Source organism: Helicobacter pylori, from assembly GCF_021062735.1.
In the GTDB taxonomy this organism is placed as follows: domain Bacteria; phylum Campylobacterota; class Campylobacteria; order Campylobacterales; family Helicobacteraceae; genus Helicobacter; species Helicobacter pylori_DN.
The window spans coordinates 1-42,415 of sequence record NZ_JAHXLB010000015.1; the positions used below are offsets into that span (position 1 = coordinate 1).

Genomic DNA, 42,415 nt, shown 5'->3' on the forward strand with positions numbered 1-42,415 from the left:
GATAACTAACATTACCGAAGCAAAAGTTAGCGCTACAAATCAAATTAACACCAATAAGCAAGAAGTTTTAAACAATATCACGCAAGAAAAAAACCAAGCCACAAGCGAGATCACCGAAGCGAAAAAACGATCATTATCAAAACATTGATTTTTTTGAGATTGAATAAGGCGTGTTAAAAACCTACTATAATACCCCTAAAAAATGCGAGTTTTAAAGATGCCTTTATTTGATTTAAAAAGCCCTTATCCACCAGCAGGCGATCAGCCCCAAGCCATAGAAGCTTTAACAAAAAGCTTGAAAAATAACAACCATTATCAAACTCTAGTGGGGGTTACAGGAAGCGGTAAGACTTATACGATGGCCAATATCATCGCTCAAACCAATAAACCCGCTTTGATCATGAGCCATAATAAGACCTTATGTGCACAGCTTTATAGCGAATTTAAGGCGTTTTTCCCGCATAATAGGGTGGAGTATTTTATCTCCCACTTTGATTACTACCAGCCTGAAAGCTATATCCCTAGAAGGGATTTATTCATTGAAAAAGACAGCTCTATTAACGATGATTTGGAGCGTTTGAGATTGAGCGCGACCACCTCACTTTTAGGTTATGATGATGTTATCGTGATAGCGAGCGTTTCGGCTAATTATGGCTTGGGTAACCCTGAAGAATATCTAAAAGTCATGGAAAAAATCAAAGTGGGCGAGAAGCGCGCTTACAAGAGCTTTTTATTAAAGCTAGTGGAAATGGGTTATAGCCGTAATGAAGTGGTGTTTGATAGGGGGAGTTTCAGGGCGACCGGAGAATGCGTGGATATTTTCCCCGCTTATAATGACGCTGAATTTATTAGGATTGAATTTTTTGGCGATGAGATAGAAAGGATTGCTGTCTTTGACGCTTTAGAAAAAAATGAAATCAAGCGCTTGGATTCTGTCATGCTTTATGCAGCCAGTCAGTTTGCCGTAGGGAGTGAGAGATTAAATATAGCCATTAAAAGCATTGAAGATGAGCTCGCTTTAAGATTGAAATTTTTTAAAGAGCAGGATAAAATGCTTGAATACAACCGCCTCAAACAACGCACCGAGCATGATTTAGAAATGATTAGCGCGACCGGTGTGTGTAAGGGCATTGAAAATTACGCGCGCCATTTCACCGGTAAAGCCCCTAACGAAACGCCTTTTTGCTTGTTTGATTATTTAGGGATATTTGAGCGGGAGTTTTTAGTCATTGTGGATGAAAGCCATGTGAGTTTGCCGCAATTTGGGGGGATGTATGCAGGGGATATGAGTAGGAAAAGCGTTTTAGTGGAATATGGTTTTAGATTGCCTAGCGCTTTAGACAACCGCCCTTTAAAATTTGATGAATTTATCCATAAAAATTGCCAATTCCTTTTTGTGTCCGCTACGCCCAATAAGCTCGAATTAGAGCTTTCCAAAAAGAATGTCGCTGAGCAAATCATTCGCCCTACAGGGCTTTTAGACCCTAAATTTGAAGTGCGAGACAGCGATAAGCAAGTCCAGGATTTATTTGATGAAATCAAGTTAGTGGTGGCCAGAGATGAAAGGGTACTCATCACCACGCTCACTAAAAAAATGGCAGAAGAATTGTGCAAATATTATGCTGAATGGGGTTTGAAGGTGCGTTACATGCATAGTGAAATTGATGCGATTGAAAGAAATCACATCATCCGCTCTTTAAGGCTTAAAGAATTTGACATTTTAATAGGGATCAATCTTTTAAGAGAAGGGCTGGATTTGCCTGAAGTCTCTTTAGTAGCGATCATGGATGCGGATAAAGAAGGGTTTTTAAGGAGCGAAACAAGCCTCATTCAAACCATGGGGCGAGCCGCTAGAAACGCTAATGGCAAGGTTTTATTATACGCTAAAAAGATCACTCAAAGCATGCAAAAAGCCTTTGAGATCACTAGTTACAGGCGCGCTAAGCAAGAAGAGTTCAATAAAATCCATAATATCACCCCTAAAACCGTTACTCGTGCTTTAGAAGAGGAATTGAAATTAAGAGACGATGAGATTAGAATCGCTAAAGCCTTAAAAAAGGACAAAATGCCTAAAAGTGAAAGGGAAAAAATCATTAAAGAATTGGATAAAAAAATGCGAGAATGCGCGAAAAATTTGGATTTTGAAGAAGCGATGCGCTTGAGAGACGAAATCGCTCAATTAAGAACGCTTTAAAAACTATAAGTGTAGTTGAAATAAACCGAGTAATTGCGCCTGAAATCAACTTGGTATAACAAGCTGTTGATCCCGTATTCTAAAAATCGTAAAACCTTGAGGACATCTCCACTATTATTGCTAATGTTATTCATGGAATAATAATGGTTAAAATAATAAGTGGGGATTTTAATCCCAAAGCCAAATTGGTTGCGCTTATTCCCTAAACGAACCCCTAAATTTACCAAAAATTGGAAACCATTTGGATCCACTTTCCCGCCAAAAGTGTCTAAAAGAAGCGCTTGATACAATAACGCATCGCTCAATCTGCCATACACTCCAGCAAAAGCAATCCCTAGATTGAACCCGGCAAAAAACTTATCCCCATTATAAGCGTTAAACAATAAATCCATATAAGTGCCGTAAGTGGAAATGATGACAGACTGCGATTCTTGAGCGCCATAAAGAGAGGCGCTCAAATCATAAAATAGCCCCCACCTGAAGCCAAACCACTTCGTTTCTTCATGCTTACCCACCCATTTATAGCCTACCTGAACGCCAAAACCATTAGACACATACGAATTTTTAAAAACAGGGCTTAAGCCATCGCTAAAAATAATCTGGCTTTTATTGAATTGTTGGGATAAATTCAAGTTGCTGTAGTTGTGCTGAATGCTCCCCAACTGATACCCAAGCCCCAAATAAAACGCCGATCTATCCGCATAGCGTTTGATGGGCGAAACCACCTTTTTATTAAAAAAAGTGTAATCCCCTTTAGTCAAAACATCTTTAAAACCCTCTGCATTAAGTGTGCAAGAAAGCCCTAAAATTAAACATAACGCTCGTTTCAAAAAACCCCTTATTAAAACTTCAATTTTTTACCGCTTATTTTATAGTTTTGTTTTTGTAAAAACGCGCCTTATTCAAACACCCTTTTAAAAATCGCCCCCACATTTTTAGTGTAATACCCGTAATCAAAACATGCTTTGATTTCATCATCGCTCAAATATTTTTTCAAGCGTTCATCGTTGAGTAGGGCGTTTAAAAACAAATTTTCATCAGCGTTTTTAAAAGCGCCTTGTTGCAAAACCTCCCATATTTTCATCGCATTTTCTTGCACGATAGAATAGCTTTCTTCTCTGCTCAAACCTTTTTTAGGCAATTCCAATAACACCCGTTGCGAAAAGACTAGCCCCCCACTCAAAGCTAAATTTTTAAGCATGTTTTTAGGATAAACCACCAAATTTTCAATCACGCTGTTCAGGCGGCTGAGCATAAAATCGCTCGTGATAAACAGATCGGGTAATGCAAAACGCTCCACAGAGCTATGGCTCATGTCCCTTTCATGCCATAAGGCGACATTTTCTAGCATGGGGGTAGTAAAAGAGCGAATCACCCTGCAAAGCCCGGTGATATTCTCGCTCAATATGGGGTTTCTTTTGTGAGGCATCGCAGAGCTCCCTTTTTGCCCTGTTGAAAAAGCTTCTTCCACTTCATAGACTTCACTGCGTTGCAAATGGCGGATATTGATAGCGATTTTTTCACAACTGCTCGCTAAAAGAGCCAGATCGCATGCAAGCCTAGCGTAGCGGTCTCTTTGAATGACTTGATTGCTGATATTGGCGGTTTTTAAGCCTAAAAACTCGCACGCTAATTCTTCTAATTCTAAAGGGGCGTGCGCGAAATTCCCCATAGCCCCACTGATCGCTCCCACGCTGATAAATTCCATTGTTAAATCTAAGGCTTTTAAATGCCGTTTGATTTCATCAGCAAAAAGGGCTAACACTAAGCCAAAAGTAATGGGTTCGCCAAACACCCCATGGCTTCTGCCTACCATTAGCGTGTCTTTATGCTCTAAAGCCCTGTTTTTAAGGGTTTCATAGAGGTTTTTAACGCCTTTTTGAATGAGTTTTAAGCTTTTTGTCATCAATAACGCCATAGCCGTATCAATGCAATCGCTAGAAGTGATCCCATAATGAAAGAAGCGGGATTCTTCGCCCAAGCTTTCAGCCACGCAAGTGGTGAAAGCGATTAAATCATGTTTGGTGGTTTTTTCAATTTCTTTGATGCGCTCAAGGTTGAATGCCGCTTTAGCACAGATTTTTTCACAATCGCTATCTTGGATTCGCCCAAGCTTGTTCCACGCCTTAACGACAGCTTTTTCCACTTCTAAATAGGTTTCAAACTTGGTTTGCTCATTCCATAGGGCTTTCATTTCTTCATTCGCATAGCGTTCTAACACCGACAATCCTTAAAATCAAAATGGGATTTATGTTACTTTAAAGGGGTTTAAAAAGTCAAGGGGGAAAATCATACAAGACGCCAAAAAGCGCCTTGATTTAATGGAAGGGTTATACTTTAGCTTCTTCTCTGCGTTGCAAGTATTCCCAACGCTCATTCACATCTTTTTGCAATTCTTCAATAATGTGTTCGTTTTCCTTTTTGAAAAGGTGTTTGAAGCGTTTTTGAGCCCCTAAATAATCCCTTACAGGAATGATATTTCTTGGGCGGTAAGTGATTTTCAATTCCCTGCCATTAAAGATTTCAAATAAAGGGAACATCAAGCTATCCACAGCCATATCCGCTAATTCAATGGTTTTATTGGATTCAAATTTCCATTCAGTCGTGCATGGGCTAAGAGCGTTGATGAAGCAAGGCCCTTCAGTGTCTAGCGCGGTTTTAATCTTTTTGTTCATGTCTTTCCATTTGTTAGGCGAGAGCTGCGCCACATAAGGGACTCCATGGCTTGCCATGATATTGACGATGTCTTTTTTCTTTTCTTTTTTACCAAAGCTCACCGATCCTGCTGGCGTGGTAGAAGTGCTAGCCCCTAATGGCGTAGAGCCGCTTCTTTGACCGCCGGTATTGGCGTAGTTTTCATTATCTAGGCAAATGTAAGTCATGTCATGCCCTCTTTCCATGCAACCGCTGATGAATTGAAGACCAATATCATAACTAGCCCCATCGCCCCCAAACGCCACAAATTTTGGTTTTTGACCTTGATAGCGGCCCTTATTCACTAGCGCTTTATACATCGCCTCCACCCCTGAAATCGCCGTAGAGCCGTTTTCAAAACCAATATGGATCCAAGGCACATCCCATGAAGTGTGAGGATACACAGCCGAGCATACCTCTAAACAACCGGTAGAATTGCCTAAAACAATAGGCCCATCTACAGCGTTTAAAACTTCGCGCACAATAATGCCATGCCCGCAGCCCGGACAAAGCAAGTGCGAGCCTTGAAATTTTTCAGCGCTTTGGCTAAAACCTTTGAGTGTTTTGACTTCTTTTACCATGATATTTCCTTTTTAAAAAAAGCTCATTTTAGGGCCGTGCAAGCCTACGAATTGTTGGGTAGGGTGCGTGAGCGTGCCTTTAAGAGCGTCTTCATTGATTTCTTCAAAAATTTCGCATAAATGCGCGATTGTCATATCCCTTTCACCTAAACCATAAATGTAGTTAGACACCACGGGGTGTTTAGTCCCTTGCGTTTGATACACCGCGCTCGTTACCTCATTAAACATCGCCCCCATAGCACCCGCTGGAGAGCTTTTGTCTAAAATCGCTAAAGCTTTAAGATTTTTCAAATCCTGCCCTAATCTTTCATAAGGGAAGGGGCGTAAGGAGTGGATGGTAGCCACGCCGGCCTTAATGCCTTTTTTACGCATTTCTTTAGCCGCTACGATCGCTGATTCATAAGTAGTGCCTAACGCAAAGATAGCGATTTCAGCGTCTTCTAGCTGGAAAGTTTTAGTCAAATGGTATTGTCTGCCTGTGAGTTTAGCGAAATCATTAAACACTTCTTCAATCACAGAAGACGCGCTCATGATCGCGTGGTGGAGTTGGGCTTTATGCTCATAATGCCATTCTTCTTCAGCTTGTGCACCATAGCTTACCGGTTTATCAAAATCCAAAAGGGAATGTTTGGTTTGGTATTCACCTACGAATTGGTAAGCCACTGCATCGCTCAAAGGGCGGACATTTTGCACGGTGTGCGAGCATAAAAAACCATCTTGATTGACAATAGTAGGCACACGCACCTTTTGATGCTCTGCGATTTTAAACGCCATTAAAGTGAAATCATAAGCTTCTTGAGGGTTGCATGTGCATAAACTGATCCAGCCAGAATCCCTACTCAAATACATATCAGAATGATCGCCATGGATATTTAAAGGGGCTGCTAGAGCGCGATTGACTAAATTCAAAACGATAGGCAAACGCATGCCAGAAGCCTGGTATAAAACCTCTACCATTAACGCCAAACCTTGAGAGCTAGTCGCAGTGCTGACCCTTCCACCTGCAGCTGCAGCTCCCACGCATGCGCTCATGGCGGCATGCTCAGATTCCACTAAAACAAACTCGCCATCAACATAGCCATTATCCTTAAACGAGCCATAATTTTGCACAATGGGCGTTGATGGGGTGATAGGATAGGCTGCAATGACATCAATTTGAACCTGTCTTAAAGCATTAGAGCTAGCGGTATTGCCATCCCACACTTCTATCTCTTGTAATTCAATACTTCTTGCCATATTTTTTCCTTATGATTTTTTCTTTTCTTGTTTTTGCGGCCATTGAGTGAGGGCGGTAGCGGGCTCAATTTGCTCTTCAAACATCCATAGGGATTTAGGGTTAGTGGGGCAGACATCCACGCACACGCCACAGCCTTTACAATGAGAATAATCCACGCCTTTTAACTTGCCCTCTCTTGAAAGAATGGCAGCGTCTGGGCAATAAACCCAACAATTAAAGCAATTGATGCAAATATTATTGTTATGCACAGGCTTAGCCACGCGCCAATGAGCCACTGAAGTGGTGAAGTAGCTTTGCTCGGTGTAATGGCGCTCATCGTTGTGTTTTTCCATTTCGCTTTGCGCGTTTTTTTCAAAAGGGAAGAGCACCGCTCCCATTTCAAATTCATTCCAATCTTTCATCTTTAATCCTTAATGTTATTGAACTTCTTCATAAGCTCTTTGGATAGCGAGCATGTTAGCGTCAATGACTTCTTGCGTGAGTTTTTTGCCTAAAACTTTCTTAAAAGCTTCTTTAAAAGCCCCAATTTCAAGCATGCCAGACACTTTCATTAACGCCCCTAGCATGGGCGTGTTAGGGATGGGGCGTTTTAAGGTTTCCATAGAGATTTTTAAACAATCCACTAAAAACACCTTACGGGTTTTTAATTCAGGTTTTTTTTCAAACAATTCTTCTTTGTTAAGATAGCTGGTGATGATATAGGTCGTGTCTTCTTTTTCATTAGCGAAGATGTTTTCAATGAAAACCAAACCAGGGTCAATCACCAGCACATAATCAGGCTGCATGAAGCGCTCATGGTTTAAAATAGGCTCATCATCAACGCGGTTATAAGCCATCATAGCAGCCCCCCTTTTAGCTGAACCATAGGAAGCGAACGCTTGCACTTCTTTGCCTGTTTTTGAAATCACATCAGCCAATCCTTTAGCACCGGTGATAGCGCCTTGACCAGCTCGCGCATGCCATCTAATTTGAAACATGGTAATATGTCTCCTTAATATCGTATAAAATAAATTGAATTTAGCCCAAATATTATACAAGAAAAACTATTAATGTGTCTTATAACAATATCTTTTTAGGAATTTTTATAGGAAAATGGGGGCATACTTACAAGAATTATGGCTATTTTATGGCTATTTATTCTAAAAAGATAGGCGTTCTTAATAAAAACCACTAATATTTATTTTAAACTTTGTTATTATTAGGGCGTGATTTGATCTTAATCTATTAGGGCAAGTGTGGGGCAGGATAACAAAAGGAATTGGGTTATGAATAAAACAACGGTTAAAATATTGATGGGCATGGCGTTATTATCATCGCTTCAAGCCGCAGAGGCAGAGCTTGATGAAAAATCAAAAAAACCTAAATTTGCGGACAGGAATACATTTTATTTAGGGGTTGGGTATCAGCTTAGCGCGATCAACACATCTTTTAGCACCGAGTCTGTAGATAAATCGTATTTCATGACCGGCAATGGCTTTGGTGTGGTGTTAGGGGGGAAATTTGTGGCTAAAACGCAAGCTGTAGAGCATGTGGGTTTCCGTTACGGGTTGTTTTATGATCAGACTTTTTCTTCTCACAAATCCTATATTTCTACCTATGGTTTGGAATTTAGCGGTTTGTGGGACGCTTTCAATTCGCCAAAGATGTTTTTAGGGTTAGAGTTTGGCTTAGGCATCGCTGGGGCGACTTACATGCCAGGAGGGGCTATGCATGGGATTATCGCTCAAAATTTAGGCAAAGAAAATTCGCTTTTCCAATTGCTTGTGAAAGTGGGTTTTCGTTTTGGCTTTTTACACAATGAAATCACTTTCGGGTTGAAATTCCCTTTCATTCCTAACAAAAGAACTGAAATTATTGATGGCTTGAGTGCGACTACTTTATGGCATCGCTTACCGGTCGCTTATTTCAATTATATCTATAATTTTTAGATATAGTTATTTAGAGGTTTTAGATTTGACAAAATCAATTAACTCTCGTGTGTCTATGGTTAGGGTTAAGAATTGCTGATAAGTGGTGATCCACTTGCCCCCTTTCCCATACAAATGATACCCATCGCCCCCACCTAAAAAGTTAAAAAACGCATCCGCTCGCACGCTCACCCATTTATTTTTATAAACATAATAAAGCCCTATCATGTCAAAATTAGGGGCTCTATACCATGGCAATCCGGTATAAAGGGATTGGCCATAAGTGGCGTAAAAGTGCATTTGGGGTTTGTTGGAAAAATAGTATCTGTTAAAAATCCCAAAGCCTTTGTATTGCGCTTGGGCGTAAAATTCCCCCCCAAAGCTGTTATAAAATTGAGCGTTTCTACACTCGCTAGCGTAACGCACGCAATAATGGGTTTGAGACGACTGCGTGCCAAAAGTCATAAAAATATTATCCATATAAGGCATGAGATTTTTAAAATCCGCTTTTAAATAAGCATGGTAATAAACCCTGTCTAAAATGGTAGGGTTAGAGTATTTCCCTATTTCTCCGCCTTGTGGGTTATTTTTTTGACTGAAATAGGGGTAGCCATTAGGCCATTGTGGGGTTACATCGCCTGGTTTTAAGTAGGAATTACCGCCGTAAGGGTAATTATCTCCCATGCTATGATGGCTGGCGTTATGAAAAATGACAAGCTGTCCCCCCAAACCTAAATACCCTTTAAGAAACTGAAATTCTGAAGAAATAAAATACAAGAATTGATCAAAATCGTAATTTTTCTTTTTGGGCTGGTTGTTCCAATTACGCCCCCCATACCAATCAACAACGCCCTCAAACCACCCGTTCCACCAGCGATTAGGATCATAAGCTGGTTTGAATTGAAACGCTCCTCCCCTAAAAGTAGGGTCTATAAACCAAAAAAGTTTTTTAAAAGCGCTTAAAGGGTAATGCCCTATTTGATAGCTTCGTGGCACAATGCCTAAAAAAAACCTCAAATTTTTCCCTATGTATTGGTAATACATCGTAACCCCCCATGAATAAGGGAAATAACTATAATGCGTGTGTAAATTTTGAATGAACCACGCTCCAAACATCAAGGCCTGTCTTTTGTCTAATTGAACGCCAATTTGAGGCATGAGACGACCTTGCATTTTGGTTAGGCTATTCCAATAGGGGTTGTTGGCTGGGGCCACTAAATTGAAATTAAAGCTCATAAACTTCAAGTCATAGACAAAACTAGCTGCTTTTATTAGGGGTGGTGTTAAAAAACCTGAAAATAACAACGCGCAAAGAGATTTTTTTAAGAAAATCAAATTAGAATACAGCCCCTTTCATCATCTTTTAAAATTGTAGCATTTAAAATAGTAGCACTTTAAAGACAAGACACGATTTTAAATTAATTTTCATTAAAAACAGCATAAAAACCAAAAACAAAACCCTTTCAAGTTCGGTTTTTTTTGGATAAAATAGCTTTTAAAAAGGGCGTTTAATTTTTATGACTTCAGCTTCAAGCCATTCTCTTAAAGAACAAGATTTTCATATCCCTATCGCTTTTGCTTTTGATAAGAATTATCTCATTCCTGCGGGCGCGTGTATTTATTCCTTGCTAGAAAGCATCGCTAAAGCCAATAAAAAAATTCGTTACACCCTATACGCTTTAGTGGTAGGTTTGGATGAAGAAGATAAAGCAAAGCTCCACCAAATTACAGAGCCTTTTAAAGAATTTGCTGCTTTAGAAGTGAAAGACATTGAACCTTTTTTAGACACCATCCCTAACCCTTTTGATGAGGATTTCACCAAGCGTTTTTCTAAAATGGTGTTAGTGAAGTATTTTCTAGCGGATTTGTTCCCCAAATATTCCAAAATGGTGTGGAGCGATGTGGATGTCATCTTTTGCAATGAATTTAGCGCTGATTTCTTAAACATTAAAGAAGATGATGAGAATTATTTTTATGGGGTTTTAGAAGTTGAAAAGCACCACATGATGGAAGGGTTTTTGTTTTGTCATTTAGATTACCAGCGCAAGAAAAATTTCACCTTAAGAATGCATGATCTTTTAAAGGGGAATGAGGCTAAAGGGGAGTTGGATTTTACGAAATGGTGTTGGCCTAACATGAAAGCTTTAGGGATTGAATATTGCGTTTTCCCTTATTATTACACCATTAAAGATTTTTCTAATGCGTATTTAAACGAGAATTACAAGAAAACCATTTTAGAGGCGCGAGAAAACCCTACCATTATCCACTATGACGCTTGGTGGGGGGCGGTGAAGCCTTGGGACTATCCTTTTGGTTTAAAAGCGGATTTGTGGCTGAACGCTTTGGCTAAAACCCCATTTATGAGCGATTACACTAAGAAAATGCACACCAATGAGAGCTTTTATACCACAAAAATGGCTGAGCAGCATTATTTTTCTTCAGTAAAGTCTTCAAAAGAAATTGTTTTTAAAGCTCCGTATTTGTTTTTCAAATCGTATTTGTTTGTTGTGTTTAAAGAAAGGAAAATCCATTCAAGAGTTTTTGAATTAACTTGTAATTTAGTGAAAAAATTTTTCAATAAGCTTATTTATTTTGTGTTTTTGATGCCTAAAGCGTTAGCTAAAAGGGTGGTTAGTAAGATCCTTAGAGTTTTAGGGCTTCATGGGATTGTTAAAAAAATCCTAATCAAACTCAAGCTTTTAAGAAAGGGCTAGAGTAAAGGGGTTAAAACCTTTCTTTAAATTAATTTTCATTAAAAACAGCATAAAAACCAAAAACAGAACCCTTTCAAGTTCGGTTTTTTTTGGATAAAATAGCTTTTAAAAAGGGCGTTTAATTTTTATGACTTCAGCTTCAAGCCATTCTCTTAAAGAACAAGATTTTCATATCCCTATCGCTTTTGCTTTTGATAAGAATTATCTCATTCCTGCGGGCGCGTGTATTTATTCCTTGCTAGAAAGCATCGCTAAAGCCAATAAAAAAATTCGTTACACCCTATACGCTTTAGTGGTAGGTTTGGATGAAGAAGATAAAGCAAAGCTCCACCAAATTACAGAGCCTTTTAAAGAATTTGCTGCTTTAGAAGTGAAAGACATTGAACCTTTTTTAGACGCTATCCCTAACCCTTTTGATGAGGATTTCACCAAGCGTTTTTCTAAAATGGTGTTAGTGAAGTATTTTTTGGCGGATTTATTCCCCAAATATTCTAAAATGGTGTGGAGCGATGTGGATGTTATCTTTTGCAATGAATTTAGCGCTGATTTCTTAAGCATTAAAGAAAATGATGAGAATTATTTTTATGGGGTTTATGACAAAATATACCCGTATGAAGGCTTTTTTTATTGCAACTTAACTTACCAGCGAAAAAATCAATTTTGTAAAAAAATATTGGAAATCATACGCGCGCAAAAAATAGATAAAGAACCGCAATTGACAGAATTTTGTCGTTCAAAGATCGCACCATTAAAAATAGAGTATTGCATTTTCCCACACTATTATAGTCTTTCTGAAGAACATTTAAAGGGCGTGGCCAATGCAATTTATCATAACACCATTAAACAAGCCCTAAGAGAACCTATCGTTATACAATATGACTCTCATCCTTATTTTCAAATCAAGCCTTGGACATATCCTTTTGGTTTAAAAGCGGATTTATGGCTGAACGCTTTGGCTAAAACCCCATTTATGAGCGATTGGTCTTATTTGATTACAGGGGGTGGGGAGATAGGTGGAGAAAAATGGCACCACTACCATAGCATTGCCGCTTATCATTACTACTTTCCTTTATGGAAAGCAGAAGAACAGATTGCCCATGACGCTTTTAAGACATTTTTAAAACATTATTTTTTACACATTCATGAGATTCCCCAAAACGCAAGGCGAAGACTATTCAAATATTGCATTTCAATACCGCTCAAGAGTTTTATTAGTAAAACCCTTAAAATTTTAAAACTCCATGCACTGGTGAAAAAAATCCTAATCCAACTCAAGCTCTTAAAAAAGAGCTAGAGCCAAAACTTTTAATCAAACGATTTTTTCATGTCAATCACATAGCGGAATTTCGCTTTCCCATGGGTTAGGTTATGATAAGCGGTGTCAATATCCTTGCCTAAAATCAAATCCACTTCAGGGTAAATATTGTGTTTGATAGAAAAATCCATCATCTCTTGGGTTTCTTTAATGCCCCCAATCAATGAGCCATAAACCTTGCGATTGCCCAAATGGATAAATTCAAAAACATTGAGTGCTGGAGCAACTTCTACAGGAGGGAGCCCTACAAGGGCTAATTCGCCACTATAAGTTAAGAGCTTGAGATAGTCTTTTAAATCGTAATGGGTAGGAATGGTTGAAATGATAAAATCCAATTCTTCTTTGCATTGTTTGGGGTCTGTGTAGAAATGTTTGACCCCCATGCTTAAAGCGTCCTGCTTTTTGTGTTCGTTTCTTGCAAAAACGCTCACTTCAGCCCCCATAGCCACAGCGTATTTGACCGCCATGCTTCCTAGCCCACCAAACCCAGCGACGCCCACTTTTGTGCCTTTAGTAACCTTAGAAAATTTTAAGGGCGAATAAGTGGTGATGCCTGCGCAAAGCAAGGGGGCTACTTTTTCTAAAGGAGCGTTTTTATCTACGCTAATCACATAGTTTTCATCCACGACAATATTATTAGAGTATCCGCCCATGTGGGGTTCGTTGCCATGGAAAGAATCCAAACAATCATAAGTAAATACCACTTTGGCACAAAATTGCTCTTGGTGTTCTTTACAGGGCTTACACGCCTTGCATGAATTGACAAAACAGCCCACGCCCACCACATCGCCAACCTTAAATTTCTTAACTTCCTTACCCGCTTCTTTGATGACCCCAGCAATTTCATGCCCAGGAACCATAGGGTAAATGCCTTCTTTCCATTCGCTATAAGCGCTATGAATATCGCTATGGCAAATCCCTGCATAAAGAATGTCAATCAACACGTCTTTAGGGCCTACAGCATGGCGGCTAAAATCATGGGGTTTGAAATGCCCGTCTTTAGAAAAAATAGCAAAACCTTTAGATGGAACTCTCATTAAAACTCCTTGTTTTATTAAAATACCGCTATTGTATCGTTTTTATGGTTTGCTTATGTTTTTATAGGTTTAACTAATTTTATAGCTGTTGGTTATATGGTATCGTTGTTTGGCGCACTCAAACACACCCCTTGTATAAGCCCGCTTCTATCTTAACGCTGCTATATCTTATCATGCAGTAAATAATTCTCTAACGCAATGCCCGCCCCATCAAGTCCCGGAGTTTTTTTCAGCACGACATGCACAGGGATAGAAGCGAGAAACGCTCCCATGCGCCCTTTCGTTTCAAAACGCGCTCTAAAGGGCGAAGTTTTAAAATAATCAATGAATCGTGGGATAATCCCCCCACACAAATACACGCCCCCTCTAGCCCCCAAAGTGAGAGCCACATCAGCAGCGAGCGTGCCTAGCATGGAGCAAAAAGTGTCCAAAGTCAATCGGCATATAGGGTAATCCCCATTCAAAGCGCGTTCGCTAATGATTTGTGGGGTTAATTCAGCCTTGCTTAACTTCGCCACTTTTTCTAAGCCTTTGCGTTTAGACAGGGCTTCATAAATCAACACCAAACCGCTTCCGCTCAAAAACCTTTCCGCACTCACATGATTGAATTTAGAGCGGGCGTATTGCCACACTAAAATTTCTAAATCATCAAAAGGGGCAAAGCTCACATGCCCCCCTTCACCGGGCAAGACTTTTAAAGAGCCATCGCCATTTTGGATAAGAGTGCTTACCCCAAGCCCAGTTCCTGGCCCTAAAATCGCTTTAGGAGCGTTGATCTCACATTTAATCCCGCCTATTTGAGCCAGATCGTTTTCTTGCATCGCGCTAATGGCATAGGCTTGCGCGACAAAATCATTGATGACAAGCAATTTTTTTAAATTCAAACATTGCCGTGTCGTTTCAATAGAAAAAGTCCAGTGGTTGTTAGTCATTTGGACAAAATCCCCCATAATGGGCGTAGCCACCGCAAAAGAGCCATAAGTAGGGTGCAGTTTAAGGCTTTCTTTGCATTTAGAAAGATAAAATCGCACCGCATCGCTCAAGCTTTCAAAATCTTTGCATGGCAAGACTTCAATGCATTCAATCTGTCGTGGGGCGACTTCCAAGCCAAAGCGTGCGTTCGTGCCGCCAATATCGGCTAATAGTCTTGGGTAAGTTTCAGTTTTTGGCATAAAACACCTCCGTGGTAACTTTTTGAGAATGTAAAATCCGAGCGATCGGCAGAGAATAGGGAGCGTTTTCTTTTAAAGCTTTTTCTAAAACCCCCCTTTTTTCTACCCCACTAATGCTTAAGAAAAGTTTTTCGCAATTTTCTAAGGCGTTAACAGACATGCTCAGGCGTTCATAAGGAGCGTTAATTGGCTTAGTCAAGACGATATTTTCTTTTTCTTCGTTTAAAAAAGCGCTCGTTTCGGGAAAGAGGCTAGCCGTATGCCCATCAGTCCCCATGCCCAAAATGGCTAAATGGGGCTGTTTGAAATGCTGGTTAGCAAAATGAAAAAGCGCGTTTGTATCGCTAGAAATCTTTTCAGGCAAAAGCGGGATGAAAGAAGCTTTTAAGGCGTTATTTTGCAACAAGTAGTCGTGCAATAATTTAGTGTTGCTATCATCATGGCTTGTGTCTATAATGCGTTCATCTACCAAACTGATTAAACACTCATGCCATTTGAGATCTAAAACGCTCAATTTTTGCAACAAACTAATGGGCGAACGGCCCCCAGAAAAAGCGATAGAAACTTGATGGTGCTTTTTTAAGGCGGTGTTAAAAAATTCTTTAAAACGCTCTATTAAAGCCTTGTGGCAATCTTTCAAATTTTCAAATTCAAACAATTGATAACCCATGAAATCCCTTTTATTGATAGAGTGGTTTTAAAAATTCTAATTCGTTTAAATTGTGGCTTTCATAGGAATATAAGGGCGTGGCATTATTCATAAAACCCTCTATGAGCGTGTCAATAAAAACCCATGACGCTTCTAATTCCAACTGGTGGGCGAAATTATTGTGGTTATTTTGTATCGCATCATAGAGCAATTTAGCGTAGGGCTGTAAAAATTCTTGTTTGTTATGGGTTTCTAAAATAAGGGGGTTTTGATGATCTTGTAGGGTGAGGGTGATTTTATCTTGAGAGAGAAAAAATTCTAGCGTATTGATTGCGTTAAAATGGATTTTCACGCTCGCTTGGTTGCGGGGCATTTTTTTAGCGTGCTTAAGGTAGAAAGGCACGCCTTTAAATTTAGGCGTATCCAAAAAGGCTTTAATAGCGATAAAAGTCTCTGTTTGGCTCTCTTTATGGACCTTATTTTCATCTCTATAGCCTTGATACTGGGCCCGAATAACCTGTTTTTTAAAATCTTTAGGGGGTTGTAAGGTTTTTAAAACTTTGATTTTTTCTTTCCTCAAATCCTTTAAGTCGTTGGGTAAGTCTGTAGCGATAAGGGATAAAACTTGCAAGAGATGGTTTTGAACCATATCCCTTAAAGCCCCGATTTTATCGTAAAATTCGCCCCTTTCTTCCACCCCTAAAGTCTCATATACGCAGATTTCAACCGCACTGATTTGATCCCATAAAATGTTTAAGATAGGGTTATTTAAGCGCAATTCAAGGATATTTTGAACGCCCTTTTTCCCTAAATAATGATCGATTCTAAAGATTTGTTCTTCTTTAAAAAAAGCGCTAATGCTTTGGAAAATCTCTTTACAAGTCTTTAAATCATGCCCTAAAGGCTTTTCTAAAATCAAGCGAGTGTTAGTGTGATTGAGCGCGTTTTGGGCTAAATGTTGGGCGGTCGTTGCAAAAAAACTAGGCGAGATAGAAAAGTAGAAAATCAAGGGTTTATTTTTTGTAGCGATTTTACTCAATTCTTCAAAGTCTTTAGGGTTATCCAAACGGATGTGCAAATAACTGATATGGGCTAAAAATTCCTCACCCTTTTGTCTTGAATGCAACTGCGTTTTTTCACAAAGGAGCGCTAAAAATTCTTCATTGGATAGTTCCTTGCGCCCCGATGCGATAATTTTAGAATCTTTTTTAAAACCATAATGAGTATAAATTTCATAGAGCGAAACAAAGAGCTTTCGCATGGCTAAATCCCCAGTCGCACCAAAAAGAACCAAATCAAAATCCAACATCAATAACCCTTTTAGAGTGTTTTTAAGTTATTATTATATATTAAATCTTAATTGAAGGGGTGTTCATGCCTAAGCATTCTTTAGAACAAATCAAAGAAAAAATTACAGAGCGTAGCAAAAAAACCAGAGAGCTTTATTTAGAAAATATCTTTAACCCTAAAAACCAGCCCAAGATTGAGAGCTTGGGTTGCGCGAATATTGCACATGTTACAGCGAGCATGCCAGAGCATTTAAAGATGCCTTTAGGTTCGCATAAAAGAAAGCATTTTGCGATTATCACCGCTTATAACGACATGCTTTCAGCCCACCAACCTTTTAAAAATTACCCTGACTGGATTAAAAAAGAGTTGCAAGAGCATAACGCTTATGCGAGCGTCGCTAGTGGGGTGCCAGCGATGTGTGATGGTATCACGCAGGGTTATGATGGAATGGAATTGAGCTTGTTCAGTAGAGATGTGATCGCCTTAAGCACCGCCGTAGGGTTAAGCCATAATGTTTTTGACGGGGCGTTTTTTTTGGGCGTGTGCGATAAAATCGTGCCAGGCTTGCTCATAGGAGCGTTAAGCTTTGGGAATTTAGCGAGCGTGTTTGTGCCAAGCGGGCCTATGGTGAGCGGGATAGAAAATTATAAAAAAGCCAAAGCACGCCAAGATTTTGCAATGGGAAAGATCAACAGAGAAGAGCTTTTAAAAGTGGAAATGCAAAGCTATCATGATGTGGGCACTTGCACTTTTTATGGCACGGCTAATTCTAACCAAATGATGATGGAGTTTATGGGGTTGCATGTGGCTAATTCTAGCTTTATCAACCCTAATAACCCCTTACGGAAGGTTTTAGTAGAAGAGAGCGCGAAAAGATTAGCGAGCGGGAAAGTTCTGCCTTTAGCCAAACTCATTGATGAAAAAAGCGTTCTTAACGCTCTCATAGGCTTAATGGCAACCGGAGGTTCTACTAACCACACTTTGCATTTGATCGCTATCGCTAGATCGTGTGGGGTGATTCTCAATTGGGACGATTTTGACGCTGTTTCTAACCTCATACCCCTTTTAGCTAAAGTCTATCCTAACGGATCAGCGGATGTGAACGCTTTTGAAGCGTGTGGGGGCTTAGCGTTTGTGATTAAAGAATTGCTAAAAGAGGGGCTTTTATTTGAAGACGCTCATACCATTATGGATACAGAAACGCAAAAAGGCATGCAAAATTACACCAAAACCCCCTTTTTAGAAAACGACCACTTGGTGTATAAAGACGCTGTTAATCATAGCTTGAATACGGACATTTTACGCCCTGTTAGCGAGCCTTTTGCCGCTAATGGGGGGCTTAAAATCTTAAAGGGTAATTTGGGGCGGGCCGTGATTAAAATCTCAGCCATTAAAGATGAGCATAGGAAAGTTAAGGCTAGAGCGATTGTTTTTAAAACCCAAAGCGAATTTTTAGAACGCTTTAAAAATAAAGAATTAGAAAGGGACTTTGTGGCGGTCTTGCCTTTCCAAGGACCTAAGTCTAACGGCATGCCAGAATTGCACAAACTCACCACGAATTTAGGGGCTTTACAGGATATGGGTTACAAGGTCGCACTGGTTACGGATGGGCGCATGAGCGGGGCGAGCGGGAAAGTGCCTAGCGCGATCCATTTAAGCCCTGAGGGAGCGTTAAACGGGGCGATCATTAAGATTAAAGATGGCGATTGGATAGAATTAGACGCTCCTAATAACGCTTTGAATGTGCTTGAAAAGGATTTTGAAAATAGAGGTATCAACCCCTTGTTTTTAGAAACCTTAAAAAATTTAGAAAAGCCTACTTTTGGGCTGGGCAGGGAATTATTTACAAGCTTGAGATTGAATGTTAATACCGCTGAAGAGGGTGGCATGAGTTTTGGTATAAAGGTATAAAAATATAAAGGAGATAAAATGCAAGATAAAATAATAGAGGTTTTACAAATCAGCCCCATTGTCCCTGTGGTGGTAATTGAGGATATAAAAGACGCTGTGCCTTTAGCGCAAAGCCTGATAGAGGGGGGTATTCCAATCATAGAAGTTACTTTGCGCTCCAGTTGCGCTTTAGAGGCCATAGAGCTTATCGCTAAGAATGTGCCAAAAATGCGTGTGGGTGCTGGCACGATCTTAAATCTTACTCAATTAGAGCAAGCGCAAAATAGAGGGGCAGAGTTTTTGATTAGCCCGGGCCTTACGATAAAGCTTTTAGAACACGCAAAGAAAAAAGACATGCCCCTAATACCTGGGGTTTCTAGCAGTAGTGAAGTCATGCAAGCCTTAGAATTGGGCTATAACGCTTTGAAATTTTTCCCGGCAGAGTATTGCGGGGGCGTTAAGCTTTTAAACGCTTTTAACGGCCCTTTTAAAGGGGTGAAATTTTGCCCCACTGGGGGGATTAGTGCAGATAACATGCGTTCTTATTTAAATTTAGAAAATGTTTTGTGCGTGGGGGGGAGCTGGCTTACCCCTAAAAATTTGATTCAAAACAAAGAGTGGGATAAAATCACAGAAATTTGTAAGCGAGCGTTAGCTTAAGATAACAAAGAGATCATGGCATTTTGTATTTGCTTAATAACACTATAATAAAATTTTTAATAAGGAGATACATCATGTTAGAAAATGTCAAAAAATCCCTTTTTAGGGTTTTGTGCTTGGGTGCGTTGTGTTTAGGGGGGCTAATGGCAGAGCAAGACCCTAAAGAGCTTGTGGGTTTGGGTGCAAAGAGCTACAAAGAGCAAGATTTCACTCAAGCGAAGAAATATTTTGAAAAAGCGTGCGATTTGAAAGAAAATAGCGGGTGTTTCAATTTAGGGGTGCTTTATTATCAAGGGCAAGGGGTAGAAAAGAATTTGAAAAAAGCCGCCTCCTTTTACGCTAAAGCGTGCGATTTGAATTACAGCAATGGGTGTCATTTGCTAGGGAATTTATATTACAGCGGGCAAGGCGTGTCCCAAAAAACCAATAAAGCCCTACAATATTATTCTAAAGCGTGCGATTTGAAATACGCTGAAGGGTGTGCGAGCTTAGGGGGGATCTATCATGATGGTAAAGTGGTAACTAGGGATTTTAAAAAAGCGGTGGAGTATTTCGCTAAAGCATGCGATTTAAACGATGGCGATGGTTGCACGATATTAGGGAGCTTGTATGATGCAGGCAGAGGCACGCCTAAAGACTTGAAAAAAGCGCTTGCTTCGTATGACAAAGCTTGCGACTTAAAAGACAGCCCGGGGTGTTTTAACGCAGGGAATATGTATCATCATGGCGATGGCGTGGTAAAGAATTTTAAAGAGGCTCTCGCTCGTTATTCTAAAGCATGCGAGATGCAAAACGGCGGAGGGTGTTTCAATTTGGGGGCTATGCAATACAATGGCGAAGGCGTAACAAGGAATGAAAAGCAAGCCATAGAAAACTTTAAAAAAGGCTGTAAATTGGGTGCTAAAGGGGCGTGCGATATCCTCAAGCAGCTCAAAATCAAAGTTTAGTTTGAATAGGGCTTGATCAAACGGCTTTAAAAGGCGGTCTTTTAGGGGTTAGGCGGATTTTAGGTGAGGATTATTTCAAAATACTTCCTATCCCATTAAAATAGTGAGTTTAAAATAAAATAACCAAAATCCCTTTTTTTTGGAGATAAATTAAAGGGTTGTTGAAGTTAAATTTATTTAAAACCCCTTAAGGGTTTTATGGGTGGGTAGGGGAGCGAAAGTTTGGCTTGTGGGCATGATTTCTATGCGGTTGATATTGACATGCAAGGGTTGTTCATAAATCCATAGCACGATGTTAGCAATATCTTGTGGCTTGAGGTAAAGGGTGTTTTCATAGACGGATTGGGCTTTGATTTTATCGCCCTTAAAACGCACCATGCTGAATTCGGTTTCGCCGCACAAACCGGGTTCAACATTACTCACTCTAATGTTAGTGCCAGCCAAATCCGCTCGCAAATTTAAAGAAAATTGCTTCACAAACGCCTTGCTCGCTCCATAGACATTCCCACCAGGATAGGGGTAAGTGCCAGCAATAGATCCAAGATTGATGATAGTCCCATGGTTATGCTCTATCATAGAGGGCAAGATCAAACGAGTGAGATGCAACAACCCCTTGATATTCGTATCTATCATGATTTCCCAATCGTCTAACTCGCATTCATAAGCCTTGTTCAAGCCTAGCGCTAAGCCGGCGTTATTGATTAAAGCGTCAATGCGATCCGTCATGGAAAAAATAGTCTCTAGCGCTCGCTTAGTTTCAAGCTTGTTTTGAAGATCAAAACACAGGGGAATGAAATGCTTGGGGTAAGCGAGTTGCAATTTTTGTAAATTCTCTTTTCGCCTCCCTGTGCCAAAAACCACATGGTTTTTTTGTAAAAACGCCTTAGCGATTTCTAACCCAAACCCTGAAGTCGCCCCGCTAACTAAAATGTGCGCCATTTCTATCCTTTAAAATTTTAAAAAAGCCCCTTAAGCCCTTTTTCAAGCTTTTCTTTGAGCTTATCATCTTTAAGCAAATGATTTAAACCTTTTTTAAGGGTGTCGTTTTTAAGGATTTCTTTCAAGCCTTGTTGCAGGTTTTGTTGGATGGCTTTTTCGTTTAAAATGAGGGAAAATTTTGGCTGGTGCATGTTACCTTGAAGTTTCATTTTAAAAACGAATTTTAAAATTTCTGCATCCATGAGCATGTCCATTTGCTTGGTGTTTAAATCCAATAAGCCGTTATGGATTTTCAATTGGGTTTTGGGGCTTTTCATGTTGAGATTGGAGAGCAGGCGTTGCTGGTTGATTTGGCTTACTAGATTGGCATCGTTATAAATTTCTTTAGTAATATCAAATTTAGAAATGGAGTAGAGGAAATCGCTGAATGCATTTTTGAGGAATCTTGCGTTTTTTAGGCGGGCTTTCAATACGCCTTGCTTAGCGCTAAGGTCATAATCCAAGTTAGCGTCTGCAATGGATTGGAAAAACTTGGGGTAATGGAATAAATCTAAGGCTTTTAAAGTGGAAATATTGGAAAAACGGGCTTTCAAATCTTTATTTAAAAGCGTGAAATCCAGTGCGCCGTCTAGCAAATTTGAATGGCCGCTGATTTTTAAGAGTTTGGGGCTTTGCTCTATATCGCCTTTTAAAGTCAAGCTCCCTTTTAAGGGGTGGTTGGTAATATTTTGGAGTTTGGCTAGATTGGGTATTTCTAAAGTGTAGGGGGCGTTGAGTTTTAAAGCAGAGAAAAGGTATTCGCTTTTTAGGGCTGTGAAATTAACTAAAGGGCTAGTTAGGGTGGTATCGCTGATGGCTTTGTTCTCTTTAAAGTCGCTTGAGTGCGAGAGATTGAAAACAAGCGTGTCTTTAAGGTTTAAATGAAACATTTGATTGATTAGGGCGTTATTGATTAAAGCGTTATTAGCTGTTAGGATCAAATGCCCCTCTAAAGGCTTTAGAGAGTTAAAATCCGCTTGTAAGGACACTTTTGCGTTCGCATAAGCGGGGCGATTGATTAAATAAAGCAAATCTTCTAAATTGGCGTCTTTTGCATTCAAGCTTAAGTGAGAAAGCTTGAAATCATCTAAAAGGGCGTTGTAGGCAGTGTGGGATTGAGCGACATTAGAGACGCCTTGAACCACAAGGGCTTTTCTATGCCCTTTAATGTTCCCAGAAGTAACAATAGCCCCTCTTAAGGGGTAGAGTATCCATTCTTTGAAAGAGTATAAATTTTTAATGTCTATGTGGTAATTCAAATTTACGCTTTGCTTTAAAAGCGAGAAATCCCCCTTAAGAATGAGCGTGGAGTCATCGTTGGCTTGAGCTTCAAAGTCTAAAGAGTTGAATCTCAATTTAAAGGTTTTAACGCTCAAGTAGCGTTCGTTTGGGTTGATTTTTTTCTCTATATACGAAGCGATGATCTTATTCCCCCATTCTGTGAAAAGGATGAGATAGGTTGTTAAAAGGCCGATTAAAAGAAGCACAAGTAGGGTATAAAGAAATTTTTTCATGTTTGTTTGTCCTTGGAGCAAATTGAATAGAATATATTAGCTTGTTTTGTAAGGGTTTCTAACATTTTTTATAAAGCCTTAACGAGCGGTAATAAGAATTTTTATAACCAAAAATCTCAATTTAATTCAATCTTTTATCAAGGAGTTTTAAGTTAAAAAACTTGTGGCGTTAAACAAGGACGATCCAATCGTTTAGGATTTCTCAACCAAATAACTGACAAAAAGAAAAAAATTAAGAAAAAATTTAAGGAGAAAACAATGGTGGAGAATAGCGGGATCGAACCGCTGACCTCCTGCGTGCAAAGCAGGCGCTCTCCCAGCTGAGCTAATTCCCCAAAGATGGTAAAAAAATGGTGGGCTTAGGAGGAGTTGAACCTCCGACCTCACCCTTATCAGGGGTGTGCTCTAACCACCTGAGCTATAAGCCCTTAAAGTCAATAAAGATGAAATTATAGGTTAAACTTTCTTAAAAAATCCTTAAATAATAAATGGGATTAAGATGTTATAATACTCGTTATTTTTTCATTTCAAAAGGGGTTTTTATGGCATTATTACTCACAGGAGCGTGCGGTTATATAGGCTCGCATACCGCAAGGGCGTTTTTAGAAAAAACCAAAGAAAATATCATTATTGTAGATGACTTAAGCACCGGTTTTTTAGAGCATATCAAAGCGTTAGAGCATTACTACCCTAATAGGGTTACTTTTATTCAAGCGAATTTGAATGAAACGCAAAAATTGGACGCATTTTTGAATAAGCAACAGCTAAAAGACCCCATTGAAGCTATTTTGCACTTTGGGGCTAAAATCTCCGTAGAAGAATCCACGCGCTTGCCTTTAGAATACTACACCAACAACACGCTCAACACTTTAGAGCTTGTCAAACTTTGCTTAAAACATGCGATCAAGCGTTTTATTTTTTCTTCCACGGCCGTGGTTTATGGCGAATCTGATTTTAGCTTGAATGAAGAAAGCCCCTTAAACCCCATTAATCCTTATGGAGCGTCTAAAATGATGAGCGAAAGGATTTTGTTGGACACTTCTAAAATAACGGATTTTAAATGCGTTATTTTGCGCTATTTCAATGTGGCTGGGGCATGCATGCGCAATGATTATGCCACCCCTTACACGCTAGGCCAGCGCACGCTCAACGCTACGCATTTGATTAAAATCGCATGCGAATGCGCGGTGGGGAAAAGGAAAAAAATGGGGATTTTTGGCACTAACTACCCCACAAGAGATGGCACTTGCATTAGGGATTATATCCATGTAGATGATTTGGCTAACGCGCATTTAGCGAGCTATCAAACCCTTTTAGAAAAAAATAAGAGCGAGATTTATAATGTCGGCTACAATCAAGGTCATAGCGTGAAAGAAGTGATAGAAAAGGTTAAAGAAATCTCAAACAACGATTTTTTAGTGGAAATTTTAGACAAACGACAGGGCGATCCAGCAAGCCTTATTGCCAATAACGCTAAAATCTTACAAAACACCCCTTTCAAACCCCTTTATAACAACCTAGACACCATTATTAAAAGCGCTCTAGATTGGGAAGAACACCTTTTGAGATTTCAATAATACACCCTGTGCAAATACAAGCCATTAGCCATTATGGGCGTTCTTATAGTGGCTTTGATGTTGTGGATTTGCGCTTGAATTTCAGCGAACGTGATTTTTTCTAAGGAGTATTGAACGCACGCTTGAATGATCAAACGCACGCTAGAGCGCAAAAACGCATCGCCAATGATTTTAAACACCACGCACTCATGCCCTATGATAAAGGTTTTATAAGCAAAAGCGTTAAAAATGGTGCGTTTAGGGTTGGTTGTCGCCCCGCCTTCTTTTTTAAACATGGAAAAATCATGCTTGCCTGTGAATTGCTTTAAAGCGGTGTTTAATGCATCTAGTGAGCCATAATCCCCACAAGCGATATAAGGCGCTAAAAAAGGCGTTTTTAAATTCTTCGTCAAAAGGTAACGATACGCTCTTTTTTGAGCGTCAAAACGCGCATGGAAGTTTTTTTCTTCTAGCTTTTTTAAGACAATATGCGGGGCGAGTTTAGGGGCTAGATAATAAAATAATTTAGCGGCATTCCAGTGTTTTTGAGCGTAAAAAGACAGCACTTGATTGTTCGCATGCACGCCCTTATCCGTGCGCCCAGCTGCAACCACAACGCTTTTAATCCCTAGCGCATTTAAAGCGCTCTCTATCTTATCTTGAACGCCGAGTTTGTTAGGCTGTTTGGCATAGCCTAAAAAATACGCCCCATCATAAGCGATAGTAGCCTTAAAACAACGCATTCAATAACGCTTTAGAATGAATTTTCTAAACAACAAATAAGAGATAAACGCCCAAATAAAGGGGAAGAAAAAGGTCATCAAAAACAAATCCGTAGAAATCACATGCACCATTAAAAAATAAACCCCAACCGCTCCAAGGACATAAAAATAACTCCAATTCGTTTTGAATCGCGGGTTGGCGATGCCAAATAAGGGGATTAAAAACACGCTCGCTAAAGGGAACAATGAAACTAAAATCGCTTGAGAAAAACGGCGTTTTTGATTTTTATTAGCGTTTTTACCAAAGGCTTTTTTCCAATAACCTAAATAATCCGTGCCTTGCAAATAAGCCGCATCATTAGAATTGAAAGACTTGAGCTTGTTGCGCAAATGCAATTCTTCAAAATCAACTTTACGCATTTTATCGCCTTGAGTGAAATACGCATGCCCGCTGTATAAATTCAATTCAAACACGCCGTTTTGGTTGTTGATATTGCCTTTTTGAGCCAGAATAAAGCTTTCTTGAGAGAGGCTTTTATTGGAAAAAAGCACTAAATTATCATAGGAATTGTTTTCAGCTTTATCCACATACACGAGCCAATCGCCTAATTTTTGCCCGAATTCACCCGCTCTGATATTAATATCAATCTTGTCTTTTTTTTGACGCAAAAACCCGTAATAAGCGCTCTTAGAAGTGGGGATTAGAATAAGCGAAAACACCAATAAAATCGCGCTCACTAACAAACTTAAAGGCACAAACGCTTTAGTCATTTTTTTAGGCGAAACCCCTAAAGAGAAAAACACTAACAATTCATGGTCATAGCTAAGCCTTGAAAGCCCTAAAGCGCAAGCTGCAAAAAAAGTGATCGGCAAAATAAAAAAAATGGTTCCAGGCAAGGAATACAAAAAGAGTTGCACCAGATCCAAAAAGCTCACTTTAATCACGAGCGTTACGCTTGCAATACTGATTAATAGCACGATAGAAGAGATAAAAAACAGCACTAAAAAGAAAGAGAAAAAGACTTGCGAAACCGCCATGAAAAGATAGTGTTTAATCATGCCTTAATCTTTATTGCACCCCATCTACAACAGGCACAAACAAGCATTTTTCTAACACTTTTTGGACGCGCAAGGCGTTATTTTGCTTCACAAAGCGTTTGATCACTTGCTCGTTATTTTCTTGAATGGGCGCGACTAATATCCCGCCTTCTTCAAGCTGATCAATGAGCGCTTGAGGGATATTTTTAGCGCAAGCAGAGAACAAAATCCTATCATAGGGGGCGTATTGATCCCAGCCCTTATTCCCGTCAGCGAATTTAACATGAACATTGTTTAAGCCGAGAGTTTTAAGGCGCAAACGCGCTTCTATATACAGGCTTTCAATCCTTTCAATGCTAAAAACGCGCCTGAAAATTTGAGACAAAACCGCCGCTTGATAGCCGCTCCCGCAGCCAATTTCTAGCACGCTATCCACATGATCAATTTCTAAATATTGCGTCATTTTGGCCACGGTTAGGGGCGAAGAAATGTATTGTTGCGCTTGCATAGAAAGCGCGTTTAAAGTGTAGGCAAAATGTTTAAAGGGGGCTGGCACAAAGATTTCCCTTTCAATGCTCTCCATAGCCTCTCTCACTTTGGGGTGCAAATTGAAACGCTTATTGATTTCTTCACACATCAAATGGTTTTTAATACTATTCAAGAAAGCCCCTTAAAAATCATCAAAACTCACGCTCCCTTTAGCGTAATTACTCACCCTAGCTTCAAAGAAATTAGAGCGCTGCTCGTTGAAACTTGAAAAGCTCTCTACCCATTTAATGGGGTGTTGGACGCCATAAACCTTAGTGATACCCACCTTACTCAAACGGCTATCCGCTAAAAACTGGATGTATTGCTCAATCAAGCTTGAAGTGAGCCCTAAAATCTTGCCTTGCGTGATATAATCCCCCCATGAAGCTTCAATTTCTACCGCTTTTTTAAACATTCCTATGACTTCATTAATCAATTGCGGCGTGAAGAGATCCGCTCTTTCATTCCTTAAAGCGTTGATCATGTTTTGGAATAAAATCAAATGCGTTACCTCATCTCTTTGGATAAAACGAATCATTTGCGCTGATCCTAGCATTTTACCGCTCCTAGCCAAAGTGTAAAAATAGCTAAACCCGCTATAAAAATAAATCCCCTCTAAAATCTGGTTAGCAAAAAGCGCTTTGAGAATGTTTTCTTCTGTAGGGTTTTTGGCTAATTCCATATACACTTGCGCGATATAGTCATTCTTGCTTTTTAATTGCATATCGTTACGCCACATGTCATAAATTTCTTCAGTATTCGCGCTTATGCTTTCTACCATCACCGCATACGCATGGCTGTGTAAGGCTTCTTCATAAGCCTGACGCACCAAACACAAATTGATTTCGGGGCTGGTGATAAAGGGATTGACATTATCAATTAAATTATTGGTTTGCAAGCTATCCATAAAAATGAGTTGCGCTAAAGCTCTGTCATAGCCGATCTTTTCTTCTGCACTTAATTTCAAATAATCTCTTTTGTCATCATTCATGCTCACTTCTTCAGCAAACCAGGTGTTAGCGAGCATTGTTTTCCACAAATGATCCGCCCATTGATACTTGATCTTATTCAAATCAAACATGCTTGTAGGATTGCCCCCAAAAATCTTTCTTTCATTCACACTTTCTGTAGAATTGGGGTTGTAAATTTTCTTGCGTGAAACTTCCATTTTGTTCCTTAATTTCCTTAAAACTATCTAAATATAGCCTTGTTAGAATACCTTAAAAGAATTTAAAACTCCCTAAAGCCAGAAAAAACTTCAAATCTTAAAAAAACTTCAATTTTTCAGTATTTTTAAAGGATTAAAAAGCTACAATACTGCTTCTTTATTTTCTACTTCTTATTGCATGCGATTGCGTGCGGTGTGCGGAAGTGGCGAAATTGGTAGACGCACTAGACTTAGGATCTAGCGCCGCAAGGCATGAAGGTTCGATTCCTTTCTTCCGCACCATTCTTAATAATTGAAATTTGAAGCCCTAAATGAAACTCATTCTATCTTAAGATCCTCAAAAGTTTTTAAAACGCCATGAGCGATGGTTTGAGCGCTCTCTAAATTCAAATTCGCATGACAAGGTAAGGAAATTTCAGCGCGATAAAAATCCTCTGCACTTTTTAAGGGGGCTGTGTTAAAGAGCTGTTGATACAATTGGTATTGGTAAATGGGCTTGTAATGCACTTGGGCTAAAATGCCAAGCTTGTGTAAATTTTCTAAAATGAGTTTTTTGCATGTAAAAAATTTTTGGTGCATTAAAATAGGATAAAGGTGGTTAGAGCTTTTATCTTTTAACAAGGGGTGTAAAGGGGTAAAATAAGGGTTATCTTTAAAAATCCTGTCATAGGTTAGAGCGGCTTCTTCTCTTTTTTGCATTAAAAGGGGGGCTTTTTTAAGCTGGCTCAAACCCAAAGCGCTTTGGATTTCATTCAAGCGGAAATTATGCCCTAGGCTTTTGACTTCGCCTTCAAAAAAATCTTTTTTGAGCATGCCATGAGAGCGAAACAATTTCATTTTTTCATACAATTCGCCATCGTTAGTAACGATCGCTCCCCCTTCAGCCGTAGTGATAGGCTTAATGGCATGGAAACTAAACACGCTCGCTAACGCAAAGCTTCCTACTTTTTTGTTTTGATACTCGCTCCCTAGAGCATGCGAGCTGTCAGAAAGAAAACTCAAAGAATGCTTTTTGCAAAGCTCTTGAATGCTTTTTGCTTCCACGCTTTTACCGGCATAATCCACGCTCACTATGGCTTTGGTTTTTTTATTAATGAGCTTTTCTAGGGCCAATTCATCTATATTGCCATCGTTTTTAATTCCAGCAAATACGGGTTTGTAACCGCTTTCTAAAAGCATGTTAGCCGTCGCTACAAAGCTTATAGGGGTGGTGATTATTTCATTACAATCAGCGTTAAAATCGCTAAAATTCCTATAGAGCGTTAAAAGGGCTGAAGTCGCACTGTTAAACACTAACGCATGCTTAACGCCCAAAAACTCGCACAAAGCTTCTTCAAACAAAAGAGAGCGTTTGCCTTGCGTGAGCTGTTTGGAATTTAAAACCTCTAAAACGGCCTTTTTATCTTCTTCATCTAAACAAGGCTCGCTATAAGCAAACTCTTTCAAGCGAGCAAGTCTTGCAAGCGAGATGGGGTGATCTTGCTTGTGTCATGGACATCTTGGAATTTTTGAGCGTTCAGTCTTGTTTTATCTAAGGTGTTGTATTCCTTGTTCAAATGATTCGTTTCAGCAAGCTGTTTTTTCCACTGGTGCAAAGAATTTTGAATGTTTTCTTTCTCACTTTCTAATGATTTTGAAAATTTTTCCAAAGCCTTCGTGTCGTCAATGTCAATATTATTAGGGAGTTTCAAACTATCATTGCCTGATTTTTGATTGAAAGAATCAATCGCTTTATCCAAACGGCTTTTGAAATGCTCAAAATCGCTTCGATCTTTTTCATTATTATGAGCGTAAGCTTTAGAAATCCCCACCAATTCTTTAGCGTCTTTATCCATGCCTTTTAAGCTTTTAAGACGGCTTTCTAAATTCCCTATGGCTAGGTTATCCTGCTTAGCTTGTTTGGCTAATTTGATTTTTTCATCATTCTCTGAAAGATTTTGAATTTCCTTATTTTCTTCTTTTCTTGCACGCGAACTAACCCTTTGGGTGTGGTAATCCCTCACCATCAAAGACGGATTATAATTATTTGAAATCTTAGACATCCTATCCTCCACTTCATTGGTTTTTCTTAAAGACAAGATAAGCAAACTCTATTCCTAAAAACATTTTGATCCACTCAATTCTATCTAAAAATATTAATCTAACCCTAAAACCCTTTCTAACTCTTTGATGAGATTTGTAATTTCTTTCAATTCTTTAATATTGAGAGTGAGTTTATAATTGACTTGATTATCAGGATTCATTGGCACCAATTGCTTTTTAAACTCATTTTGTTTCATAAAGTATTTTCTTTCTTTATGAATGTAATGGATTTCATCCTTTTTAAAAATTCTATAAAGCAACTTGTCTTCGCACACTCCTAAGCAAATCAAAAAATCATAGTTGTATCGTGGGTTTATACCATTGAATTGAAAAGTGTTGTTAGTTCTGCCTTTTCGCGCTGTTTTAACTTCAAAGGATACACCGCTTTTTGTCATAATATCGTATTCATCATGAATAATGCCATCATTGATCACTCCATCTATAGCGTTAAGCACATTTTTTAAAAACTCTTCACCAATCTGCCCTATAGCGTTGGCTTCAAAATCTCTAATTTTTGAAAAAATAGCGTTGTAATCTTGTCCTAAATTCAATTCTTCATGTTTTTTTTCAATAATTTTTAAAAAAATTTGTTCTAAGTCCATCAATTATCCTTTAAACTATCCAAATGATCATATAAGGCTTGAAAAATATGACTTTTTCCTAAATGATAGCAAGAATTAGTCGCTAAACTTGCGTATTTTGTCCAATCAATTTCTTTGAATAGTTTTTTTAATTTAGCGTTTAAAACCTTGTCAGCACTAGTGAATACCACAGCAATACCAGATTGATACTTAACTTCCTCAAAGTTCTCTACAATTTGTGTGCTTTTATAAAAAGTTGATGAAATGTAAAAAGACGCTTTCTGATTAAAAATCCACTCTTTACCGCATTCTCTGTTTTTAGCTAATGAAACCGTGAAAACCTTGATATACTCGCCAAAGGGTTCTTTATGGCGATTCTTATACCAAGAAAATTCACTTTTTTTGTTTTGATACTTTTTGCTCCAAATTTGAAACACGCAATGCACATCCACTTCTTTATTTTTAAAATCTATAAACGCATTTTTTTCTAAGCGTTCGCTATAAAGCAGATTCAAACCTTTCACACGATACTTAATAGAGCCTTTTCCTTGACTTTCAAAGAACATGGGTAGGATAAAACACACAAAATCACAACTTCTAGCATGGTTGATAAATTCTAACGCCATAACCCCACGATGCCCAAAAGGAGGGTTGCCAAAACAAATCACTTTTTGGTGTGTAGGCAGTTTATAATTTAAAAAATCGCATTGAATAAATCCATCTCTTTTGGGTTCAATGTCTATACCAATGCGTCTATTTTTAGGGAACAAGTCATAAAACACCCCATCGCCTGCACTTGGCTCTAAAAAAATAAAGTCATCCAGATTTTCGTATTTTTTAATCACTTCACAAGCTTTTTGAAAGCACTTTAAAGCCACACTAGGCTTAGTGAAATACTGATCTAGGACATTGCTAGAATTTTCTTTCATCTCATTGCCATTGGCATAGCGTTTAGGGGTAACTTCTTTGAACAAGGTTTGCATGAAAAAATTTTACTATAAAATCATAAAATTTAATGCTGATTTTTTCTGATCGTTTAAAATCCTTAAATCATGCTTAAGAAAATCCTTAAAACTTAAAAATTTTCTTCTAAATACTTCGTGTGGATTTTTGCTTGCCTGAAATCCGCATTTTCAAGCATTTCAAGATGGAAAGGAATGGTTGTTTTAATGCCTTCTACTTTAAATTCCTTTAAAGCCCTTTTCATCTTAGCGATCGCTCTTTCTCTGTTTTCGCCCCACACAATGAGCTTGCCAATCATCGAATCATAGTGCGTAGGCACAACATAATGGGCATGTGCATGCGAATCAAGGCGCACATTCACTCCACCAGGGGCGATCCATTCGGTGATTTTACCCGGGCTTGGGTAGAATTTTTTAGGATCTTCTGCAGTGATCCTGCATTCTATCGCATGCCCTTTGAGAGAAAAGCTTTCTTGCTTGGGCAATTCTTCTCCTTGAGCGATTTTAATCATCCATTCAATGAGGTTTAACCCGCTCACCATTTCGCTAATGGTGTGTTCCACTTGCAAACGAGTGTTCATCTCCATGAAGTAAAAATCTTTCATGTTAGAATCGAGCAAAAATTCAAAAGTCCCAGCCCCCACATAGCCGATGTATTTAGCGGCCTTGATCGCTGTTTCTAGCAAACGCTTACGAACGCCCTCTTCTAAAACCACCGCCGGGGTTTCTTCAATGAGCTTTTGCTGGCGTCTTTGCACCGAGCAATCCCTTTCGCCCACATGAATGACATTGCCGTGCTTATCGGCTAGAATCTGGACTTCAATGTGCTTAGGCTTGTTGATGAATTTTTCTAAATACACGCTCCCATCGCCAAACGCGCTCAAAGCTTCCGTTTCTGCGGCTAGATAAAGGTTTTTAAGCTTGGATTTATCTTCTACGACACGCATGCCTCTCCCGCCCCCACCAGCGGCCGCTTTAATGATGACAGGGTAGCCGATTTTATCAGCGATTTCTTCAGCTTCTTGATAGCTTTTAAGCAACCCATCACTGCCCTCAATCACAGGCATGCCGGCTTCTTTCATCACGCTTTTGGCTTTGGATTTGTCGCTCATTAAAGCCATGACTTTTGCGCTTGGGCCAATAAATTCTAAAGAATGGTGCGAGCAAATTTCTACAAAATTCTGATTCTCGCTCAAAAACCCATACCCGGGGAAAATCGCATCCGCTTCAAACAATTCCGCCGCGCTAATGATTGCAGGGATATTCAAGTAACTCTCGCTGGATTTTTCCCCCCCTATACACACTTTTGCGTTAGCCGTATTGAGGTAGTGGGCGTCCTTGTCAGCGATAGAATAAATGGCTATGGATTCTTTATCCATTTCTTGAATGGTTTGGATCGCTCTTAAAGCGATCTCGCCTCTATTAGCGATCAAAATGCGCGAAAGCTCTTTTTTTTCTACCTTTTTATTTTCTTTATTCATGGGTTTTAAAGCTTTTCAACTTTGATGAGTTTCGTGCCGTATTCTACCGGTTGAGCGTCCCCCACTTCAACAGAAATCACCTTGCAAGGGTATTCCACTTCAATTTCATTCATGATTTTCATCGCTTCTACAATGCCCACGATTTGCCCTTTTTTAAGCGTATCGCCCGCTTTGACATAAGGCTCAGCCCCAGGTGAAGGCGCATGATAAAAAGTGCCTACCATAGGCGAAAGCACAAATTCTTCTTTTTTATCCACAATAGGGGTGCATACCATAGGCACAGGGGTTTGAACGCTTGGCATGCTCGCTTCTACCATAATGGGAGCTGGAGAATGGGCGGAACTTAACGCATTTTTTTTCGCATAAGCGGATTCTTTATCCAAAACCAACTCAAAATGCTCATGCTTTAATTTCAAATGCCCTAAATCAGAAGCTTTAAATTCTTTGATCAACTCTTCAATTTCAGAAAGGTTCATAACGATTTATTCCTTATATTGTTTTAAAATATGCCAAAAAACATAATCTTACTAAGCGTTTTTAGCAAAAAATTATTGTTATAATAACATAATTATTAACAAACTTTAAAGGCTTTGTGCGTATGGGATTGAAAGCGGATTCTTGGATTAAAAAAATGAGTTTAGAGCATGGCATGATTAGTCCTTTTTGCGAAAAGCAAATCGGTAAGAATGTGATCAGCTATGGTTTGAGCAGTTATGGGTATGATATTAGAGTGGGGAGCGAGTTCATGCTATTTGATAACAAAAACGCTTTAATTGACCCTAAAAACTTTGACCCTAACAACGCGACTAAAATTGATGCGAGCAAGGAGGGCTTTTTTATCTTACCCGCTAACGCGTTCGCTCTAGCCCATACGATAGAGTATTTTAAAATGCCTAAAGACACCTTAGCGATTTGTTTAGGCAAAAGCACTTACGCTAGATGCGGGATTATTGTGAATGTTACGCCTTTTGAGCCGGAATTTGAAGGCTATATTACCATTGAAATTTCTAACACCACTAACTTACCGGCTAAAGTCTATGCCAATGAGGGGATCGCGCAAGTGGTGTTTTTACAAGGCGATGAAGCGTGTGATCAAAGTTATAAAGACAGAGGCGGTAAGTATCAAGGGCAAGTGGGCATCACTTTGCCTAAAATTTTAAAGTGATTTGAAGAAAGATAAAAGCGCTTATCCTTTGAGCGTTGTTTATTTTTTAATACAAACAATACCGCAATTTCTTAAAAATGTATTATAATAAGAAACTTCAGTTTGATTGAGTTGCAAACTCTTTGAGAACAAAATGCTAAACCATTTAGGAAATTACCATGCTAAGATTCGTTAGTAAAACGATTTGTTTGTCTTTAATCGGCTTGTTCAACCCTTTAGAAGCCTTTCAAAAACACCAAAAAGACGGCTTTTTTATAGAAGCTGGGTTTGAAACCGGATTATTAGAAGGCGCGCAAACTAAAGAAGAAGCGACAGCTCAAAACACCCAAAAAATCCAAAAAAATCCCCTAACAAACCCGCAAACTAACGAACAACCTAAAGAACAAGACAAAAGCGATACAGCCACCCCCCAAAGCGTTTATGGGAGATACTACATCCTCCAAAGCACCATTTTAGAAAAAGCGACTGAGCTATTTACAGCGGCTAATATCAACGGCAACGGCTTAACTTTTTATTCTCAAAATCCTGTGTATGTGATGGCATACAATAAGGATAATGCCGAGTTTGAAGGCTATGGCAATAACAGCGTGGTTGTGATACAAAACTTTCTGCCCTACAATTTAAACAATATTGAGCTGAGTTATACAGACGCTCAAGGCAAGGTAGTCAATTTAGGCGTGATAGAAACCATCCCTAAAGATTCTCAAATCATTCTGCCGGCAAGCCTGTTTAATAATTTTTCAAACGATTCGCCATTCAACTCTGATGGCCTCCAACAACTTCAAACCACTACCACCCCCTTTTCTGACGCTAACACGCAGAATTTGTTTGAAAAGCTCAGTCAAATCACGACCAACCTTCAAATGACTTATGAGAATACAGACCCATTTTCTAGCGGCAACAATGATCCTAGTGGCCCTCTTGCTTCTCCTAAACCTCATTATGAATGCCCTGGTTATAAAAAGAGTTGTCAAGTCGCTTCGGTGTCTTTCACCCCACAAACCGCAGAAGAATTGACCAATTTAATGTTAGATATGATTGCGGTGTTTGACTCCAAATCTTGGGAAGAAGCCGTTTTAAACGCCCCTTTCCAATTTTCTAACAGCCCATCAGAGTGCGGTATTGATTACCCTAAATGCGTGAATCCTTTTAATAACGGGCTTGTTGATCCTAAAGATGAAAAATATGTGCTAACCCCAGAAGAAGTTATCAATAGTTATAGAGTCGCTAATGAGCTTACGGTGAATCTCTTGAATGCGGCCAAGGGGTTTTTAGGGCTAGGATCCCAACTAGGCAGCGCAAACGCTCCCGATGATAACGGCTTCAATCAAGGTGTTTTAGGGATAGCGCCTTTTGCCTTAAACCCTGAAAAATTGTTTGGCAAAAATTTGAATAAAGTTGCTATTTTGGCATTAAGAGATATTATCCATGAATACGGCCATACTTTAGGTTATACCCATAATGGGAACATGACTTATCAAAGGGTGCGTTTGTGCCAAGAAGGAAACGGGCCAGAAGTGCGGTGTGAAGGCGGGCATGAAGTGGAGAAAAACGGGAAAGAAGAGCTAGAATTTAATAACGGGCATGAAGTGCGAGACCATGATGGTTACGACTATAATGTTTGCTCTCGTTTTGGCGGCAAAAATCAGCCCGCTTTCCCTAGCAATTACCCTAATTCCATCTATACGAATTGCGCTCAAGTCCCCGCTGGGCTTATAGGGGTTACCACCGCTGTCTGGCAACAGCTCATCAATCAAAACGCCCTGCCCATTAATTTCGCTAATTTGAATAGCCAAGCCAACTATTTAGACGCCAGTTTGAACGCAAGAGCTTTTGTTGGCTCTGTGTTTAATGCGTTCAATCAAAGCTTTTTAACTTCTAGCGCCCAACAATCTTTTAGAAGCCCTATTTTAGGGGTTAATGTTAAAATAGGCTACCAACATTATTTCAACGACTATATAGGGTTAGCTTATTATGGCATTATTAAATACAACTACGCTCAAGCTAACGATGAAAAAATCCAGCAATTAAGCTATGGTGGGGGAATGGATGTGTTGTTTGATTTCATCACCACTTATACCAATAAAAAGCAAGATAATCCTACTAAAAAAGTTTTTGCTTCCTCTTTTGGGGTGTTTGGGGGGTTAAGGGGCTTATACAATAGCTACTATGTTTTCAACCAAGTCAAAGGAAGCGGTAATTTAGATATAGTTACCGGGTTTAATTACCGCTACAAGCATTCTAAATATTCTGTAGGCATTAGCGTTCCTTTAATCCAAAGCGATATTAAAATCGCTTCTAATAATGGCATCTATGCGGACTCTGTTGTTTTGAATGAAGGGGGCAGTCATTTTAAAGTGTTTTTTAATTACGGGTGGATTTTCTAGGATTTAAAACCCCCAATAACCCCCTAAACTTGCGCGACACTCGCCACAAACACGCATGCACTCTCAGACTTTAGCACCATATCTAATGGGATGCGATAAATTTTTTGCTCTTTAAAATATTCTCTTTCTTGTCCGCTAAAACCCCCTTCAGGCCCTATGATAACGCCCTTTTCAAAACCCACGCTTGCGGGTAAGGTTTCGCCCTTAAAATCCAAAACGCTCGCTTTTGGGTAGGCGTTTAGCACCTCTTTAGTGTTTAAAAACACTTCCAATTCCATTAAAGCACTACGGCCGCATTGCTCGCAAGAATGGATCAAAATCTTTTGGAAGCGCTCTAATTTGGCGCTGTCTATTTTTTCATTGCGTTGGCTAAAATCCGCATAGAATAAACTCAACTTGCTCACGCCTAACTGATTTAAAAAGGGTAGAATTTTTTCAATGCTTTTGATTTCAATCACGCTTAAAATCAAATGCGTTTTTTTACTAGCCATAACTTCTAATGCTTGCGCACCCACCAGCCTTAAAAGGGCGTGTTTTTTAGTGATTTCTGCATGCTCATAGGTGTATAAAAGGGCGTCTTTTAAATTTCTTAAATCCAAACGACTCGCGCTTTTGACGCGTCTTGATCGGTATAAATGCGTATAACTCTCGCCTTCTATTTTTAAAACAGGCTCTTTGGCTAAAGGGTGATAGACAAAACGCATTCAAAGGCCCATTAACACAACAATAAGAATCGTTTCTAAAAAATACAGGATTTTAGCCTTTTTAATATACGCTTCCATCCTTTCTTTTTTAGTGATAGCGAATTTCACGCTTTTATGGCGTTTGATTTCTGCTATAAGCATCAATAACAGCCCTAAAAGCATGACAACAGCGCTAAAAGAAAATTCAAATTGTTGCATCGCCCAAATAAAAATCCCGCTCAAAAGAGCGATGCTTAAAAGAATGTAAATCGCTGGCATGACAAGATAGATCTTTCGGTTTAATTGGATAAAATTCTTTTCTTTAAAAAGGGTGTAAAGATTGATCATAAAGGCTAGGGCGAGCAAGGCGGCAAAAAAGGCATGGATAAGCAAGGACTGAGCCATCACAGAAGAATCTTGTGTATTTAATGCTTGCAAACTCATCTCTAACATTAACTTCTTTCTAACGATTTGTTTTTTATTAATCGTTTTATTTTAGCATGCCCTAATGAATTTAATCAATGAAAAGCTTGATAATTTAGAAAATAACGCCACAAAATCCCCCAAAGAAGCGGTCATTCTTTTGAATATGGGAGGGCCTAACAGCCTTTATGAAGTGGGGGTGTTTTTAAAAAACATGTTTGATGACCCCTTTATCCTTACCATTAAAAATAATTTTATGCGTAAAATGGTGGGTAAAATGATTGTCAATAGCCGCATAGAAAAATCCAAAAAAATCTATGAAAAATTGGGAGGCAAATCCCCTTTAACGCCTATCACATTCGCCCTTACAGAGCGTTTGAATAAATTAGATCCTTCTCGCTTTTACACTTATGCGATGCGCTATACCCCCCCTTATGCGTCTATGGTCTTGCAAGATTTAGCCTTAAAAGAGGTAGAAAGCTTGGTGTTTTTTTCCATGTATCCGCAATATTCTAGCACCACCACCCTTTCTAGTTTCAATGACGCTTTTAACGCTCTCAAAGCTTTAGAAACTTTCCGCCCTAGGGTGCAAGTAATTGAGCGTTTTTATGCCAGCAAAAAGCTTAATGAAATCATTTTAAACACGATTTTAAGCACCCTAAACAACCGCAAAAGCCAGGATTTTGTCTTAATCTTTTCCGTCCATGGCTTACCTAAAAGCGTTATTGATGCCGGCGATACTTATCAGCAAGAATGCGAACACCATGTGAATTTGTTAAAAGAGTTGATGCAACAAAAAAATATCCCTTTTAAAGAAGTTTTACTCTCTTATCAATCCAAACTAGGGCCTATGAAATGGCTAGAGCCAAGCACTGAAGAATTGATAGAAAAGCACCGCAAATCTCATATCATCATCTATCCTTTGGCTTTCACGATTGATAATTCTGAAACGATCTATGAATTAGACATGCAATACCGCTTGATGGCAGAGCGCTTGGCGGTTAAAGAGTATTTGGTTTGCCCATGCTTAAACGATTCCATAGAGTTTGCAAAATTTATCATTGAATTAGTGAACAACCTTAAAAGTGAGTGAAATTTGCATAAAAAAGCGATTATTATAGTAAAATACCGAGTTTTTAAATCTATTAAAAAATAAAGGTTATTACATGTTTTCACTTTCTTATGTTTCCAAGAAATTTTTAAGCGTTTTGCTATTGATTTCGTTATTTTTAAGCGCTTGCAAATCCAACAATAAGGACAAATTAGATGAAAATCTTTTAAGCTCCGGTTCTCAAAGCTCCAAAGAATTAAATGATGAGCGAGACAACATAGACAAAAAGAGCTATGCCGGTTTAGAAGATATTTTTTCAGACAATAAGTCCATTAGCCCTAACGATAAATACATGCTTTTAGTGTTTGGTCGTAATGGTTGCTCCTATTGTGAAAGGCTTAAAAAAGATCTCAAAAATGTCAAAGAATTGTGCAACTATGTTAAAGAGCATTTTAGCGCTTACTATGTCAATATCAGCTACTCCAAAGAGCATGATTTTAAAGTCGGCGATAAGGATAAAAATGATGAAAAAGAAATCAAAATGTCCACAGAAGAATTAGCGCAAATTTATGCCGTCCAATCCACCCCTACGATTGTTTTATCCGATAAAACCGGCAAAACCATCTATGAATTGCCCGGCTATATGCCCTCTACACAATTTTTAGCGGTGTTAGAATTTATCGGCGATGGGAAGTATCAAGACACCAAAAACGATGAGGATCTCACCAAAAAATTAAAGGCTTACATCAAGTATAAAACCAACCTTTCTAAAAACAAATCCAACTAGGAAAACGCATGAAAAGCCTTAAGAGCTTGCTTTCTTTTTTGCTGGCTTCTTTTTGGGTCGCTATCCCTTTAATAGCGCTCTATGCCTTAGCGTGTGCGATAGCCACTTTTATAGAAAACGATTATGGCACGAGCGCGAGCAAGGCGATTGTGTATAACACCCCTTGGTTTAATTTCTTGCATGCGTATTTATTGGTGGTTTTAATAGGCACATTCATCAATTCTAAAGCCTTAGGGCGCAAAAGATACGCAAGCCTTTTTTTCCACAGCTCCTTGATTTTAATCATTTTAGGGGCAGCCATCACACGATTTTTTGGCACAGAAGGGCTTATGCATGTGCGAGAAAATAGCGTGCAAAGCTCTTTTGAAAGCGCGGACACTTATCTTAATATCACTCTTAATGACACCACTAAACTTTCTTTAAAAACGCCTTTTACCTTTTATCATTCCAAACGATTAAAACCCATTCATGCGACTTTAGATCGCAAGCCTTTAATTTTAGAACCCTTAGAGATTTACAAGCAAAACGCCATTAAAAAAGATGACGCTACTATTTTAGTGTTAAAAGCGACTTATAACGGCGTGAGCCACAAATTCAACCTCATCAAAACCAACAGGAATGAAGGCATAGAAGAAAGCGAGATGTTTAAAGACGACAAGCTCTCTTTAAGTTTTGGATCCGCTTATATTGGATTGCCCTTTCAAATCAAACTGAAGCGTTTTGAATTAGAACGCTACGCCGGCTCTATGAGCCCTTCATCTTACGCTTCAGAAGTGGAAGTTTTGAAATTGGATAACACTTTAATCAAACCTTATAGGATTTTTATGAACCATGTTTTAGATTATGAAGGTTATCGCTTTTTCCAATCTTCCTATGATACGGATGAAAAAGGCACGATTCTTTCTGTCAATAAAGATCCGGGTAAAATCCCCACTTATTTAGGGTATGCGATGCTTATTTTGGGGGCTTTGTGGTTGCTTTTGGATAAAAATGGGCGTTTTTTAAAGCTTTCACGCTTTTTAAAATCCCAACAAGCCGCTAGTTTCTTGCTCGCTTTAATTTTAATCAGCCCTTTTACTCCCTCGTTCGCTAGTGAGACTCCAATTGACATGCATGGGGGCAAAAGCGCTCAAATAGAACGACAAAGCGTAGAAAATTCCGCTAATAAAGAGGATTCTAAAAGCGCGATTTTAGAGCGTTTGAAGCATTTAAGAGAGTATTCCAAAGACCACTTAAAAGCCTTTCAAAGGCTTCAAGTCCAGGATTTTGACGGGCGTATCAAACCCCTTGACACCATTAGCATTGAATATATCCATAAGATTTTAAAAAAAGATGATTTTCAAGGGCTAAACGCCATGCAAGTGCTTTTAGGGATCATGTTTTTCCCCAATGATTGGCGCAGTGTTAAGATGATTTACACTTCTAATAAAGCCTTAAGAAAGCTTATCGGCACGCCTTTAGATGAGAGCCGTATCGCTTTTAGAGATGTGTTTGATAGCCGTGGGTATAAATTGAAAAATCTTGTTGAAGAAGTCAATCAAAAATCCCCCAATGCGCGCAACGAGTTGGATAAAGATGTTTTAAAAGTAGATGAACGAATCAACTTAGTCTATACGCTTTTTAGCGCTCAATTTTTACGCATTTTCCCTAGCGATAAAACCACCGCTTGGCTCTCGCCCGTTGAAGCAATCAACAGCCCCAATAAAGAAATTTCAAGCGTGGCAACGGAGTTTTTAAAAAATATTTTTAGCGGGTTTGATGACGCTTTAAAAACCAATCAATGGGATAAAGTAGAAAAAACCCTACAAGATTTAAGCATTTACCAACAAGAGCATGCCAAAAACCTCTATTTACCCTCTTCTAAAGTGGATTCTGAAATTTTTTTAAACCACACCAATTTTTTTAACAGCCTGACTTTGCCTTATATCCTTCTTGGGTTATTGCTTTTTATCGTTGTGATTGGCTCTCTTGTTAAAAACACGATTCCAAATATTTGGCTCACTAAAATCCTTTATATCGCTATTTTGCTTTGCGCGATCGCTCATTCTATGGGGCTTGTTTTGCGCTGGTATGTGAGCGGGCATTCGCCTTGGAGCAACGCTTATGAGTCCATGCTTTATATCGCATGGGCTTCTGTTATCGCAGGGTTTGTTTTACGCTCCAAACTCGCGCTATCGGCCTCTAGCTTTTTAGCCGGTATCGCGCTTTTTGTGGCCCATTTAGGCTTTATGGACCCTCAAATTGGCCATTTAGTGCCGGTGTTAAAATCCTATTGGCTCAATATCCATGTTTCTGTCATCACCGCCAGTTATGGCTTTTTGGGCTTGTGTTTTGTGCTAGGGATTTTGAGTTTGGTTTTGTTTATTTTGCGCAAACAAGGGCGTTTCAATTTAGACAAAACCATTCTCTCCATTAGCGCTATCAATGAAATGAGCATGATTTTAGGCCTATTCATGCTCACAGCCGGGAATTTCTTAGGCGGGGTGTGGGCGAATGAATCTTGGGGGCGCTATTGGGGGTGGGACCCTAAAGAAACTTGGGCGTTGATTTCTATTTGCGTCTATGCTTTAATCTTGCATTTGCGTTTTTTAGGCTCTCAAAATTGGCCCTTTATTTTAGCGAGCAGCAGCGTTCTAGGGTTTTATTCGGTTTTAATGACTTATTTTGGCGTGAATTACTACCTTTCTGGCTTGCACAGCTATGCCGCAGGCGATCCCTTGCCGATCCCTACTTTTTTATACTTTTTGGTAGCGATACCTTTTGCTCTCGTGATCTTGGCTTATTTCAAACGCCATTTGAGTTTGCCTAAATTGGTTTAAAGGATAACCATGTTCCAACCCCTATTAGACGCTTATGTAGAAAGCGCTTCCATTGAAAAAATGGCCTCTAAATCTCCCCCCCCCCCTAAAAATCGCTGTGGCGAATTGGTGGGGAGATAAAGAAATTAAAGAATTTAAAAAGAGCGTTCTTTATTTTATCTTAAGCCAACGCTACGCAATCACCCTCCACCAAAACCCCAACA

General features: G+C 39.2%; 38 protein-coding genes and 3 tRNA genes. 14 read left to right on the forward strand and 27 right to left on the reverse strand.

Translation table 11 applies throughout. From position 1 onward, the window contains the following. Positions 1-217 precede the first annotated feature (217 nt). A complete protein-coding gene (gene uvrB, locus KX581_RS06720; RefSeq protein WP_231175922.1) occupies positions 218-2,194 on the forward strand; it encodes an excinuclease ABC subunit UvrB in 1,977 nt (658 codons plus the stop codon). Here the strand turns inward: uvrB and KX581_RS06725 are convergent. The 6 genes from KX581_RS06725 to KX581_RS06750 form a co-directional block, all read right to left on the reverse strand. Continuing rightward, on the reverse strand, positions 2,191-3,024 hold the full coding sequence (locus KX581_RS06725; protein ID WP_231175923.1) for an outer membrane protein: 834 nt from the start codon (positions 3,022-3,024) through the stop codon (positions 2,191-2,193). The two genes, uvrB and KX581_RS06725, sit on opposite strands and share 4 nt — an antisense overlap. Positions 3,025-3,092: 68 nt before the next feature. Further along, entirely contained in the window at positions 3,093-4,415 is a 1,323-nt protein-coding gene (purB, locus tag KX581_RS06730; protein WP_120872915.1) for an adenylosuccinate lyase, read from the reverse strand. Positions 4,416-4,524: 109 nt separating this feature from the next. Next, positions 4,525-5,469, reverse strand: coding sequence for a thiamine pyrophosphate-dependent enzyme (locus KX581_RS06735; RefSeq protein ID WP_000238160.1), 945 nt, complete (start codon positions 5,467-5,469; stop codon positions 4,525-4,527). Between the two features lie 12 nt (positions 5,470-5,481). Beyond that, positions 5,482-6,705: a 2-oxoacid:ferredoxin oxidoreductase subunit alpha gene (locus KX581_RS06740; RefSeq protein ID WP_033757014.1), complete on the reverse strand. Its 1,224-nt coding sequence runs from the start codon at positions 6,703-6,705 to the stop codon at positions 5,482-5,484. Positions 6,706-6,714: 9 nt separating this feature from the next. Continuing rightward, positions 6,715-7,107 (reverse strand): 4Fe-4S dicluster-binding protein, encoded by a 393-nt coding sequence (locus tag KX581_RS06745; RefSeq protein ID WP_000656174.1) that lies wholly within the window; start codon positions 7,105-7,107, stop codon positions 6,715-6,717. A 15-nt stretch (positions 7,108-7,122) separates the two neighbouring features. Then, positions 7,123-7,683 carry a pyruvate flavodoxin oxidoreductase subunit gamma gene (locus KX581_RS06750; protein ID WP_000486467.1) on the reverse strand — a complete coding sequence of 187 codons (561 nt, stop codon included), beginning with the start codon at positions 7,681-7,683 and terminating at the stop codon, positions 7,123-7,125. 288 nt (positions 7,684-7,971) lie between these two features. Between KX581_RS06750 and KX581_RS06755 the strand changes: the two genes are divergently transcribed. Beyond that, a complete protein-coding gene (locus KX581_RS06755; RefSeq protein ID WP_021174749.1) occupies positions 7,972-8,634 on the forward strand; it encodes an outer membrane protein in 663 nt (220 codons plus the stop codon). Positions 8,635-8,640: 6 nt separating this feature from the next. Here the strand turns inward: KX581_RS06755 and KX581_RS06760 are convergent, their stop codons facing one another. Next, positions 8,641-9,948, reverse strand: a complete 1,308-nt coding sequence (locus tag KX581_RS06760) for a hypothetical protein (protein WP_231175924.1) — start codon at positions 9,946-9,948, stop codon at positions 8,641-8,643. A gap of 182 nt (positions 9,949-10,130) precedes the next feature. Here KX581_RS06760 and KX581_RS06765 point away from each other — a divergent pair, with 182 nt between their 5' ends. Both KX581_RS06765 and KX581_RS06770 read left to right on the forward strand, forming a co-directional pair. Further along, positions 10,131-11,327, forward strand: coding sequence for a glycosyltransferase family 8 protein (locus KX581_RS06765; protein ID WP_231175925.1), 1,197 nt, complete (start codon positions 10,131-10,133; stop codon positions 11,325-11,327). 127 nt (positions 11,328-11,454) lie between these two features. Then, the gene (locus KX581_RS06770; RefSeq protein WP_231175926.1) at positions 11,455-12,621 is read left to right on the forward strand and encodes a glycosyltransferase family 8 protein; all 1,167 of its coding nucleotides are present in this window, start codon (positions 11,455-11,457) and stop codon (positions 12,619-12,621) included. Positions 12,622-12,632: 11 nt separating this feature from the next. Here the strand turns inward: KX581_RS06770 and KX581_RS06775 are convergent, their stop codons facing one another. The 4 genes from KX581_RS06775 to KX581_RS06790 form a co-directional block, all read right to left on the reverse strand. After that, entirely contained in the window at positions 12,633-13,679 is a 1,047-nt protein-coding gene (locus tag KX581_RS06775; RefSeq protein WP_231175927.1) for an NAD(P)-dependent alcohol dehydrogenase, read from the reverse strand. 161 nt (positions 13,680-13,840) lie between these two features. Continuing rightward, positions 13,841-14,851 carry a glucokinase gene (locus KX581_RS06780; RefSeq protein WP_231175928.1) on the reverse strand — a complete coding sequence of 337 codons (1,011 nt, stop codon included), beginning with the start codon at positions 14,849-14,851 and terminating at the stop codon, positions 13,841-13,843. Continuing rightward, positions 14,838-15,521 (reverse strand): 6-phosphogluconolactonase, encoded by a 684-nt coding sequence (gene pgl / locus KX581_RS06785; RefSeq protein ID WP_231175929.1) that lies wholly within the window; start codon positions 15,519-15,521, stop codon positions 14,838-14,840. Before pgl ends, KX581_RS06780 begins: the two co-directional genes overlap by 14 nt. A gap of 10 nt (positions 15,522-15,531) precedes the next feature. Further along, positions 15,532-16,809 (reverse strand): glucose-6-phosphate dehydrogenase, encoded by a 1,278-nt coding sequence (locus KX581_RS06790; RefSeq protein WP_231175930.1) that lies wholly within the window; start codon positions 16,807-16,809, stop codon positions 15,532-15,534. A 65-nt stretch (positions 16,810-16,874) separates the two neighbouring features. Here KX581_RS06790 and edd point away from each other — a divergent pair, with 65 nt between their 5' ends. From edd to hcpC, 3 genes are all read left to right on the forward strand, one after another. After that, positions 16,875-18,701, forward strand: coding sequence for a phosphogluconate dehydratase (edd, locus tag KX581_RS06795; RefSeq protein ID WP_231175931.1), 1,827 nt, complete (start codon positions 16,875-16,877; stop codon positions 18,699-18,701). 18 nt (positions 18,702-18,719) lie between these two features. Then, the gene (locus tag KX581_RS06800; RefSeq protein ID WP_231175932.1) at positions 18,720-19,340 is read left to right on the forward strand and encodes a bifunctional 4-hydroxy-2-oxoglutarate aldolase/2-dehydro-3-deoxy-phosphogluconate aldolase; all 621 of its coding nucleotides are present in this window, start codon (positions 18,720-18,722) and stop codon (positions 19,338-19,340) included. Positions 19,341-19,414: 74 nt separating this feature from the next. Then, positions 19,415-20,287: an SEL1-like repeat protein gene (gene hcpC, locus KX581_RS06805; protein ID WP_231175933.1), complete on the forward strand. Its 873-nt coding sequence runs from the start codon at positions 19,415-19,417 to the stop codon at positions 20,285-20,287. Between the two features lie 177 nt (positions 20,288-20,464). On the opposite strand, the gene KX581_RS06810 is transcribed toward hcpC, so the two are convergent. The 4 genes from KX581_RS06810 to KX581_RS06825 all read right to left on the reverse strand — a co-directional run bounded on the left by KX581_RS06810 (position 20,465) and on the right by KX581_RS06825 (position 23,207). After that, positions 20,465-21,226 carry an SDR family oxidoreductase gene (locus KX581_RS06810; protein WP_231175934.1) on the reverse strand — a complete coding sequence of 254 codons (762 nt, stop codon included), beginning with the start codon at positions 21,224-21,226 and terminating at the stop codon, positions 20,465-20,467. A 17-nt stretch (positions 21,227-21,243) separates the two neighbouring features. After that, complete coding sequence (locus KX581_RS06815; protein ID WP_231175935.1) at positions 21,244-22,779, reverse strand: hypothetical protein; 1,536 nt, start codon at positions 22,777-22,779, stop codon at positions 21,244-21,246. Positions 22,780-23,038: 259 nt separating this feature from the next. Continuing rightward, positions 23,039-23,114: transfer RNA gene (locus KX581_RS06820), tRNA-Ala, on the reverse strand. A 16-nt stretch (positions 23,115-23,130) separates the two neighbouring features. Then, positions 23,131-23,207, reverse strand: a tRNA-Ile gene (locus KX581_RS06825). Between the two features lie 114 nt (positions 23,208-23,321). On the opposite strand from KX581_RS06825, the gene galE reads away from it, so the two are divergent. Continuing rightward, positions 23,322-24,356 carry a UDP-glucose 4-epimerase GalE gene (gene galE / locus KX581_RS06830; protein WP_120872886.1) on the forward strand — a complete coding sequence of 345 codons (1,035 nt, stop codon included), beginning with the start codon at positions 23,322-23,324 and terminating at the stop codon, positions 24,354-24,356. Here galE and truA read toward each other — a convergent pair. Genes truA through KX581_RS06850 form a run of 4 tightly spaced genes read right to left on the reverse strand, consistent with a single transcriptional unit; the run spans position 24,350 to position 27,791 of the window. Beyond that, positions 24,350-25,078: a tRNA pseudouridine(38-40) synthase TruA gene (truA, locus tag KX581_RS06835; RefSeq protein ID WP_231175936.1), complete on the reverse strand. Its 729-nt coding sequence runs from the start codon at positions 25,076-25,078 to the stop codon at positions 24,350-24,352. The genes galE and truA overlap by 7 nt on opposite strands. Then, complete coding sequence (locus KX581_RS06840) at positions 25,079-26,116, reverse strand: LptF/LptG family permease (RefSeq protein WP_000589913.1); 1,038 nt, start codon at positions 26,114-26,116, stop codon at positions 25,079-25,081. It lies immediately after the preceding gene. Between the two features lie 10 nt (positions 26,117-26,126). After that, positions 26,127-26,756, reverse strand: coding sequence for a protein-L-isoaspartate O-methyltransferase (gene pcm / locus KX581_RS06845; RefSeq protein WP_001084588.1), 630 nt, complete (start codon positions 26,754-26,756; stop codon positions 26,127-26,129). Between the two features lie 9 nt (positions 26,757-26,765). Continuing rightward, entirely contained in the window at positions 26,766-27,791 is a 1,026-nt protein-coding gene (locus tag KX581_RS06850) for a ribonucleotide-diphosphate reductase subunit beta (RefSeq protein ID WP_140603745.1), read from the reverse strand. A gap of 197 nt (positions 27,792-27,988) precedes the next feature. On the opposite strand from KX581_RS06850, the gene KX581_RS06855 reads away from it, so the two are divergent. After that, a tRNA-Leu gene (locus KX581_RS06855) sits at positions 27,989-28,073 on the forward strand. Positions 28,074-28,109: 36 nt separating this feature from the next. Here the strand turns inward: KX581_RS06855 and pseC are convergent. The 6 genes from pseC to accB form a co-directional block, all read right to left on the reverse strand. Next, on the reverse strand, positions 28,110-29,237 hold the full coding sequence (pseC, locus tag KX581_RS06860; RefSeq protein WP_231175937.1) for a UDP-4-amino-4,6-dideoxy-N-acetyl-beta-L-altrosamine transaminase: 1,128 nt from the start codon (positions 29,235-29,237) through the stop codon (positions 28,110-28,112). Further along, complete coding sequence (locus KX581_RS06865) at positions 29,234-29,833, reverse strand: Laminin subunit alpha-2 precursor (protein WP_231175946.1); 600 nt, start codon at positions 29,831-29,833, stop codon at positions 29,234-29,236. The genes pseC and KX581_RS06865 overlap by 4 nt, the downstream gene beginning before the upstream one ends. Positions 29,834-29,926: 93 nt before the next feature. Then, a complete protein-coding gene (locus KX581_RS06870; protein WP_231175938.1) occupies positions 29,927-30,475 on the reverse strand; it encodes a restriction endonuclease in 549 nt (182 codons plus the stop codon). Beyond that, positions 30,475-31,437 carry an SAM-dependent methyltransferase gene (locus KX581_RS06875; protein ID WP_231175939.1) on the reverse strand — a complete coding sequence of 321 codons (963 nt, stop codon included), beginning with the start codon at positions 31,435-31,437 and terminating at the stop codon, positions 30,475-30,477. Before KX581_RS06875 ends, KX581_RS06870 begins: the two co-directional genes overlap by 1 nt. Positions 31,438-31,529: 92 nt before the next feature. Then, positions 31,530-32,897, reverse strand: a complete 1,368-nt coding sequence (locus tag KX581_RS06880; RefSeq protein WP_231175940.1) for an acetyl-CoA carboxylase biotin carboxylase subunit — start codon at positions 32,895-32,897, stop codon at positions 31,530-31,532. Between the two features lie 5 nt (positions 32,898-32,902). After that, positions 32,903-33,373: an acetyl-CoA carboxylase biotin carboxyl carrier protein gene (gene accB / locus KX581_RS06885; protein ID WP_001053807.1), complete on the reverse strand. Its 471-nt coding sequence runs from the start codon at positions 33,371-33,373 to the stop codon at positions 32,903-32,905. Positions 33,374-33,495: 122 nt separating this feature from the next. Here accB and dcd point away from each other — a divergent pair, with 122 nt between their 5' ends. Together dcd and KX581_RS06895 are read left to right on the forward strand one after the other, a co-directional pair. Then, positions 33,496-34,062: a dCTP deaminase gene (gene dcd, locus KX581_RS06890; RefSeq protein WP_025288374.1), complete on the forward strand. Its 567-nt coding sequence runs from the start codon at positions 33,496-33,498 to the stop codon at positions 34,060-34,062. Positions 34,063-34,220: 158 nt separating this feature from the next. Then, positions 34,221-36,449, forward strand: coding sequence for an outer membrane protein (locus KX581_RS06895; RefSeq protein WP_231175942.1), 2,229 nt, complete (start codon positions 34,221-34,223; stop codon positions 36,447-36,449). A 23-nt stretch (positions 36,450-36,472) separates the two neighbouring features. Here KX581_RS06895 and KX581_RS06900 read toward each other — a convergent pair whose 3' ends face one another. Next, on the reverse strand, positions 36,473-37,153 hold the full coding sequence (locus tag KX581_RS06900; protein ID WP_231175943.1) for a 16S rRNA (uracil(1498)-N(3))-methyltransferase: 681 nt from the start codon (positions 37,151-37,153) through the stop codon (positions 36,473-36,475). After that, positions 37,154-37,585 (reverse strand): hypothetical protein, encoded by a 432-nt coding sequence (locus tag KX581_RS06905; RefSeq protein ID WP_000892102.1) that lies wholly within the window; start codon positions 37,583-37,585, stop codon positions 37,154-37,156. A 55-nt stretch (positions 37,586-37,640) separates the two neighbouring features. Between KX581_RS06905 and hemH the strand changes: the two genes are divergently transcribed. The 3 genes from hemH (at position 37,641) to KX581_RS06920 (ending at position 42,212) form a co-directional block, all read left to right on the forward strand. Then, a complete protein-coding gene (gene hemH / locus KX581_RS06910) occupies positions 37,641-38,648 on the forward strand; it encodes a ferrochelatase (protein WP_180479798.1) in 1,008 nt (335 codons plus the stop codon). A 73-nt stretch (positions 38,649-38,721) separates the two neighbouring features. Continuing rightward, complete coding sequence (locus tag KX581_RS06915) at positions 38,722-39,393, forward strand: SoxW family protein (RefSeq protein ID WP_231175944.1); 672 nt, start codon at positions 38,722-38,724, stop codon at positions 39,391-39,393. Between the two features lie 8 nt (positions 39,394-39,401). Next, positions 39,402-42,212 (forward strand): cytochrome c biogenesis protein, encoded by a 2,811-nt coding sequence (locus KX581_RS06920; protein WP_231175945.1) that lies wholly within the window; start codon positions 39,402-39,404, stop codon positions 42,210-42,212. Positions 42,213-42,415 lie beyond the last annotated feature (203 nt).

Coding starts and splice junctions, on each gene's coding strand:
- uvrB (WP_231175922.1), top strand. CDS start 218: ATGCCTTTATTTGATTTAAAAAGCCCTTATCCACCAGCAGGCGATCAG.
- KX581_RS06735 (WP_000238160.1), bottom strand. CDS start 5,469: ATGGTAAAAGAAGTCAAAACACTCAAAGGTTTTAGCCAAAGCGCTGAA.
- KX581_RS06740 (WP_033757014.1), bottom strand. CDS start 6,705: ATGGCAAGAAGTATTGAATTACAAGAGATAGAAGTGTGGGATGGCAAT.
- KX581_RS06745 (WP_000656174.1), bottom strand. CDS start 7,107: ATGAAAGATTGGAATGAATTTGAAATGGGAGCGGTGCTCTTCCCTTTT.
- KX581_RS06750 (WP_000486467.1), bottom strand. CDS start 7,683: ATGTTTCAAATTAGATGGCATGCGCGAGCTGGTCAAGGCGCTATCACC.
- KX581_RS06755 (WP_021174749.1), top strand. CDS start 7,972: ATGAATAAAACAACGGTTAAAATATTGATGGGCATGGCGTTATTATCA.
- KX581_RS06765 (WP_231175925.1), top strand. CDS start 10,131: ATGACTTCAGCTTCAAGCCATTCTCTTAAAGAACAAGATTTTCATATC.
- KX581_RS06770 (WP_231175926.1), top strand. CDS start 11,455: ATGACTTCAGCTTCAAGCCATTCTCTTAAAGAACAAGATTTTCATATC.
- KX581_RS06775 (WP_231175927.1), bottom strand. CDS start 13,679: ATGAGAGTTCCATCTAAAGGTTTTGCTATTTTTTCTAAAGACGGGCAT.
- KX581_RS06780 (WP_231175928.1), bottom strand. CDS start 14,851: ATGCCAAAAACTGAAACTTACCCAAGACTATTAGCCGATATTGGCGGC.
- pgl (WP_231175929.1), bottom strand. CDS start 15,521: ATGGGTTATCAATTGTTTGAATTTGAAAATTTGAAAGATTGCCACAAG.
- KX581_RS06790 (WP_231175930.1), bottom strand. CDS start 16,809: ATGTTGGATTTTGATTTGGTTCTTTTTGGTGCGACTGGGGATTTAGCC.
- edd (WP_231175931.1), top strand. CDS start 16,875: ATGCCTAAGCATTCTTTAGAACAAATCAAAGAAAAAATTACAGAGCGT.
- KX581_RS06800 (WP_231175932.1), top strand. CDS start 18,720: ATGCAAGATAAAATAATAGAGGTTTTACAAATCAGCCCCATTGTCCCT.
- hcpC (WP_231175933.1), top strand. CDS start 19,415: ATGTTAGAAAATGTCAAAAAATCCCTTTTTAGGGTTTTGTGCTTGGGT.
- KX581_RS06810 (WP_231175934.1), bottom strand. CDS start 21,226: ATGGCGCACATTTTAGTTAGCGGGGCGACTTCAGGGTTTGGGTTAGAA.
- KX581_RS06815 (WP_231175935.1), bottom strand. CDS start 22,779: ATGAAAAAATTTCTTTATACCCTACTTGTGCTTCTTTTAATCGGCCTT.
- galE (WP_120872886.1), top strand. CDS start 23,322: ATGGCATTATTACTCACAGGAGCGTGCGGTTATATAGGCTCGCATACC.
- truA (WP_231175936.1), bottom strand. CDS start 25,078: ATGCGTTGTTTTAAGGCTACTATCGCTTATGATGGGGCGTATTTTTTA.
- KX581_RS06840 (WP_000589913.1), bottom strand. CDS start 26,116: ATGATTAAACACTATCTTTTCATGGCGGTTTCGCAAGTCTTTTTCTCT.
- KX581_RS06850 (WP_140603745.1), bottom strand. CDS start 27,791: ATGGAAGTTTCACGCAAGAAAATTTACAACCCCAATTCTACAGAAAGT.
- KX581_RS06865 (WP_231175946.1), bottom strand. CDS start 29,833: ATGTCTAAGATTTCAAATAATTATAATCCGTCTTTGATGGTGAGGGAT.
- KX581_RS06870 (WP_231175938.1), bottom strand. CDS start 30,475: ATGGACTTAGAACAAATTTTTTTAAAAATTATTGAAAAAAAACATGAA.
- KX581_RS06875 (WP_231175939.1), bottom strand. CDS start 31,437: ATGCAAACCTTGTTCAAAGAAGTTACCCCTAAACGCTATGCCAATGGC.
- KX581_RS06880 (WP_231175940.1), bottom strand. CDS start 32,897: ATGAATAAAGAAAATAAAAAGGTAGAAAAAAAAGAGCTTTCGCGCATT.
- accB (WP_001053807.1), bottom strand. CDS start 33,373: ATGAACCTTTCTGAAATTGAAGAGTTGATCAAAGAATTTAAAGCTTCT.
- dcd (WP_025288374.1), top strand. CDS start 33,496: ATGGGATTGAAAGCGGATTCTTGGATTAAAAAAATGAGTTTAGAGCAT.
- KX581_RS06895 (WP_231175942.1), top strand. CDS start 34,221: ATGCTAAGATTCGTTAGTAAAACGATTTGTTTGTCTTTAATCGGCTTG.
- KX581_RS06900 (WP_231175943.1), bottom strand. CDS start 37,153: ATGCGTTTTGTCTATCACCCTTTAGCCAAAGAGCCTGTTTTAAAAATA.
- KX581_RS06905 (WP_000892102.1), bottom strand. CDS start 37,585: ATGTTAGAGATGAGTTTGCAAGCATTAAATACACAAGATTCTTCTGTG.
- hemH (WP_180479798.1), top strand. CDS start 37,641: ATGAATTTAATCAATGAAAAGCTTGATAATTTAGAAAATAACGCCACA.
- KX581_RS06915 (WP_231175944.1), top strand. CDS start 38,722: ATGTTTTCACTTTCTTATGTTTCCAAGAAATTTTTAAGCGTTTTGCTA.
- KX581_RS06920 (WP_231175945.1), top strand. CDS start 39,402: ATGAAAAGCCTTAAGAGCTTGCTTTCTTTTTTGCTGGCTTCTTTTTGG.